This is a genomic window from Gemmatimonadota bacterium, assembly GCA_021295815.1.
In the GTDB taxonomy this organism is placed as follows: domain Bacteria; phylum Gemmatimonadota; class Gemmatimonadetes; order Longimicrobiales; family Gaopeijiaceae; genus JAGWBQ01.
Genome location: JAGWBQ010000018.1, coordinates 1 through 56,238 on the forward strand (window position 1 = coordinate 1; position 56,238 = coordinate 56,238).

Genomic DNA, 56,238 nt, shown 5'->3' on the forward strand with positions numbered 1-56,238 from the left:
TGCCGGTGGAGAGAGCCCATTTGCGCAGGAGCAGGTGCCCGAAGTTGAAGACGACGAGGAAAATCGCCAGGGTAGCCGCCGAAGCCGTGCCCGCGAACCAGAGGAAGAGGGCCAGCACCGACGAAAGAGGCAGGAGCGCACCCCAGATCAAGGCGTCGCCGAGCCCTCCGAGAGCCGACCCACCTGCTTGCTTGAGTCTCTCGATCTCATCAGGGTCGGTTCCCTCGCACTCAAGTCGGGCGGTCGCGCCGAGCAGGAGCGGGGAGAAATACGGGTGGGTGTTGAAATAGCCGGAGGAGCGCAAGGTCGCACGTTCTAGGGCGTTGCGATCTCCTGCGTGAAGCTTCTTCAGGACGGGTAGAAGCGCGAACGCGAAGCCGGTGCCCAGGAGGGTGCGGAAATTCCAGGAACCCTGCACAAGGAAGGATCGCATGAGGACGGAGAACCTCGTCCGGCGATCAAGCCCGAGAGGGCGGAGATCGGGACCCAGGTGGCGGTCGCTCACAGGACCGTCGTCCCCAGGGCGGCCGCGACAACTCCCGCCACCACCAGGAGCATTGCGCGCCGACCCTCGAAGAAATCTGCGGCGAGAATGCCGAGCGAGACCGCTCCCGCAGCGACGATCAGCGTGATCGTGAGCCGATCGGCCAGCGGCCACGCCGCTTCGATTCGTCTCACCGTCGCCGTCCCCAGGATTGCTCCGGTGGCGGTCACCACGGCGCCGCGCGCGAAATCGAGAGTGATGGAAAAGAGATGGATGCGGGCGAGCCGGCCGGGGCTGACCCGCCCGCGCGTCCGCGTCCTCAGCTCGGGGACCAGCCTCGAGTTGACGGAGCGAAGCCATTGCACGGATTCCTCGCCCAGCCGTCCCCAGCCCAGCCCGAACGCTATGGCGAAGGGGAAGGAGCCGACCTCGTTCCCGGCTGCAGCACAGGCCACGGCTACCAGCGTGCCTGCGGTGGTGTCGGGGAGTTGCGTCACGCCGCTGGGAAGCGTGGCGAGCGCGAAGAGCTCCAAGGTCGCGCCCACGGCCACGCCGATCATCGGGACCCCGAGAGCCCAACCGGCCACGGCTCCGGACACGAGGGGGCGCGAGATCATGAACTGGCCCACCGAGGTAGAGTCGATGGCCAGCAGGCCCCCGAGCAGGGGCAGGATCGGCGACACCGTCAGGGCTGCCGGCAGCCCGCGGCGCAGCTCGCACGAGCGCCGAGAGGGGCGAAGCGCCGCGCCGGCAAGGCGCGATGAGGGGCGAATAGCACCGCTCTTCGCCCGAAGAGCAACACGGAGAGCAGCGTCCGGCGCGGATGCGGCGCAGCTCGAACGCCGTGGGAGGCTTTGTTCACGGGCTGCCTAAGACAGTAGGGCCGCGAGGCCGACCGGTGCGCTCTCCGGAAGATCTCTGGCCTCAACGCGGACGGACGAATTCTCGAGTTCGAGCAGACAGGCCGCCTCGCTCTTGGAGAGGTGTACGTAGCTCAGCCGCCGGTTCCTCCCCGGGCGGTGGTAGAGTCCGCCAAGGTTGACCTCGCATCCGCTCAGCACGCCGTCTCGAGCGACTTCGCGCATGGAGGCGACGTCCCGGGTGAGCAGCGCCGTACGGGTCCGGTCTTCGCGCCAGCCTTCGAGCTGCTCGCGCGTTCGCGACACGGTCGAGAACACGACCTCGACCCCGCCCGCGCCGAGGCGGTAGATGTCCTGCTCCCAGTCCGAGACCGCCAGTTCGTCGTCCGCGACGACGTAGCGGTCGATCCTGAGCCTGGTGCCCCAACCGAGCACTACCTGTCCGTGGATCAGACGCTCGTCGACGCGTATGAGGACGATCAAGTCAGTCCCCCGCTCCGAAGGAGATCGCGTCCCGTCCGCATTCCACCATCTTCCGCGCTATCTCCCCGGGGCGGTCGCGTTCGGCGTAGACGAAGGTCAGGAGCATGGGAAGGTTGACTCCTCCCACCGCCACCCGCGCTCTGTTGTCGCGGCAGCAGGCGTGCGCGGCGAAGCCGCAGCTTCCCGTTCCCAGGTCGGAGAAGACAAGCGTGGGATGACCGGCCGCCATCTCCTCGATCCGATCGCAGAGCTCCTCAGGTGAGAGTCCCTCGTTCGACAAGGGTCGGAGAATCTCGGCGCCGCCGCCGGCGATGCGTTTGACCGCAGACACCAGTCCATGCGCCAGCCTCCCGTGCGCGACCACTATCCCTATGACCCGACGGTCTTCCGAAGCGACTTCGACCTGCGCCGGGCCGGCCGTGCGCGTTTCGAGCGCTTGGGTGTCGGGTTCTCTCCGAGAGAGGTCGCCCTCTCCACAGACGTCCGTCACCCTATCCGGCGTCCGGAAGTGCGCTCGGCTTCTGGGCCTGATGGTCGCGGTCACGGTCGCGAAGTCTGCGCAACTTTCTCGAGAGGTGGCCGACCACTTGATCCAGGGCCGTGCGGAAGTCGTGAGCCTCTCCTCTCGCCACGACGCTCGGGCCTCCCTCGATCCGCATCACCACCTCCACCTCGCGAGTGCGTTTCTCCTCCGAGAAGATCACATCGGCCGATCTGGCCCGCACATGGAATTTCGAGAGTCTGCCGACCTGACGTTCCGCCATGCGCTGGACATATTGCGCGACGCGGCAGTTACGGGCGCTGATGCTGACTTTCACTCCTCACCTCCATTGGTTCGGGATGTTCCTGAGTCGATGCCAAGGTTACGCCATTACCCACTTCGGCGGTAGATGCCGTCAAGGACGCCGTTGACGAATCCTGGGGAATCGCCGCCGCCGTAGCTGTCCGCGATTCTCACCGCCTCCTGGATCGCGACCTTCGCATGCACGTCGTCGACGTAGAGTATCTCGACGCTGGCGATCCGGATGATCGCCCGATCGATGCGAGAGATTCGGGAGAGCTTCCAGTTTTCCAGATTGCCCGAGATTCGGGCGTCGATCTCTTCGAGCCTGAGGTGCAGAAGTTCAAGCAGTTCAACGACATAGCTCAATCTGGCTGGAGAGATGTGCCGTGTGGCCGCGACCTCGGCAAGCGCATCGAGGACGGTTCCCCGTGGAAGTGCGGTTTCCCAGTGGTAGTGGACCTGCACGGCCCACGCTCGGGCCCGCGTCCGGTCGAGGAAGGGGCGCGCGGCACGCTTCACACCGTCCGCCTGCCAGCCCACGGACGATCTTGCGCGAGCGCCGAGAGCGGGTAGCGTCGCGCCGGCAAGGCGCGATGAAGGGTGAACCACGCCGCTGTTCGCCCGAAGACCGAAACGGAGCGCAGCGGTCCGGCGCGGACGCCGCGATCTTCGAATGCCGTGAGATATATGTCCACGGGCCGCTAACCGCCGATCCGCCCGAAAACGGCGATCATCTCGGCGGCGGCGGCGGCGGCTTCGCGGCCCTTGTTTTTCCCGTCGTCTCCGGAACGGGCCAGAGCCTGCTCCATCGTGTCTGCGGTAAGCACGCCGAAGGTGACCGGAATCGGGGCAGCGTCGGCCAGGGCTCCCAACCCGAGCGCGGCGCGGCCGCACACGTAGTCGAAGTGCTGAGTTTCGCCCCTGACCACGCAGCCGAGCGCGATGACGGCGTCCGCCTCGGCCGCCGACACCACCCGAGCGCAGGCCTGCGGCAGCTCCCAAGCGCCCGGAACGCGATGGACGCGGACGGAATCCGGAGCTGCTCCGAGCTCGTTCAGGCAGCGGAGAGCGCCCGAAAGCAGACCGTCGGTCACCTCCGAATTGAAGCGAGCACAGACGATGGTGAAACGGCGCCCTGAGAGGTCCGCGTCCCCGAAGGCCGCAGGCTTCGGCCGTGCATCGCTCACAGGACGTGCCCAAGCTTGAGCCGCTTGGTTTCGAGATAACGTCGGTTGTGTTCGCCGGGCTCGATCTTGAGAGGCACGCGGTCGGTGATCTCGAGGTTGTAACCGTCCAGCCCGACGATCTTGCGCGGATTGTTGGTGAGCAGCCGCAGGCGGCGGATTCCCAGATCGAGGAGGATCTGCGCGCCGATTCCGTAATCGCGCAGGTCGGCCTTGAAACCCAGGTGTCGGTTCGCCTCGACGGTATCGAGTCCGCCGTCCTGGAGGTGGTACGCCTTGACCTTGGCGCTGAGCCCGATGCCCCTTCCCTCCTGGCGCAGATAGACGACCGCGCCGCACCCCGAATCGGCCACCATCGAGAGCGCGGTGCGCAACTGTTCTCCGCAGTCGCAACGAACGGAGCCGAAGACGTCGCCGGTGAGGCATTCGGAGTGCATGCGGACAAGCGGTATGCCGTCTTCTCCGGAGAGGTCGCCCTTGATGAGCGCGATGTGCTCGCGTCCGTCCAGAACGCTGGCGAAGGCCGCTACCCGGAACTCGGCCAGCTTCGTCGGCAGCCTGGCGTCCGCCACCCTCTCCACGATCCGGGTTCTTCGGAGACGGTAGGCGACGAGTTGAGCGGTCGTTATGAAACGGAGCCCGTGGTCGCTCGCGAACTCGAGGAGGTCGGAGCGCCGGGCCATGGTGCCATCCTCGTTGAGTATCTCGCAGATGACTCCCAAGGGCGAGAGTCCGGCCGCTTCCGCAAGATCGACCGACGCTTCGGTCTGGCCCACCCTTCTCAGCACTCCTCCCGGCTTCGCGACGAGTGGAAAGATGTGCCCGGGGCGGCGCAGGTCTTCAGGACGCGTGGTCTCGTCGGCGAGAAGCTCAATCGTTCGCGCCCGATCCTGCGCGCTGATCCCGGTCGTTACTCCGAACTTCCGGTGCGCGTCGACCGAGACGGTGAACGCGGTGCGCTGGGGGTCGGTGTTGTTCCTGGCCATGGGCGGGAGGTCGAGCGCCCTCGCCCTCTCTTCCGTGAGTGCGGCGCAGATGAGGCCTCGGCCGTGGCGGGTCATGAAATTGACCGCCTCCGGTGTGACCTTCTCCGCCGCCATGACCAGGTCGCCTTCGTTTTCACGGTCTTCGTCGTCCGCGACGATCACCATGCGACCGGCGGCGATGTCGTCGATGGCGTCCCGCACCGAATCGAACTTCATCGGAGCGCGCCGGCGCGGGCCACGTACTTGGCCAGGATATCCCCTTCCACGTTGACGGGATCTCCCGCCCGCAGCTTCCCGAGATTGGTGTGTTTCAGCGTGTGCGAGATCAGGCCGACCGCCACCTGTCGCTCCGATCCTAGTCTGGCGACGGTCAGGCTGACTCCGTTGAGGGCGATCGAGCCTTGGGCCACGGAGAGCGCGTGCACCTTCTCGGGTACTTGGACCCGCAGCTCGGCTCCCTGCTCGCGCTCCTCGAGGGAGAGCGTGCGACCGACCCCGTCGACATGGCCTTGGACGAAATGGCCCTGGAATCTGCCGGAGGCGGGAAGCGCGAGCTCGAGGTTGACCGAGCGGCCCGGTCGATATTCGCTCGCAAGGGTCCGGGAGAGCGTCTCGGGTATGAGTTCGAACGAGAAGGTGCGCCGGTCCGATCCCGTGTTGGTGACGCAGGCGCCGTCGACCGCGACCGAGTCTCCGGCTCCGATCTGGGGGGCGATCTCCGGAGCCCGCACTCGACACCTGGTCATGCCGCCGCCGAGCGGTTCGAGCTGAACCACCTCTCCTACGGCTTCGACGATGCCTGTGAACACTCTAGATCCTCCCTGGTTGTCTCGAAGACCTGGAGCAGGTCCTCGCCAAGCCGGCGCGGCGCCGCGACCGGACGCCAGACGCTCGCGCCCGCCATGGGGAATGCCCGTTCTCCATCGGGAAACGCCGGCACACCCCGGCCGCCAAGTAATTTAGGGGCTGTGAAGAGGTAGACGTGGCTCGCGAGGCCGGTTTCGAGGAACCCGGACGCAAGCGCTCCGCCGCCTTCGCAGAGAAGCGAGCGCATTCCCAACCGCCAGGTCAGAACGAGCGCCGCTCGCAGATCGACCCGGCCTTCGTCACCGCCGGGAACGCGATGAACCCGCACACCGGCGGCTTCCAGTCTCGCCACCCGTTCGGGAGAGGCGCTTCTTGTCGTCAGGACGTGGACCGGCGCCTTGCCGTCGGTCGCCATCCTGGCGGTCGGAGGGAGCAGGGCTCGGGAGTCGACGACGACGCGGGCGGGCGGCCGGCCCTGCGCAGCCCTGCGCACGGTGAGGCTGGGGTCGTCGACCAGCGCGGTTCCGGATCCCACCACTATGGCGTCGAAGCCGCTGCGGAGCCTGTGCGTTTCCACCTGTGCGTCGTCGCCGGTGATGCGGGTCGTCTCGCCGGGCTTCGCCGCGATGCGCGCGTCCAGACTCATCGCTAGCTTGATCGCCAGATAGGGTGTCTTCGGGTTTCCGGTATCCGAGCCCGACCGGCCCCCCCGGCGGTGCGGCCCGTGTTCGTGAAAGAAGGCGGGATTGTGGGTCCGGGCCGAACGGGCGCTCCAGACCGGACCTGTGGTCGGAATTCCCCGGGACTCCAGCCACTGCGCACCTCCCGCCCCCGGACCGGGATCGGCTGCGCCGAAGACCACCCGCTCGATTCCGGCATTGTAGAGGGCCCGGGCGCAGGAGGGTGTCTTGCCCAGGTGGGCGCAGGGCTCCAGGGTGACGAAGGCGGCGGCGCCGAAGGAGCGGTCGCCCGCCTCAGCCAAAGCGACGATCTCGGCGTGGGACCTTCCGAATTCGGCGTGGAATCCCTCCCCGACGACCTCGTCGCCGCGTGCCAGGACGCAGCCGACCATCGGGTTGGGATGGACCCGGCCCCATCCCATGAGCGAGATCTCCCAGGCGCGGTCCATGTGCGAGCGTTCGGCGGGAGCGACCTCCGGGCCGCACTTCGGCGCTTCCTGATCGGCGGATCCGATCACTCAGATCGTAAGCCGTATGGCGAGACTGAGAAAGGTCGCCCGGCCTTCGGGAGCCCAGCTCTCCAGCGAGCCCGAGATTTCCTCCATCCCCTCGGCGAGTCCCGCTTCGGCCGAGAGCTGGATGAAGAGGAAGTTCCAGGAGAGTCCTCCAAAGTAGAGGCGACGATCTCCCGAAATCGAACCCTCCGTCCGGGCGTCGTCGACCCGCATTTCGAGGTCGGCGTCGTAGAGATCGAGTCCGACTCCGACCACGATCCCGAGAGCGACGAGGTCCTTCCCCATCGTGGCCCTGAGCGCGGTCACCCGCGGGAGACTCGAGATCTCGGCCGCGGAGTCGCCGTCGCCGAGACGCACGGTGCGGCTGTACTGCCGTCTGGCGGAGAGGGTGATTCCGGGAACCGTGAAGGACTCTCGCAGGACGCCGATGCGTGCGCCCAGGCCGAAGCCCGTCACCCAGCCTTCGTAGCCTTTTCCGGTAGGGAAGCGCGTCACCCCCCCCTCCGCGATCAGGTCGATCGAGAAGAGTCCCCAAAGGGTGGGAGCGATGCGCAAACCGTCCCACACGCCGCTTGCGATCCCCAAACGAGCGGCGGGGACGATGAACGAGGAGGCCCGGGTCCCGCCGTCCCGCGCAAGCACGGTTGGAAGGGAGGCCGACGCGGCGCCGGTCCTCAGCCATGCCGCCACCCGGGAAGAGCGGCCGAAGCGCATTCCCAGAGTTGACGCCGATCCCGGTATCTCGGTGCCGAATCCGCTGAGAAACGTCACCTGGTCGACCGATTCCAGCGCCGCCACCGCAGCTTGGCCGCATCGTCCCGCAGGGTTGGCGAGCTGAGCGACGCAGCTCTCCACAAGAGGCCTCACACTCTGCGCCGACAGCCTTGCCTGCGATGACGAGGCGCCGAAGAGAGTCGCGAGCAGCGCGAGGAAGCACGGGCCTTTCGTTATGCATGCACGGCCCGAGACCGCATCGCTCGAGCCGGATCCGCTACAGATACTCAACCGAATCGCCCTCTACCACGTCGCCGATCTTGAACGCGGCGATCCCGGCCTCCGCCGAGGACGCCAGAACGGTCGATCGATCCTCCGGGGCCACGACCACGAGCATCCCGGCGCCCATGTTGAAGACCCTGGCCATCTCCTCCGGGGCCACGTCGCCGCCTCGGGCGAGCGCCCCGAAGACGCACGGCACCGGCCAGGATCCCCTGCGGATGCGCGCACCGAGACCGTCGGGCAGGACCCGAGGCAGATTTCCCTCTATCCCGCCGCCTGTGACGTGAGCGAGGGCGCGAGGTATCCCCCGCTCGACCAGAGGTAGAAGCGCCGGAGCGTAGGAACGATGCACCCGGAGGAATTCGTCGGCGACGCTGTGTCCGGTTCCGGGAAGGGTGTCGTCGGCCTTCAGCCCCATTTCGGCCACGATACGTCGGGCAAGCGAGTATCCGTTGGTGTGCAGACCGGATGACGCCAGCGCGACTATGGAGTCGCCCGAGCGGACTCTCGACCCGTCCACGAGCCGGTCCTCTTCGACGACACCCACGATGAAGCCAGCCAGATCGTACTCTCCGGGACGGTAGAATTCGGGCATCTCCGCGGTCTCGCCCCCGAGCAGGCTCGTGGAGTTCGCCCGACAAGCGCGGGCGACCCCGCCCACGACATCGGCCACGACCTCCTCGTCCAGCCTGCCCATCGCCAGATAGTCCATGAAGAAGAGGGGGCGCGCCCCTTGGACGAGGATGTCGTTGACGCAGTGATTCACCAGGCATTGGCCGACCGTGTCGTGTCTGCCGCTCTCGAAGGCGAGGCGGAGCTTGGTTCCAACGCCGTCGGCGCTCGACACCAGGAGAGGCCGGCGCATGCCGGAAGGGAGAGCGTGGACTCCGCCGAAGCCGCCCGCTCCAGATACGGTGAGCTTCCCGTAGGTGGATCCGACGATCTCGACCAGCCTGCTCTTGGCGCGCGCGGCGGCGTCGAGATCGACACCGGCATCCTTGTACGTCAGTCCCGCCCGGCTCCGCCTTGGAAGTTTCTTCTCGGATCCGTTCACGGCTACATCCTCTCCGGCGCCTGCACGCCCAGGATGCGGAGCCCGTTCCCGATGACCGTCTGAGACGCCCGAGCCAGCGCGAGACGAGCTGCCCGGAGACCCGGATCATCGACTAGCGCGGCCTTCTCGGGAGACCGCGCCGGATGGCCGGAATGATACCACGAGTTCACGGCTCCGGCTATCTCGCTCAGACTGGAACATATGAGGTGCGGCGCCCGCAGACGAGCGGCGCGCTCCAGAGCCACGGGAAAGTTCTCGAGGGCCAGGAGCAGAGTCCGCTCTTCGGGGAGCGCGAGGAGTCCCGCGTCGAAGCCCGTGCTGGGGACCGAGGATCGGTTGACGCCTCCCTTGACGAAGAGCGCGCATAGCCGAGCGTGCGCGTACTGGACCTTGTATACGGGGTTCTTGTCGGACCTGTCGAGAGCTCGATCGATGTCGAAGACCATCTGCGCCTCCGACCTGCTCATGAGGAAGAAGTAGCGGGCGACGTCCGCGCCCACCTCGTCGACGAGTTCGCGCATGGTGTAGCCGGTGCCGGAGCGCTTCGAGGCCTTGACCTCTTCACCGCCTCGCTCGACACGGACCATCGAGTGAAGAACGTACTCGGGATAGCCTTCCGGGATTCCGAGCGCCTGGAGGCCGGCACGCACCCGGGCAACGGTACCGTGGTGGTCGGCTCCCTGAACGTTCACAACCCGTTTGAAACCTCTATTCCACTTGTGACGGTGGTAGGCGACGTCGGCGGCGAAGTAGGTGGGCCGCCCGTCGCTCCGCACCATCACGCGGTCCTTGGTGTCGCCGAAATCCGTTGCCCGGAGCCAGACCGCGCCGTCGAGCCCGAAGGCGTGCCCCTCGGCGTCGATATCCGCGACGGCCCGGTCCACCATGCCTTCGTCGTAAAGGGAAGATTCCAGGTAGTACTCGTCGAAGCGTACTCCGAAGCGGGCGAGATCGCGGTCCTGCTCGGATCTGATGGCGGCCACGGCGAAGTTCCGGGCGCGGTCGAGGTTTTCCGGAACGGACTCGGCGAGCGCCCGGCCTTCCGACTCCACGAGAGCCGACGCGATCTCGGCGACGTAGGCGCCGTGGTAGCCTTCCTCAGGCACTTCCGCGTCGGGGCCGTCGACACCGAGCTTCTGGAGGTAGCGCGCGTGGACGCTCTTCGCGAGCCGCTCGATCTGGAGGCCGGCGTCGTTGTAGTAGTACTCGCGATGTACCTTCCAGCCTCGAAACTCGAGGATGGAGGCGGTGGCGTCACCGAGCGCCGCCTGGCGGGCGTGGCCGAGGTGGAGCGGGCCGGTCGGGTTGGCGGATACGAATTCGACCATGACGAGGCGGCCTCCGCCTTCGTCGGAAGAGCCGTAGTCGCGCCCTTCCGCGATGATCTCCGAGAGGAGAGCTCCCCTGGCCTCCGCCGAACGCCTAAAGTTGAGGAATCCGGGACCGGCCACCTCGACGGAGTCGAGCCCGGCCGCCCTCATGTCGAGACGGGCACGGATCTCCTCGGCTATCTCCCTCGGTGGTCGGCGCAGCCTGCGAGCGAGGGTCAGGGCGAGGTTGGAGGAGGCGTCCCCCAGCGAGAGATCGCGCGGGCGTTCGAGATGCACCTTTTCTATGTCCACGCCCAATTCGCCGAGCACCCTGCCGAGCTCGGCTGTGAGGGCCGGGTCAGCTATCACCGCTTCCCTTCCCGTCGCCTCCGGCGTCGCCGCTCGACGTCGCGATCTCGCTCTTCTCGGACTTGCCGGCTCTCTTGCCGTTCTTTTCCGAAGCCTTCGCGGCGCCGGATCCGCCGCCGACTTCGCCGCCGACTTCGCCGCTTTCGGACTTCGCCTTCCTGCGGTACTCCTCCGAACGGTAGTCGGTGATGTAGAAGCCGTCTCCCTTGAAGAGGAATCCGCTTCCGCCGGTTATTTTCCGGGACGCTTCACCGCCGCAACGCGGACATTCACCGGCCGGCGGGTCCGACATGCGCTGGAAGAGCTCGAACGCGTGACCGGCCTTGCAGAGGTATTCGTAGGTGGGCATGGGTTCCACATGGAGGCCTCGGACGCCGAGGAGGTCCCGGCCCGAATAGCCGCCACCTCGCACCGGGGCGGATTATAACGAGTTAGGGCATTTGGTCAAGGCCGGCTCTGGCCGACGGTCTACACCCGGTTCGCGGGCCGGTACCGTCCCCACACCCGCTGGAGCGCCCCGCTGATCTCACCGACGCTCGCGCCGGCCTTGACCGCGTCGATGATGCCCGGAACGAGGTTTTCGGTCCCGGAGGCCAGCTCCGTGAGCCGGGCGACGCATCCCGCGACCTGTTCTCGGTTTCGATCTTCCCTGAACGCCGACAACCTGTTCGCCTGGCGCCGCTCGAGGACCCCGAAGTCGGGCGATGGTGGTGAAGGAGGCTGCGAATCCTGGACGTGGAGGTTCACGCCGACGACTTTGCGGCGACCCGCTTCGACCTCGAGTTGATGGGCGTAGGAGGCGCGGTGAATCTCGTCCTGCATGTATCCGGTCGCCCGCGCCGCTCCCCCGAGTTCATGAATCCGCTCCAGGTGCAGGCGAGCCCGGCGCTCCACTTCGTCCGTAAGGGCTTCCACGAAATGCGAGCCTCCGAGCGGATCGACCGTGCCTGCGACACCGGTCTCGGACGCGATGACCTGCTGCGTCCTCAGCGCCAGACGCGCGGAATCCCGCGTGGGAAGCGCGAGGGCCTCGTCGAAGCTGTTGGTGTGGAGCGATTGCGTGCCGCCCAGCACGGCCGCGAGGGCCTGGACCGTGACCCGGACCACGTTGTTGAGGGGCTGCTGGGCCGTCAGGGTCGAACCGCCGGTCTGCGTGTGGAAACGGAGTCGGCAGGAACGGTCGGAGCCCCCGAAGCGTTCGCGCATGATGTGCGCCCACATCCTCCTGGCGGCGCGGAATTTCGCCACTTCCTCGAGGAGCTCGGTATGCGCGGCGAAAAAGAACGAGAGCCTTGGAGCGAAATCGTCCACCTCCATCCCGGTGGCGAGCGCCCTGTCCACGTACTCGATGCCGTTCGCCAGAGTGAAGGCGACCTCCTGCGGAGCGGTCGATCCGGCCTCGCGCATGTGGTATCCGGAGATCGAGATGGGATTCCAGCGCGGAAGCTCGCGGGAACAGAACTCGATGAGATCCGAGGTCAGACGGAGAGAGGGCTCGACCGGGTAGATGTAGGTGCCGCGGGCCACATACTCCTTGAGGATGTCGTTTTGAACGGTTCCCGCGAGCGAGCTCCGCGGGACGCCTCGTTCATCGGCGAGCGCGACATAGAGGGCCACGAGAATGGCGGCGGTGGCGTTGATGGTCATGGAGGCCGAGACCGAGTTCAGCTCGATGTCGTGGAAGAGCCTTCCCATGTCGTCGAGGGTGTCGATGGCCACCCCTACGCGACCGACCTCGCCGAGCGCCCGGTCGTCGTCGGAATCGAGTCCCATCTGGGTCGGCAGATCGAACGCCACCGAGAGGCCGGTCTGACCCTTGGCCAGCAGGTACCTGAAGCGTCGGTTGGTCTCCTCGGCGGTGCCGAAGCCGGCATACTGGCGCATCGTCCACAGCCGTCCCAGGTACATGTTCGCATGTACGCCGCGGGTGAAGGGATACTCGCCGGCCCGCTGTTCGCCGTAGATCTCGTCGATCGGAATCCCGGATACGGTGGACCGCCCACGTTCCGTCATCGGTCCGCCTCGAATTCGACGATGACCTCGCCTTTCGAGACCCGGTCGCCCCGACCGACCTTCACGCTCCGCACCGTACCGGCGAGGTGACTGACCAGCTCGTTCTCCATCTTCATGGCCTCGACGACGGCGACGCCTTGGCCTGCCTCGACGAGGTCGCCGGACGCTACCCGAACCGCGACCACCATGCCGGGCATGGGCGCTCGCACCGGCTCGGGACCGCGGCGGGCGACGTCTCCACCGACCCTCGCGCTCAGACGCTCCCTGACCGCCGACAGCGTCCTCACTCGGAAGCGAATACCGTCGATCTCGATTCCGTCGTTCTCGTGGGCGCGGACGACACGATGCGAACGACCGTCGGCGAGGAGCGAATCCACCCCGGAGTCGGCTACTTTCTCCAGGTGAGAAGCCACGCTTTCTCCGTTCACCGCCGCTCTCCCGCCGTCGATCTCGACTTCGTATCGATTTCCGTTCACAAGAGTGACTCGGCTTCTCATCCCCGCCCCCTCCAACCCGGCCTGACCGGCTCCCGGAGCGGTAGGCGCGGCGCTACTCCCGAAACGGCACCGCGTTCGGACAGGACGGCCGCCAGCGCAACCAGCGGTTCGAGGTCGGTTTCCTTGCCGGAAGCGAGCTCCGGGTACTCCTCCAAAAAGCGGATCGAGAGCTCGCCGGCTTGGAACGCCGGATGGGCGAGGAGCCTGCGGTGGAAAGGCGTGGTCGTCTCCACTCCCGCGACGACGAGTTCGTCGAGGGCGCGTTCCATGCGACATATGGCGCGGGCCCGGTCGGGGGCGTGGACGATCACTTTGCCGAGCAGGGAATCGTAATGGAGGGTGACCTCCTGGCCGGCCACGATCCCTCCGTCCCAGCGCGTTCCCGGACCGCTGGGAACCCAGAGCTCGCGGACCCGGCCTGTCGCCGGCAGAAAGGACGCGTCCTCGGCCGCAATCCGGCATTCGATGGCGTGTCCGGCAAACGCGACGTCTTCCTGCGAGAATTCGAGCTCCCTGCCCATGGCCACCTCGAGCTGAGCCGTGACGATGTCGATGCCGGAAACCAGCTCGGTGACCGGGTGCTCGACCTGGATGCGGGTGTTCATCTCGAGGAAGTGGAACTCGTCTCGCTCGAAGAGAAACTCCACCGTGCCCGCACTCCGATACTCGACCGCTCGAGCCGCCTTCAACGCTGCGGCGTGGACGAATCCGCGTTCATCGTCGGTGAGAGAGGGAGCGGGGGCCTCTTCCATCAGCTTCTGGTGCCGGCGCTGGATGGAGCACTCGCGTTCGCCCAGATGAACGATGTTGCCGTGCGCGTCGCCGAGCACCTGAACCTCGATGTGTCGAGGCCGCTCCAAGTAGCGTTCCAGAAAGAGGGAACCGTCGCCGAAGGCACCCTCCGCCTCGCGTCTCGCCATCTCGAAGGCGATCGCGATCTCCTCCTCGTCGCGGACCACCCGCATGCCTTTCCCGCCTCCACCGGCCGCCGCCTTGAGGAGAAGAGGGTATCCCAGGCCTTCGGCCACGCTCCTTGCGTCGTCGGGGTCGGCCACCGGCCCGGGAGAGCCTGGAACCACTGGAACACCGGCCGCCGCCATGGTGGCTCTGGCCCGGGTCTTGTCTCCCATGGCCGAGATCGTGGCGGAAGAGGGCCCTACGAAGACGAGGCCGGCATCTTCGACCGCCCGCGCGAATCCCGCTCGTTCGGATAGAAACCCGTAGCCGGGGTGGATGGCTTCCGCTTCCACGTCGCGCGCGATCTCCAAGAGCCTGTCGGCGGCCAGGTAGGATTCGGCGGCGGGCGAGGCTCCGAGGCGGTAGGCTTCATCGGCGGCGAACACGTGGGCCGAACGTCGGTCGGCGTCGGAATATACCGCTATCGACCTCAGACCCAGCTCGCGGGCGGCCCGGATGATGCGGACGGCTATCTCGCCCCGGTTCGCGACCAGGATCGAAGCGAAAGGCGCGGCGGCGGGCGGGTTCGGGAGCAAGGAGCTGGGTTTCACGTTCGCCCGTCGCGGAGCTGAAGGAAGCGGTCGGAACGGGGACAGGGGTGGCGGTGAGGGCCGAGTACCCTGCCCCTGCAGGGTCGTTCAGCCGCAGGGTCGTTCAGCCGCGAGGTCGTTCAGCCACAGAGCCCGGCAGCGGTGGGGCCCCGTGTCCAGATCGCCGGCTCCGTCCAGATCGCGGCCCCCGGGTCGTCCTCAGCCGTCTCCGATTCTCCCGATCACCTCGATTTCCCTTCCCTCGCGCATGATGGTCATGCGGACCTCCTCGTCATCGCCGTATGAGCGCAGTATGCGCCTGACCCGCGATGAACTCGTGGCTTCGCGGTCTCCGATGCGAAGGATGACGTCGCCGTCGCGGAGTCCCAGCTCCTCGTTATCCGCTTCGAGAACGAGCATGCCCTCGTCGGTGCCGAAATAGCTCGCGAGTCCGTCGTGCATCTCGGTGAGTTCGATACCGAAGTCCGACCCGCCCATGTATCTAAACGATAACCCATCTGCGAGTTGTGTCAACTCGCGCATGGGGGTTGACGAGGCATCTCGAACGCGATCACTCAATGGGTCCATCTCGGAGCTGGGCAACATTAAGGATCTAAGGGCCAGCTCCCTTCCGGAACGGGCCAGCGCTCTTTCGAGGCGCTCCTTCTGCTCCTCCGTTGCCACAGCTTCGGGTTCGGCGGTAACCCTCCTCTCCTCGCCGTCCCGCAGATAGGTGACGACGACGGGTTCGCCCGCCTCCCAGTCCCGAGCAAGTGCGACCAGGCGTTCCACGGGGTTGAGGTTGAAGGGATCTTCGAGAAATAGAGGTTTCTCATCCAGGGCCGAAAGCAGGGAGCGACCGTCGATGGCCGTGATGATGTCTCCCTCCTCGAGGCCGGCGCGTGCCGCCGGAGAATCTTCGGTCACCCCCGTGACCATGGCTCCCGCCGGGTCGTCCGCGAGAGTGACGCCCAGACGCGGACGGTCGACTTCCGCAAGGATAAGGTCCCAGGATCGGATGGGAACTGCCGGAGTTGGCTGGCATAAGCAGTTCAGGACCTCTTTGCCGGTGGGATCGACACAGCGGCAGTCCGACGACTGGGCGACAGCCGGTTCCGGTGCGGTGAGGGCGGGCACGGTGAGAGGAGCCAGCAGGAACGGGGCGAGAAGCAGGTGGCGATGCATCGGGTTACCTCCCAAGGGGCGAGGATTGGTGAAACGAGCCTTCCACCCGATTTGACGCCACAGGGGCGGAATCGGTTGCCGCTCGCACCAGGGGGAACCCTACCCGGGGAAGGTCCTCAGAGCGGGATGTTGCCGTGCTTCCGTTTAGGAGTCGACACATCCTTGGTTCTGAGCGCGTCAAGCCCGGATAGCAGGCGGGGCCTGGTTTCCCGCGGGTCGATCACGTCGTCGAGGTAGCCTCGGGCCGCCGCGAGATACGGGTGGGCGAAACGGCGGCGATACTCGGCGGCGAAGCGCACCTTGAGCTCCGAGGGATCTTCGGCCTCCGCCAGCTCGCTCCGATGGAGGATCTCGACCGCGCCTTCGGGACCCATCACCGCGACCTCCGCCTGCGGCCAGGCCAGATTGAGATCGCCGCCGATGTGCTTCGAGTTCATGACGTCGTAAGCGCCGCCGTACGCCTTGCGCGTGATGACGGTCATGCGGGGGACGGTGGCTTCGGCGAAGGCGTAGAGGAGCTTGGCGCCGTGCCGTATGACTCCTCCGTGCTCCTGCGCGACTCCGGGAAGGAAGCCGGGAACGTCCTCGAACACGACGAGCGGTATGTTGAAGGCGTCGCAGAAACGGACGAAGCGGGCGCCCTTGTCCGACGCGTCGATGTCGAGCACGCCCGCAAGCGTCGCGGGCTGGTTGGCCACGACGCCCACCGAGTGTCCGTCCAGACGAGCGAAGCCGACCACGATGTTCCGCGCGAAGGCTTCGTGCACCTCGAAGAAGGAGGTCACGTCGACCACGCGGGCGATGACCTCGCGCATGTCGTACGAACGGTTGGGGTTCTCCGGCACCACCTCCAGTATCGAATCGTCGCCGGACTTCAGGGGTTCGAGAGCTTCCTCTCCAGCCCCGAAGTCGTCGGAGACAGGAGGCAGCTCACGATTGTTCTGCGGCAGGTAGGTGAGTTGACGACGGATCGCCTCCAGACAGTCGAGCTCCGAAGCGTGGACGAAGTGCGCGACGCCGGAGACGCTCGCGTGGAGGTCCGCGCCGCCGAGTCCCTCCATGTCGATCTCCTCGTGGGTCACCGTCCGTACCACGTCGGGACCGGTGACGAACATATGGCTGGTGCCGCGGACCATATGGATGAAGTCGGTGATCGCGGGCGAATAGACGGCCCCTCCCGCGCACGGACCCATGATCGCGCTGAGCTGCGGGACGACCCCGGAGGCCAGAGTGTTGCGGTAGAAGATGTCGGCGTACCCGGCCAGGGCCACCACGCCCTCCTGAATGCGGGCGCCGCCGGAGTCGTTGATCCCCACGAGCGGGACGCCCGCCTGCATGGCCAGCTCCTGGATCTTGACGATCTTCGCCGCGTGCGCCTCGGCGACCGAACCGCCGAAGACGGTGAAGTCCTGGCTGAAGACATAGGTAAGGCGGCCGTTGATCCGGCAATGCCCCGTAACGACCCCATCGCCGAACGCCACATCGGCGTCGGAATCCGCGTTCTCTCCTGCGGTCCCCACCCCCCTCGGCGTCGCGAAACGGTCGATTTCGACGAAGGAGCTCTCGTCGGCCAGGAGCTCCAGCCGCTCTCGCGCCGTAAGTTTGCCCTTTTCCCTCTGCCGGGCCAGACGCTCCTCCCCACCCCCGCGCCCGGCCTGCTCGCCGAGGGCTCGGAGACGTTCCAGCGATCTCGTCGTCATCGGAGATGCGGACGTGGCGCCGCCGGTGGGTTACCTCTCATCGTATCGACGACCGGAGCTAGGAGCGTGTCCGGATCCAAAACCATCGAGCCGGGCTCGATCAGAGCTCCTTCCCGGATCTCGACGATGCGGGTTCGCCGGAGAACGCGACCTTCCTCGAAGGTGAAGAGGCCGGTGGCTCCCGGGATCTCGACGGAACTCCGGCCCGACGATTCGATCGCGCCCAGCAGCACCAGAACCGCGTCGAAGCCCAGAGCCGGTACGGAGCTGAGCAGCGTGCGCTCGAAGTGGGATTCGTAAAGGCGTCTGAACGCTTCCTCGTTCGCCCCATCCTCCAGGGACCCGGTCGGGGCGAAAACCCCGGTGGTGTGTCGATCGTCGACGAGCGAGAGCGTCGCTGGATGAGTCCACGCCGCGTTGCCCAGAATGTCGATGCCGAGGGTGTCGAGACCGAAGTGGGTGAACTGGGGCGCCAGCAGCTCGAGGGTTTCGGCGGGGACCGTGATGTATGCCGCGACCGGATCGAGAAGGCTCACGTCGAGCGTGTCGTCCTCCTCGAGCCCGAGCGCCATGATCTCCTCCGATCTCAGTGCGGTGACCAGGGTCGAAAGCTGGTCGGCGAAGTGAGGCGCCCCCGATTCCTGGCTGACCACGGTCATGACCGGCAATCCGATGCGATCAGCCTCGTCGACGAAGGCTCGAGCCTCGGCGTAGGACGCGGGCGCCCCTTCATGGAGCACCGCGACGCGGTCGTAGCCTTCCTCGCGGGCGAAACGAGCCATTTTCCGCGCCGAGATCGGGTCCGGTCCCTCGAGCGAGTAGGCCCACCTGCCGGCGGCGTCGGCGTTGCGGGCTGTGGGAGACACCAGCGGAACGCGAACTCCGTATCCTGCGGCCGCCCTGAGCGCGGCTTCTTCCAGATAGCCGACCATTCCGTCCGCTCCCTGCAATTCAAGCTCGCGCGTGTGGATCGAAGCGGTCAGCGGTTCGGCCCTGTAATCCCGGATGAGGAGTTCGATGTCGGCCCCGCGGTCGTTTCGTACCGCGACCGCCAGTTCGACACCCTGCCTGATCAGGTCGGCGAAGGAGGAGAGCGCGGGCGGGCCGCTGAGGGGCAGGACCGCTCCGATCAAGAGGTCTTCGGCGTGTGGAGCCCGGTCCGAGGTCGAGGTCCGTGCATGGTGTTCCGGCTCCGTCAACTGCCCTCCCGAGAGCGACGAGACGTGGAGCGTGCACGCGAGTAAGACCGGCAGCCCGCAAATGAACCTGGGACCCAGACCCGTCCGTCGGCATCCTGCGTTCCCGGAACCCTTTGGGCGCGATTCCGGAGAGAGCGCCTTCCGACTCAAACGAGTCTCATCGACCATCGAGACCTCCCAGGGGCTGTCCGGGTCTCAGTCCTCGACGTCCTCGTTCTGGCCGTCCTCGCCATCCTCGACGTCCTCGTTCTCGACGTCCTCGCCATCTTCGACGTCCTCGCCATCCTCGACGTCCTCGCCATCCTCGACATCCTCGTTCTGGCCGTCCTCGCCATCTTCGACGTTCTGGCCGTCTTCGACGTCTTCGACGTCTTCGACGTCCTCGCCATCCTCGACATGTCCTCGCCATCTTCCACGTCTTCGACGTCATCGACGTCCTCGCCATCTTCGACGTCTTCGACGTCTTCGACGTCCTCGCCATCTTCGACGTCTTCGCCATCTTCGATGTCCTCGCCACCTTCGACGTCCTCGCCACCTTCGACGTCCTCGCCACCTTCGACGTTCTCGCCACCTTCGACGTTCTCGCCGTCTTCGCCGTTTTCGCCGTCCTGGCTGTCCTGGCCGTCCTCGTCGTTCCCGCCGTTTTCGCCGTCCTCGATGTCTTCTTCCGGCATGCCTTCCGGCCCTTCATCGGCCGACCTGCGTTCCGGGCTCTCCACGGCGGAGAGGGTCACCCGTCGATTCCTGATGTCGAACTCGGACACCCTCAGCGTCACGACGTCGCCCTTGCGATAGTAGGGCGCGAGCTCCTCGCCCTCGTCGATGCCCGAGAGCGAGATGGGTACGAAGCCGTCGAGTTCGTTCTCGATCTCAACGACGAGCCCCTTCTTCTCGACCGAAGCGACCGTGCCCTCGGTTTCGGTGCCGGGCGTGAAGCGTGCGGCGAGCTCCGGCCACGGATCGTCCTGGAGCTGTCGCATGCCCAGCGAAACACGCTTCTGGTTCGTATCGACCTCGAGCACCAGGACCTCGACCTGTTGGCCCTTGTGCACCACCTTCGAAGGGCTGTCCACGCGCTTGGTCCAGCTCATGTCGGAGATGTGCACGAGTCCGTCTATGCCCGGCGCGACCTCCACGAAGGCCCCGAATGCGGTGAGGTTGCGAACGGTTCCGGTCAGCCTGGTGCCGGGTCGGTGCGTCTCATGCAGCGTCAGCCAGGGATCGACCGCGATCTGCTTGATGCCGAGCGAGATCTTCTCCTCCTTGGGATTGACCTTAAGGATGACGGCGTCGAGCTCCTGACCGATCTCCACGACCTTGGAGGGATGGCGCACGTTGCGCGTCCACGACATCTCCGAGATGTGCACCAGTCCTTCCACGCCCTTCTCGAGTTCCACGAAGGCGCCGTAGTTGGTGATCGACACGACGCGGCCGCGAACGCGGGCGCCGATCGGGTACCTCCGGTCGATCTCGCGCCACGGATATGGTAGAAGCTGCTTCAGGCCGAGAGAGATGCGCTCGCGATTCCAGTCCACGTCGAGAACCTTGATGTCGAGAGTCATCCCCACCTGCACCACTTCGGAGGGATGGCTGACCCTTCCCCATGACATGTCCGTGATGTGGAGGAGGCCGTCGAGTCCGCCCAGATCGATGAAGGCGCCGAAGTCCGTGATGTTCTTGACTTGGCCCTCGCGCACCTGCCCTACGAGGAGCTCCTTGAGAAGTGTTCCCCGCTCCTTCGCGCGGGCCGCCTCCAGCAGGATGCGCCGCGAGACGACGATGTTGCGCCGCTTGCGGTTGAGCTTGATGATCTTGAGATCGAAGTCCTGGCCCACCAGGTCGTCGATGTTCTGCACCCTGCGCAGGGCGATCTGCGATCCGGGGAGGAACGCCTCCACCCCCAGAATGTCGACCGAGGCGCCGCCCTTGATCTTGCGGGTGATGGTGCCGTGGATGGGACGCTCGGCCTCGAAGGCTTCGCGGATCTGCTCCCAGACCCGGAAGAAGTCCGCCTTGCGCTTGGAGAGGACCACGACTCCGTCCTCGTCCTCGAGGCTCTCGATGAGGACCTCGACCACATCCCCTTCGACGGGATGGGGACTGAACTCGTCCAGGGCCACCGAGCCTTCGCTCTTGAACCCGAACTCGAGGATGACTCCGCCGTCGTCGACACGGAGAACGGTGGCCTCGACCAACTGGTCGCGCTTGAATTTCGGGAAATCCGCGCCGTGCTCATCGAGGAGGGACTCGAATTCCTCCGTAGAGGTCTCGAGGATGTCCTCGCCGAACGGATCGTAAAGCAGCTCCGGTGAGATGGCGGGAGAAGATTGATCGTCGGTCATGGTTACGCTCGGGTCGGCTCCGCAGCGTTCGCGGAGCGCCCATGTCCGGCCGGGTCGGGCGCCGGAGTTGAGGGAGAAACGACGGGACCGCATGGGGGAACCCGTTCCGATGTCTCGTACACCGGTGTTGCAGAAATGATAAGCCGTACATCTTAGCGAGACGGATGTCGGAAGTCAAGAGACGAGCGCCGGGGGTCCACCTACCTCCGCCGGAACCCCGCCTCCACGGCGAGCTCGGCCACGATCTCGGTCTGCTCTTCCAGGGTGAGCAGTGTGGTGTCGATGACTCGGGCCTCGTCAGCCTCGGCCAGCGGCGCGTGTTTCCGAGTGGCGTCGCGTTCGTCTCGGATCCTGAGATCGGCGACCATCGTGGCGGGCATGGGACCGCCGTCCGTCCTGGCCAGGTAGCGCCTGCGCGCCCGTTCTTCGACCTCGGCCACGAGAAATACCTTGAGGGCGGCATCGGGGAAGACCACCGTGCCCATGTCCCGGCCATCGCAGACTATCGCCCCTAGGTCAATCGCCTTTCGTTGAAGTCCGAGCAGTTCATCGCGAACGCCCCGAAATACCGCGATCTTCGAAGCGAAACTCGTGACTTCGGGCGCGCGCAACTCGCTCCCGAGCGCTTCGCCGGCCGCCAGCACGCGAAAGCACGGTTCGTCGCCGAGGGGTTCGATAGCTACCTGCCTCGCGGCGGCTTCGGCGGCCAGCGCCAGATCCGTGCGCGCCGGATCCGCAGCGCCGTTCCTGAGAACCTGGAACGCGACAGCCCGGTAGAGGGCGCCGGAATCGAGATGGCGGCAGTCGATGATCTCGGCCACGGCGTGGGCCGTCGTCGACTTGCCCGCCCCGCCGGGGCCGTCGATGGCGATCACCGGGTCGGCTCGGTCGCCCCTCAAGCGCATGTTTCCGCAAGCATCCGCCAGAATCCCGGATAGCTGACCGCGGCGACCTCCGGTGTATCGATTTGAATCTCGTTCCCGGGGATCCTCCCGAGAACGGCGAAGGCCATCGCAATGCGGTGGTCGGCGAAGGCCCGCACCCGGCCCTGCAGCGGACTGCGCGACCCGAACACCGTCAGGCCATCCGGCCTCTCTTCCACTTGCGCACCCACCGCTCTCAGGTTGGTGACGAGAGCGCTGATCCGGTCCGATTCCTTGGCGCGAAGCTCCCCGGCTCCGGAGATGACGGTCTCTCCTTCCGCGACCGCCCCGAGCACGGCCAACAGGGGCAACTCGTCTATCATCCCCGGCACCTCCTGAGGGAGGATTTCCAGACCGCGAAGGTTGGAAGGGCCGGCGCGTACCTCGCCCACGGGCTCGAAGTCCGCCGAAGGGTTCCCGGCGTGCCGTCGGTGATCGACCTTCACATCGGCGCCCATGCGCCGGAGTACCTTGAAGAAGGCTATGCGGTGCGGGTTGAGCCCGACTCCCGGAAGCTCGAGCTCTCCGTCGGTCGCACCGACCACCGCCGCCGCTGCGGCGAAAGCCGCCGACGACGGATCGCGGGGTACGGCGTAGTCGAGCGGAGCCAGGCGGGAGGGCGGCATCGGCATGTCGACGCGCCAGCCCGACGCTTCGGGACTCTCGCCTGCGAGCACGGTCGCACCCATGGCGCGCAACATCCGCTCGCTGTGGTCGCGGGATCGGTGCGGCTCGCTCACGCTCACCGCCGCTCCCCCCACCACGCCCCCGAGCAGGATGGCGCTCTTCACCTGTGCGCTCGCGACCGGGCTCGACCACGCCAGCGTCCGCGCTCGGCCCGCACCGCGCACCCGGAGCGGAAGGCGGCCGTCTCGTTCGAGGGCTTCGAAAGAGGCGCCGAGCTCGGTGAGCGGATCGACGATGCGCCGCATCGGTCTGGAACGGAGCGAGGCGTCGCCGGTGACTACGGCTTCGAGCCCTGATCCGGCGAGGACTCCCAGCAACAGACGGGCGCCCGTGCCGCTGTTGCCGAGGTCGAGCCTCCGCTCCGGCGGTACGAGCCCTCCGAGGCCCACTCCCCGCACGGCGATCTCGGAACCGTCTTCCGGGAGTTCCGGGATGCCGGCACCCAAGGCACGGAGCGCCGCGGCGGTCGAACGGGCGTCTTCCCCGGCGAGCACGCCGCGCAGGCGGCTGACTCCGTCGGCCAAGGCACCGAAGATGAGAGCTCGCTGGCTGATCGATTTGTCGCCCGGCACCAGCACGCGGGTCATCGCCCGCCCTCCTCCACCCAACCTCTGGTGGATTCCATCAGCCGCGCCAGCTCGGCTCCGTTGCGCTCCCTCGCGAGTTCGGCCACGCTTCCGAGACGACGGGAGAGCAAATCGAGCCCCTCCGCGAGCTGTTCCGGAGCCTCGTCGAATATGTCGCGCCACATTCCGGGGGCGCTCGCCGCCAGACGCACCATCCCCTTCCCTCCCGGACCCAGGTCCCGCGGCGCGACGTCCATCAGCCGAAGCGTGGCCGCCAGGGCGTTCGAAGCGAGCTGAGGAAGGTGGCTTGCGACGGCCATGAGCTCGTCGTGCGCGGTGGCGTCCGTGCGCACCGGAACACCGCCTGCGGCGCGCCAGAGCGCCTCGACCTGCTCGATTCTTTCCGTCGACGGTTCCGAATTCCCCTTGTCGGCGATCCAGACCCGCGCCCCGCAGTAGAGCTCCGCCGAGGAAGCGTCGAAACCGGATTTCTCGCTTCCCGCCATGGGGTGAGCCCCGACCCAGCGCTCGTAAACTCCCACACGCTTGGCCTCGTTCCGAACCGGCACCTTGAGGCTGGCGACATCGGTCACGGTGGCTTCCGGCGGAGCGGTCCGCGCGATTTCCGCCATAAGCTCGCACACCGTCCGGAGCGGCGTCGCCAGCACGACGATGTCGGCCGCCTCCACGGCATCCCGCCGCTCGGAGGAGGCGCTGCGGAGCAGGCCCGCTTCAAGGGTCTTTCGGCGCTCGTCCGCTACCGGCGACCAGCCCGCGAGCTCATAGGCCGGGTTACCTGCCAGAGCACGGACGAGCGAGCCGCCCATCACCCCCAGTCCGAGAACGGCGACTCGCACGGGCTCGACCGTCGTGTCCGGATCCGACCTGATCGGCCCCGACCTGATCGGCCTGGGCTGCGCCGATTCGGTCGTCACGGCGCGCCGTTTTCGTCGTCGGGGAGAGCCACCTCGATACTCATGCCGTCCCGAGCCACCACGGTTTCCGGGAAAATCGCGCGCGCTTCGTCACGAAGCGGCTTGGGATCGTCCGAATAACGAGCCGACACGTGGGTGAGGATCAGCCTGCGCACCCCCGACTGCATGGCGACCCGTGCGGCCTCCGAGGCGGTCGAGTGAAAGGTCTCGCGTGCCCGTGCGGACTCGTCGCCAGTGAAGGTGGCCTCGTGGACGAGCAGGTCGGCCGCGCGGGCGTGATCGATAGTGGTGACCGCAGGGCGAGTGTCGCCCGTGTAGACCACCTTGCGCCCCCTGCGCGCACGGCCCACGAAATCGCGGCCCCGGAGGAATTTCCCGTCGACCTCCACATCCTCACCGCGATGGAGCCGGCCGCGAACGGGTCCGTCGGGAACGCCCAGCCGGTCGGCGAGCTCGGCGTCGAAGCGTCCCCGGCGTTCGTCCTCCACCAAGGCCCATCCCACCGCGCTGCGCCCGTGCGAGACCGGGAAGGCCTCGAGGCGAAAGCCGTTGCCGCGAAAGACCGGGCCGGGCGCCGCCTCCTCGACCGTCACCGGGAGCCGAGCGCTCCCCTGCCCGACCTCGACGATCTCCCGCAGTTCGCGAAACGAACCCGGCGGCCCCAGTACCCGAATCGGATCGGTCCGGCCTTCCAGGGCCATAGTTCTGAGAAGCCCGGGAATGCCAAGGATGTGGTCGGCGTGGGTGTGGGTGACGAAGACGTGGTTCACACCGAATCCGGTGCGGTAGCGCATCATCTGGCGCTGCGTCCCCTCCCCGCAATCGAAGAGGAAGCGTTCACCGCCGCGCTGGACCGCGAGCGCGCTGACGTTTCGTCCCGATGTCGGGCGCGCCGCCGAGGTCCCGAGGAAGGTGACCCTGAGAATTCCCGTTCCTCCCGCCCCGGCCTCGCTTCCGGACCCGTCTACCAAAGCTTGAGATGCAACTCCAGCGTGCGACCCGGTTGCGGCAGCCCACACTGGTCGAAGGCGGTGGCGTCGGTGAGATTGCGCAGCGAGAGAACCGCCTCCATGCGCCCGAGAGAGCTTTCCCCGACAGTGAATCCACGCCTGACCGAGAAGTCGCTGACGGCGCTCGCGGCAACGGGCTGGAGTCCGTCAATCTCAGGATTCTCGCAGCTCTGCGACCCGACCCATCGCGTGCTCGCCGTGGCGTCGACGCCTCCCGGGACAGGGAGGCTGGCGCCCATGCGGCCGAGGACGGAAGGTTCGTACTCGAGCTCGATGGCCTCGTCGTCCTCCTTGCCCCGCACACGCTGGAGAGTCAGGTCGCCGGTCAGGGAGAGACTGCCGACCTGGCCCGAGACGAGGAACTCCGCTCCCGTGCTCACGATTTCGTCGCGATTGACACGTTGGAAGAGTCGGAGATCGCCCACCTGAACGGAGGTGCGCCCGATACCGTCGGCGAGCCGCTGATGGAAGGCCACCGTCTGGAGTTCGAATTTTCCCGTATGGAGAGTGAAGCCGCCCTCGGCGCCCCAGAGTCTCTCGGAAGAGAGGTCCGGGTTGGGAAGGAAGCGACCCAGCGCCCCCGAATACAGCTCGCGCAGCGATGGAAAACGTGCACGACTGCTGGCCGCCGCGTGGGCGAGCACGCCATCTCCCACGAGCGAGCTCAAGCCGATGCGAACGCCGTAGGCGGAGAGCGATCCGATAGAGGGCATGTCGTCTCCGCTGAGGGGCGTATCGGCGCCGTCAAGGGCCGCGCCCAGCGAAATCCGGGTGTAGCCGTGTCGCCGGAGTTGCCACTCGGTCTCGGCGGCCAAGCTCCACAGCCGCTGCCGGTACGATTGCGCGGGGCCTGGTCCCAGGACCTCTTCGTGGTTCACGTCGGCGTAGGTGAAGGCCGTGCGCAGGTCGCCTCTCCCCGCAAGCGAGTGGTCGGCTTCGATGCGCGCCGTGAAGGTGAAATCCTCCATCGTTTCGGTATCCTCCACGGTCTCGAAACGCTCGGAGGCGAAGGATTCGATGAGGGCGCTTCCGATGTCCGCTCCTACGCTCACCTCGAGGTCGCCGGTGCCCCACGGGGTCCTCACGGTCCCGGTCCCAACGGAAAAAGCGTTGATCAGCCGTCGTTTGTCGGGGTATCTCCAGAGCCTGGGATTGTCCTGATGGGACTCGGGCGCCACACCCTGAGCGACATCGTAGGCGGAGGAGAAGAGCGAAACCCAAAAGCCGGTCTCATTCCGGAAGCGAGCGGCGAGGTACGCGTCGGCTCTGCGCGAATCGCTGTTGAGACGCAGCCCTTCGGCGTTGCTCAGGTATCGATCCCGCAGCTCGACCGACAGGTCGCCTGGCAGGGAGGCTCCGGGCGAATCCCTGAATCCGGCGCCGGCTCTGAGGACGACTCCGGTGCTCCGGTCCTCTCCGAAGATTCGCCCGACACCGAGGGACGCGCTCGCGCCGCCGAGGTGGTCCCGACCCAGGCTCAGCTCGACCGGGTTTACCGAGGGCCGTCTGGAAGAGCGCGCGACGTCTATCTCAAGCGCGCCGCCGATGACGTTGGGGCCGTAGAGAACCGAAGACATGCCGCGCACCACGCGCACCCCTTGGGCGGCGGTCATAGGCACGACCGAGAGGTCGGAGCGGTGATCCCAACCGAGGGTGATCGGGATCCCGTCCACGAGGATTCCGATCTGGCGCTCTTCGGATCCGCGCAGAGACGGCTGCGCCTCGCCGCGGGAGTTTCGGCGCACCACCAGGAGCGGCATGCCACGCAGCACCTCTTCCAGGGTCGGGGCCGGTGGCGTGGGAAGGGAGTCCAGGAAAGCCTCGACGGCGCTCGATCCGCCCGTGGTGATGGCCGGTCTGGCCACCGATACCGTTATCCCGCTGAGTTCGTAAATGCGAGCGGCGTAGGTGGAATCGACCCTGACCGTATCGCGCACCTGGGCGGAGATCGACGTGTCGGACAGGAGGAGCAGGGCTCCCGCCGCCAGGAGTACGCCGGTCGACTTGACCCGCATCGGCCGCCGGCGCGGTGATAGGTTCGGGCGAGAAGTGAACATTCGTATGAAACCTGTTTGCTTTGCTTTGGGGCGAACCCGTCATATCTTCCGAGTAGCGTACACCCGGACCGACCAACGGTCCCGTCCCTATCCCGGACCGACCGTCGAGGTCCGACCCGCAGCCCCGCTCACCTTTCTCCGGAGTCAGCCGTGTACAGTCGACGCAGCTTCATCAACACTCTCACGCTCCCGGCGGCCGCAGCGGCCACCGGCATCGCGCCCGCCCTCTTCAACTCCAGGGCGGCGGCCGTCTCCCGGGAACTGGCTCTCCACCCGGGTTCTCCGGGCCGGATCGCGGCCGACGAGGATTTCTGGTTCGAGGTCGCCCAGGCGTTCACGGTGGACCGTACCCTCGTCAACCTGAACAACGGTGGAGTGAGCCCTTCGCCGGCGTGGGTTCAGGATGCGATGGAGCGTCACCTCCGCTACTCGAACCTCGCTCCCACCTACACGATGTGGCAGGTGCTGGAGCCTCAGCGGGAAGGGGTGAGAAAGCGCATGGCCCGCGAGTGGGGCGTGGACGCAGAGGAGATCGCCTTCACCAGGAACGCTTCCGAGAGTCTTCAGACGATGCAGCTGGGGCTCGATCTCGAGGCCGGCGACGAGGTGCTGACCACGACCCAGGACTACGGGCGCATGATCACCACCTTCAAGCAGCGGGAGCGCCGGGAGGGCATCGTGCTCCGTCAGATCAGGATCCCGGTTCCGGCGGAGCGCCCCGCGGAAGTGGTCCGTCTTTTCGAAGATGCGATCACGCCGCGCACGCGCATGATTCTCGCCTGCCACATGATCAATCTCACCGGTCAGATACTTCCGGTGACCGAGCTGAACGCCATGGCGAGGCGCCACGGGATACCGCTCGTGATCGACGGCGCCCACGCGCTCGCCCACTTCCACTTCACCCTGGGCGAGATCGACGTCGACAATTACTCGACGAGCCTGCACAAGTGGCTCTTCGCACCCCACGGCACCGGACTGCTCTACGTGCGTCGCGAGAAGATCCCCGAGGTGTGGCCGCTGATGGCCGCCCCGGAGCCCATGACCGACAACATCCGCAAGTTCGAGGAGATCGGCACCCATCCTGCGGCGAACTACCTCGCGATCGGCGAGGCGCTCTCGTTCCACCAGGGAGTCGGCTCGGAGCGCAAGGAGGCCCGTCTCGTCCACCTGCGCGACTATTGGGCCGACGCCCTGCTCCTGAACGACAACGTCAGGCTGCACACGAGCCGGAAGCCGGGTTTCGCCGCCGGCATCGCGAACGTCGAGGTCGTGGGAGTGGAACCGAACGCTCTTCGCGACCACCTTTGGCAGGAGCACCGCATCATCACCGTGGCGATCAACCACCCCGAGTTCCGCGGCCTGCGCGTCAGCCCGAGCGTCTACACGACCAAGCAGGAGCTCGACCGCTTCATAGACGTCGTGGATCACGTCGCCAAGCGGGGGCTCGCCTGAGCTGCGGACGACCCCTACCGGCCGCAGCGTCCGTACCGAACCGCATCACTCCAACGGAGCTCCCTCCAGGAAAACGTCATGACCCTTACAGCCGATGGACGAAGCCTCCCGCGGCGGCGCGAGCTGCCAGGCGCATCGTCCGCTCCCTTTCGAACGGTCCTTTCCGCGGTCCTCCTCATGTCGGCGGCTCTCGCATGCTCCGCCCCCACCGAAAATTCGGAGACTCCCGCGGACGCTGCTCAACCGACGGCGGCCGAGCTCACCGCCGTTCCCGACGTCCTCACGCAAGAGGAGGAGGCCGTCCTCGAGACCGTGCTCGATCTCTTCAGGGCCATGCGCACCAGCGACGGCGAGCTGGCGGCGGCGGTCTTCCATCCCGAGGCCCGCATGGGCAGGCGCACCGAGGAGGGCGGCATCGCATTCGGGACGGCGGACGGATTCATCGAGGCTATCGGACGCCCGAAGGAACAGGTCTGGGACGAACCGATCTGGGACGTGGTCGTCAACGTGGACGGGCAGCTCGCCCAGGCGTGGACGCCGTACGCCTTTTACCTTGATGGCGAGTACTCCCATTGCGGCGTCGACGCCTTCCAGCTCTATCTCACCGACGGGCGGTGGCAGATAACACAGTTGGTCGACACGAGAAGAGAGGAGTGCGAGATGCCGGCGGAGGATCGTCTGTTAAGGTGACGCGCCCTCGGTCGGACCGGCCGGCCCCAGGTCACCTCCCGATAGCCAGCGGGTCAAGTCCCGCTTCGGCCAGAGCCCGGTCGAGAGCGGTCCCTTCCTCCGCCACGATCCGCTCCCACTCGGCCAGCGCGGCCTCCAGCCGCGCGGCGTAGATGTTCCCGACCTCCAGAGCTTGATCGGTGGGCGGGTCGTCGGTGCCTGAGCTGTAGCCCGCGAGACTGGCGATCTTGGCGTAGAGCTGTCTGGGATAGCGGATGGCGTCCTGACCGGCCAGACCTCCCGTGAGCCTGAGGTCGAAGAGCCCCATCTCCAGATCGACCAGCGACTCCGAGAGCGCATCCGCCGCGCTTCGCACTTCCGCCGTTCCCGCCCCGTCGATGCCGTCCGCAAGATCGAGAAGGCCCTTTCGCCCGAGTTCGATCCGGTCGATCAGCGCCGCCACCGAATCGATCATCTCGCGCAGCTCGAGCTGAAACGCAAGCTGCGCGGCCATGTCTTCCGCTGCGGCGTACGAGGCGGGGTCCTGACGGAGCTCGAGCCGCCGTTCGTCGAAGCTGCCGTCGCCAAGGGTGACCCTCACGTCGTAGACCCCGGGAACCGCGAGCGGCCTTACTCTTCCGCCCTCCGGAACCGGTCGGGTTCCGTCGGCGCCCAGCGCCGCATGAGAGTGTTCGACCGGGGGCGTCCGCAGCGTCGGACGCCGGGAGGCGTCGTGGCGCAGATCCCAGTGCCAGCGGTTGACCCCGGTCAGGACCCTGTCCACGTTCGCCGTTCGCACCAGGTTCCCCGCCCCGTCCCGGATCTCGATCGTCGCGCCGTCTCCACCGGAAGCGGCGTGAAAGTCGAGAACGGCGCCGTACTCCGGGTTCTCGCCTGCGGCCGGATCTCCCGGCTGGCTGTTGGGACGCGCCCGAGGCAGAAAGCGCCAGGCGGGTCTCGGGCCGAAGAGATGCACAGGTTTTTCCAGGTGGCGATCCGAGCCCTGTTGGAGCGCCCCGATGTCGTCGGCGATCCAGAAGCCTCTGCCGTAGGTCCCGACAACCAGGTCTCTGAAGTGCGGCTGGACGGTGAGCCAGTGCACCGGCGCGCGAGGAAGATCGCCCTGGATCGAGCTCCAGCTCCCGCCGTCGTCCCATGAGGCGTAGATTCCGTTCTCTGTGCCGAGATAGAGCAGGCCGGGCCGTACCGGATCCTCGCGGATCACGTGCGCGTAGCTGAAGACGCTCCTGGGAATCTCCGAGATCGCGATCCAGCTCTCGCCGCCGTCGTCGCTCCGGTACGCGTAGGGCTCGGTATCACCGAGCTGGTGCCTGTCGACGGTGAGATAGACCTTGTCCGGATCGTGACGGGACGGCTCGAGGTTCGAGACCGTTCCGAGGGGAGGGAGGTCGGGAAGGCGGGCGGTGACGTCCGTCCAGCTCTCGCCGCCGTCGCGGGTCACCTGAACCAGGCCGTCGTTCGAGCCGACCCAGATCAAGCCGGGAACCAGGGGGGATTCGGCAATGGCGAAAAGGACCGAAAAGTAAGTCGGACTCACGTCCTCGAAGGTCAGGCCGCCGCTCTTGAGCTGGCGGGTCTCGTCGTCGAGCGTGAGATCGGGGCTGATCTCCTGCCAGCTCTGACCTCCGTCGCGGGTGCGGTGGAGATGCTGGCTTCCCACGTAGACGGTTTCGGGGTCGTGCGGCGAGATGTGGATCGGGAAGGTCCAGTTGAAGCGGTAGCGCAGATCCTTGGCCGCCCAGCCCTCCGGATTGTCGGGCCAGACGCTGACCGTGCGGCTGAGGCCGGTATCGAGATCGTGGCGGGCGAGGATGCCCTCGTAGCAGCCCGACCACACCACCGAATTGGATACGGTGTCGGGAATGGCGAACCCGGTTTCGCACCCGCCCACGGAGCGCCACGCGCCTATCGGGATGGCGCCGCCCGCGAGGGTGTTCGACGGCCCTCCGGTCGACGGACCGTCCTGCCGGTTTCCGTAAAGGTTGTAGGGGACGGCGTTGTCGGTGAAGACGTGGTACATCTGCGCGATGGGGAGCAGCGGCGAGTACCAGCTTCTTCCGCGCGTCGTCGAGATCCTGACTCCCTGGTCGTTCCCCACGATCATGCGCGACGGGTCGACGGGATCGATCCACATGTCGTGATTGTCTCCTCCCCCCAGCGGCGTGACCGTCGCTCCGCCGTCGAGCGAACGGGTGTGAAGGGTGGACATGAAGTGCACCTCGTCGGCGTTGTCGGGAGCCACCGCCAGCCGCGAGTAGTAGAGCGGACGTTGGGCGAGCGCGTGGTCGCCGTTGATGTGGCGCCAGCTTTCGCCACCGTCGTCGGAGCGCCAGAGCGTGCCGGCGTGGTCCTCGATCGGCTCGTGGTCGCGATTGGAGTTCGTTTCGATGAGGGCGTAGATCCGAAGCGGATCGGCCGGCGAGACTCCGATCCCGATCCGGCCAAGCGTGCCCCCCGGAAGTCCCCTGCCTTCCAGGCGAGCCCAGGTGTCGCCGCCGTCCTCGCTCGTCCAGAGAGCGCTTCCCGGCCCTCCGCTCTCTCGCCCCCACGGCCAGATGCGCATTTCCCAGGTCGCCGCGAAGAGCTTGTCGGGGTCGTCCGGAGCGAGCACGACGTCGATCGCCCCCGCCTCCGGTCCGGGATCGAGCACGAGCTCCCAGCTCTCTCCCCCGTCGCGCGTCCGGTAGAGCCCGCGGTCCTCGTCCTGAGGCCCGTACATGTGGCCGGCGGCGGCGACCCAGGCCACGTCGGGATCGTCCGGGTGGACGGCGATGCGTCCGATGCGGCCGCTGGTTTCCAGGCCGAGCGGCTCCCAGCTCCGGCCGCCGTCGGTGGAGCGGTAGACGCCGTTGCCGATGGATACGTTCGATCTGATGGAGGATTCGCCGCTTCCCACCCAGACCACGTCCGGGTCCGAGGGTGCGACCGTGATCGCTCCGATCGACTGCGCGGGTTGGTCGTCGAAGATCGGGGTCCAGGAGTGGCCGCCGTCTTCGCTCTTGAAGACGCCGCCCGAAGCCGCGCCCACGTAGAAGACGTTGGGGTCGCCCGCCTCGCCCGCGACCGCGGAGACCCGGTTTCCCACCGGGCCGACATGGCGGTAGTCGAGGTCGAGAAGGGACGCGGGATCGGTGAGCGGAGGCGGACCGACGGGCCGTGCCCCGGAGATGCGGTCGATCTGGGCGCTTGCCGGTACGGCGGTCGCCCCTATCGACGCCGCGAGAACGATGGGGCGGGCCAGACGGCGAGGCCGGGGACGACGCGGCGGTCTCTTCGACCGGATGGGTTCTGTGGTCATTGCGGGATGTCAGGTCTGGGCTTCGGGGTCGTACATGTCGCTTCGGAACCGTGCTCGTCGAGCGCGGGTAGCGCACCTACCATACTTCCTGCCGAGGCAAAATGATAATCAAGACGAGCGCCACCTCCGATGTTCCTTCGTCCGAGATAACCCCGGAGCGCGTATATCGGAACAGGCGAGCCTTCATCCGCGAAGCGGCCCTGGGAGCCGCCGCGGTGGGGCTCGCGCCCGGACTCGCCGCAGGTACGCGGAGCGGGACCGTTACCGGAAACGCCGATGCCCGGGAGCAGGAGATTCCGGCCCGCTTCGCCGACATGCGCTCGGAGCTGGACGAGGAACTCAACCCCTGGGAAGACGTCACCGAGTACAACAACTTCTACGAATTCGGCACCTCCAAGGAAGATCCGGCGAGGAACTCGGGCTCGTTTCGCCCCAAGCCGTGGACGGTGCGGGTCGGTGGTCTCTGCAACAATCCCGGCGAGTTTCAGCTCGAAGATTTCCTCGCGCCCCACACGATCGAGGATCGGGTCTACCGGATGCGCTGCGTCGAGGCGTGGTCGATAGTCGTGCCCTGGCGAGGCTTCCCGATGAGGGATCTCGTGCGCGCGGCCGACCCCATGGGCTCCGCGGCCTATGTGGAGATGCGCACCGTCGTCCGACCCTCCGAGATGCCCGGCCAGCGCACCCGCGTGCTGGACTGGCCCTATGTCGAAGGGCTCCGGCTCGACGAGGCCATGAATCCGCTGACGCTCCTGACGACCGGCGTCTACGGCCTCGACCTCCCGAACCAGAACGGCGCGCCCTTGCGGCTGATAGCGCCGTGGAAGTACGGCTTCAAGGGGGTCAAGTCCATAGTCTCCATCGATTTCGTGGAGGAGATGCCGCGCAACACCTGGCAGGTTCAGAACTCGCGCGAATACGGTTTCTTCGCCAACGTCAACCCGAACGTCGATCACCCTCGCTGGAGCCAGAAGCGAGAGCGTCGACTCGGAGAGTTCCGTCGTCGCCCGACCCTCATGTTCAACGGCTACGAGGAACAGGTGGCGTCGATGTACGCGGGGATGGATCTGACGCGCTGGATTTAGCGGCCCCGGACCGGGCGTCCAGCAGCCGCCTCTCCCGCAAGTGTCTCCCAAGCTCGTCGTCCGGCTTCTCAAGGTCGCGATCTGGCTGGGCGCCCTCGCGCCCGCCGCCTGGCTCGTCCTCGGGTACCCCTTCGACTGGCTGGGTCCGAATCCGATCGAGAAGATCACCCACGTCACGGGGAAGACGGCGCTCTCGCTGTTGCTGATCACTCTCCTGATCACGCCGCTGCGCAAGATCACCGGCTGGAATCGCATAGTGCTCGTCAGGCGTCCGCTCGGACTCTTCGCCTTCTTCTACGTCTGCCTCCATTTCTCCACCTGGGCGGGTCTCGACATGACTCTCATGCTGGAGTGGATGATCGAGGATATCGCGGACCGACCGTACATCACCGTGGGATTTGCGGCCTTCCTCGTCCTGATCCCGCTGGCGGTCACGTCGACGCGGGGCTGGATACGAAGGCTGGGAAAGCGGTGGAACCTGCTCCACAAGGGCGTCTATCTCGCGGCGATTCTCGGGATCGTCCACTTCTGGTGGCTCGTCAAGGCCGACCTGCGCGAACCCGTTCTCTTCGGGCTCGGGCTGACCGCTCTGCTCGGCTACCGGGTCGTGGTCGCGCTGCGCAAGCGGGGAGCCCGAGCGGGGCGTTGAGCGGCCGTCGGGCGTCAGGCGGCGACCTGCGGTTCGCGAAGACGGCGCCGTTCGGAAGCCGCAGAGCTTCGTCCGCAGGCGACTAGAGCAGCTTCTCCCTGAATCGTCTGAGCAGGCTGGCGGCTCCGCGCACGTCCGGCAGGCTGTCCCTGAACTCCTCGATGGTGGCCGTCCTGGTCAGCGGCAGGTAGGTCTCCGCGTACTGAGAGATGCGCTTGACGATCCCCGCTCGGTCGAGTTCCGGATGGAACTGCGTCGCGTAAATGGGTCGGCCCGGGAAACGGAAGGCCTGATTCACCACGGTGGCCGTGGAGCCCAGAAGGACGGCGCCCGGCGGCAGGGATTCGACGATGTCCTCGTGGCCGATGAGCACGGGAAAGCTATCCCCGATCGCGCCGAAGAGCGGATCGCGGCGACCGGCTTCGGTCAGGGTCAGTTCGACGGCCCCGATCTCGGCCCGCGAATGATCGGTGACCACATCGCCGCCGAGCGCCTTGGCCAGGGCTTGGAACCCCCAGCAGGAAGCGAAGGTCGGCACCGAACGATCGTGAAGGCCGCGCATGGTGTCGAGCGCGGGTTCGAGCCACGTCCCTCCGCGCACCACCGAGAAGTCGCCGCTTCCGCCGATCAGCACCGCATCCGCTCGGGCGAGTTCGCCGGCGGGCGGCGGGCCGGCGATCAGGTCCCAGCACGTGAGACCGGTCTCGTGGATGCCGAGCGCGTTGACGAAGCACTCGACCTCGTGGTCGAGCATCCGGTCGTCCGGTTTGCGCACCTGGAGGAGAAGGAAGCGCGGTTCCGAGCGAATCGCCGTCGGAATGCCGGGGGCGGGACTCGAACCCGCATGCCTTGCGGCGGAGGATTTTAAGTCCTCTGTGTCTACCGATTCCACCACCCCGGCGGTCGCGAGGTCGTCAGCTCTCATTCTGGGGTGCGTCAACCCCGCCTTCGAACCCGGGCGACACACTCTATTTCGACGTCGCAGAACTTCGGAAGCGCCGCCGCCTGGACGGCTGCCCGCGCCGGACGGTGGTCGCCGAAGTGGCGCGCATAGACGTCGTTCATCTCGGCGAAGGTGTTCATGTCCGAGAGAAAGACCGTGGTCTTGACCACTCCCTGGAGGGACGAACCGGCCGCTCGCAGGACTTCCGCGAGGTTGCGGAGCGCCCGGTCGGTCTGTTCGGCCACCGAGCCTTTCCCCAGCTCTCCGGTAGCCGGGTCGATCGGGATCTGGCCGGAGCAGAAGACCCAGCCGTCCGCGACGATGGCCTGCGAGTAGGGTCCGATGGCCCCCGGGGCCTTCTCGGTGCTGACCGGAACCAGGCCGTCGGGATGGTCAGGCATCGCCCAAGGCCTCCTCTATCGCGTCGATGAATCCGTCGGTCGTCTCGTCCACCGGTCCGTAACGGAGCCAGCGAAGCACGCCCTCGCGATCTATCAGGAACGTTGCCGGCAGACCGGGTGCGTGGTAGATGCGGTCGCCGCGGAGCTGGGTGTCGTGGAGGATCGTGTAGGTCACCCCGTACTCATCGGTGAACTGAGCGATCTGATCGGCGGCGTCGCTCGTCTCCTGGGAGACGCCGACCACGCGAAAACCTCTTTCCCGATAGCGCTCGTAGATGCTCTGCAGGAAAGGCGTCTCGTGACGACAGGGAGCGCACCAGGTCGCCCACAGGTTCAGGAGAACCACCTCGCCTTCGAGGTCGGAGAGAGCCAGGGTGTCGCCGGCGAGGTTCGCGGCGGCGTAATCCGGCGCCGGCCGGTCGATCGCGAAGGTCCGGTCCTCGGGTACGCACCCGCCTGCGAGCGCGAGCGCTCCGACCGCGACGGTCGTAAGACACGCTCGTGACCTGTTTCTGTTCATGTATCTCCAAGTTTGTCGCCGGTTTCCCGTATCGTCCGGACCGGAATCCTCAGCGGAGTGATTTTGCCTCTACCCTGGCGATGCGCACCGAGTTCGACGGCTCCGTCTCCGTCCAGGCGACGAGCACGCGCCCGGGCGCTTCGAGAGCCGCGCGCGGGAATCCGGCGGCCCTGCCTGCGGCTGTCTTGCCGACGGTGGCGGAGGAGCCGGCGCGGCCGTCCCCGTCAATCGGAAGGGCGACGAGGTCCGCGCCGCCGCCGTCCGTTCGTTCCAACCAGAACGCCAGGAACGAACCGTCGCCCATGCCCACCAGCTCGACCCGACCGATCGGGTCTCCGCGGTCGAGGGCGAGCGGCGCACTGAAACTAGCGCCGGAATCGGTCGAGACGGCCGCCTTGACCTGCGGCCTGCCGTCCGCACCGGTGAACCAGAGCACCGCCAGCCGCTCTCCGCTGACCGCGAGTGCGGGGCCGTTGACCGGACAGCCCTCGAAATGCCAGCCGTCCCGGTGCACCGGCATCGGCTCGCTCCAGCGATCGTCAACCCTCCTTACTATGCGTATGTCTCGGATCTCGTCCGGGCTGCGGTCGCGGTAGACCACCGCCGGACCGTCGGACGTGGCGGCCATGTCGGTCTGACAGCACTCGCAGGTCCTCCCGTCGAGAAGGACTTCCGGTCCCGCCGAGAGCTGTCCGTCGAGGAAAGCGACCTCCCGGTAGCGGATGGTCATCTCGCGTTCCGACTCGGCATCGGCGTCCGGAGCCATTTTGCGACCGTCGAGCCATACGAAGGCGGCTCCGGACCCGGCGTCGCTCGACGCACCGTCTCCTATCCCGATGGAGCTCACGAACCCGTGCTCCACGGGCGAGCCGTCGTCATGGAGGGAGATCGGCTGGGACCAAGTCGCCCCACCGTCCTCCGAGCTCACCAGGCGGACACCGTAGTCGTATCCGCCGGCCGCGCCTCTCTCCAACCAGTGCGTCCAAAGCCTGCCGCGCGCATCCTCCACGACCACCGGGAAGTCGGCCCAGTTGACGAAGTAGTTGTCGGAGCGACCCGCTTCGCGTACCGGACTCCAGGTGCCGTCGGCCGTCGCTCCATCGGCCGGGGCACCCTCGGGGATCCGCTGCGCGAGCAGGAGGCGGTGGTCGTTTCCGTCGGCTTCGAGCCAGCTCATCCAGACCCCGTCCCGACCCGGCGACAGGAAAGGAGCCACGCTTCCGGCTCCCGCCGGCGACGCCAGAACCGTAACCCGTAGCTCTACGGGCCAGCCGGATTCGCAGGCCGGTGTCGCCAGAACGAGGCAGCCGGCGAGAACGGCCCTTCCCCGCCGCTTGCGTGAATGGGGCTTCCTCTCCGGCTCTTTCATCTGAAGCGACCTTGGCGGTAAGGGAATGCGCTCTCGCGGCGTACCGACAGAAAGCTAATCCAGGATCCGTTCCATTGGAACCATGCGCCCCGCTCAGGTTTCCAATGCTGTGACGGCGCTCGCACAGGGCCCCGGGCGGCACCGTTCCGTCACGGTCCCGAAGGTCAGTCGTGCAAGCTGCGACGCTAGCTTCGTCTCACGGGTGCGGGAGTGCACACGAACCGGAGAACACACATGCTGGTATCTCGCAGGAACCGCGGAGTCGGACGCGGAGCGGCTGTCGCCCTCGGATTTCTCACCCTGGCGGCGTTCGCACCGAGCGCAGCGGCGCAGGAGTACTTCGGCCGGAACAAGGTCCAGTTCGACAATTTCGAATTCGAGATCCTGCCGACCGACCACTTCGACGTCTACTTCTACGGCGAGGAGCGGGAGGCGGTTCGGGACGCGTCGCGCATGGCCGAGCGCTGGTACGAGAGGTTCGCCCGGGCCTTCCAGCACGAGTTCGAGGCGAAGAAGCCCCTCATCTTCTATGCCGACCATCCGGATTTCCAGCAGACCAACACGCTGAGCGGATTCATCGGCGAGGGCACGGGCGGCGTGACCGAGTCGCTGAAGAATCGGGTCATCATGCCGCTCGCCGGATCCTACTGGGACACCGATCACGTGCTCGGCCACGAGATCGTGCACGCCTTCCAGTACAACATCGCCCAGTCTCGACGCGGGACCACGGGCATGCGCGGTCTCTCGGCCCTCCCGCTGTGGCTGGTCGAAGGCATGGCCGAGTACCTGTCGGTCGGCAGGGACGACCCGCTCACCGCCATGTGGATCCGGGACGCCATCCGTCGAGACGACCTCCCCACCATCGAGCAGATGACCAAGGAATCGCGCTTCTTCCCCTACCGATTCGGACAAGGGCTCTGGGCCTATATCGGCGGAACGTACGGGGACGACGCGGTGATCCAGGTTTTCAGACGCGCCCTCTCGATAGGTTTCCACAACGCCCTTCCCCAGGTCCTGGGTATCGATGCCGAAGATCTCTCCGAGCAGTGGAAGCAGCGGGTGGCTCTCGAATACATGCCGCTCATGGCCGGCAGGGAAGCGCCGGGAGACCACGGACGCGTCCTTCTGGCTCCCAGCACCGGATCGGGAACCACCAACATCTCCCCCTCCATCTCTCCCGACGGCCGCTACGTCGCTTTCCTTTCCGAGAAGGACCTCTTTTCGGTGGACCTCTACCTCGCCGACGTCGAGACCGGCAGGATCATGCACAAGCTGTCGAGCGCGGCATCGAATCCGCACGTTGACGCGCTTCGCTACATCGACTCGTCCGGGAGCTGGTCGCCCGACTCCAGGCTCTTCGCCTTCGTGGTCACCGCCGCCGGAAGGAACGAACTTTCGATCGTGCGCGCCTCGGACGGTCGCCCTGAAGGGAACTACGCCTTCGACGACCTGGGAGCCATCGCCAACCCCGCGTGGTCGCCGGACGGTTCGCGCATCGCCTTCACGGGAACGAAGGGCGGCATCACCGACCTCTACGTCTACCATCTCGAAGAAGACCGTCTGGTACAACTGACCGACGACAAGTTCGCGGACCTCCAGCCCGCGTGGTCGCCGGACGGTTCGCGCATCGCCTTCGCCAGCGACCGCGGTTCGGAGACCAATTTCGACCGGCTCACCTTCAGTTCGTTCCAATTGAACGAGATCGACGTGAGCACGGGGCGGGTCTCGCATCTTCCCATATTCGGCAACGTAAAGCACATCAACCCGGTGTACGCGGCCGACGGCGCCAGCCTCTTCTTCATATCCGACCAGGACGGTTTCAGCGACATCTACCGCATTCACCTGAGCTCGGGAGAGCTCCAGCGGGTCACCAACACCATGACGGGCGTGAGCGGTCACACCTATCTGGCCCCGGCGATGAGCGTGTCGGCCACCGACCAGATCGCCTACACACTCTTCAACGAGCTCGAATTCCACGTCTACACCGCCCCTGTCACGGGACAGGAGCCGGTCGTGACCGTCGTGGAGCGTCCGCAGGATCAGTTGGGCCGGCGGCTGGTGCCGAGCGAGCCCGACCGCTTCAGCCGGGTCGCCACCTACCTCACCGACGCCGAGACCGGCCTGATTCCCGCCGCGACCTTCGAGGCCGAACCGGAGGCCTACCACTCCGGTCTCTCTCTCGACTACGTGGGCCAGCCGACCTTGGGAGTCGGTACCGACAACTTCGGCAACTACGTCGGCGGCGGCGCGTCGGCGTACTTCAGCGACATGCTCGGCAATCGCGTGCTGGGTGTGGCGGCTCAGGCCCAGGGAAGCTTCAAGGACATCGGCGGACAGGTCTTCTATTCCGACCTCTCCCGACGATGGAACTGGGCGGCCCTGGTCGGCCACCAGCCCATCCTCTATCCCTTCTGGTCTTACGGACAGGAGCAGAACGGCGAGTACTACACCGCCCTCCAGAAATACCGCATCTACGTCTCTCAGGCAGTGGGCCAGATGTCCTACCCCTTCTCGTCTTCGCAGCGGCTGGAGTTTTCGGCCGGACCGGTGCGCTACGACTACAACATCGAAGTCGACAAGTACTACCAGAACGCCTTCGGGCAGGTATACGACTTCAGGCGGATCGAGCTCGACGCTCCCGATCCTCTCACCATGATCAGAGCCTCGGGGGCGTTCGTGGGAGACGACGCCTTCTTCGGCTTCGTCTCACCCATTCGGGGCGGTCGCTACCGGCTTCAGTACGAACAGACGACGGGACAGGTCAACTTCTCGACGGTCATCGGCGACTGGAGACGCTACTTCGCGCCTGACCGCAACCTCACGGTGGGCGTCCGGCTGCTTCACTACGGTCGCTACGGCCTCACTGCGGACGAACAGGCCGAGGACCAGTTCGGTCTGCTCAGACCTCTCTTCCTCGGCTACGAGACCTTCACCAGAGGCTACTCCTACGGGAGCTTCTCCGGCAGCGAATGCTTCGCCGACCAGCCGGGGGTCGGAGATACGGGTGCGTGTCCCGTGTTCGACCGGCTTTGGGGTCAGCAGATCGCGGTGGGCAGCCTCGAGCTGCGTGTGCCGCTCGTCGGAGTGGAGCAGTACGGCATCATCAACTTCCCGTTCGTTCCCACTGAGCTCGTGCTCTTCGCCGACGCGGGAGCCGCGTGGAACCAGGGCTCGACCTGCACCGTCGACGACTGCGACGACCTGGTGCTCGCCTGGGACAGAACGGGGAACCGGCGCGTGCCGGTGCTCTCGACCGGCGTCTCGGCGCGCATGAACGTCCTCGGCTTCATGATCCTGGAGACCTACTTCGCGTATCCGTGGCAGCGGCCCGAGAAGGGCTGGCACTGGGGATTCCAGATGGCCCCGGGTTGGTAGGGGGGTATCTCTCCCTGAGCCGGAGCGACCGGCGCGCAAGTCGTCGCATCCGGGGCGGTTCCCTCCCGGGATCGACAGTCGTTCTCCTTTACTCGGCATTGGCGGTTTCGTCGTTTGGCCCGCCCCAGGTGGCGGCCCAGGCGGTGCCCGAGCCTATCGCCGTGGCGCCATGCGAGGAGGCTTGCGGGATCACCCTGGATCTGGAGATGGAGTACGGCGACGATTCCGGACCGGGAATCCTCGACCTGGTCGGTTGGGTCAAGGGGTATCGAGATGTCTCGGGGCGGACATACATCGTCGGCGAGCCGATCGACAACGTGCTGGTGTTCGATCCGGACGGACAATTCCTTCGGCGAATCGGTAGCAGGGGCTCCGGCCCCGGTGAACTCAAGGGCGGTTCGTCGCTCGTGGTCACGGGCGACGGCGAGTTCTCGGTCCTCGACCGCGGACGCGGAGCGATCCTGAACTTTGACCACACCGGACGCCTTCGCAGCGAGGTCAGGACGGTGGGATGGGTTCCAGAGGGAACGCGTACCTTTGCATGGGATGGACCCCGAGCGATACATGTGGCCGATCTGGGCACAACGCACGGGATCGGATTCCCCCTGCATCTTTTCAACGTCGAGACCGGCGAGCTCGAGCGCTCGTTCGGCTCGATGACGGGCGAACGCGAGTTGGGCGGCAGCCCCGGCCTTCATCCCATAGCCGTCCGCCCAGACCGCCGGATCTGGATGGTCGTGGGGTTCGAGAGGTATGAGATCGCCCTCTGGGACATGAATCGACCGCATCGGTTGCTTCGGCGCGAGGCGAGTTGGTTTCCCGAGCTGACTCGGGACGACCGGACGCACGGTGGAAAGCCACATCCCTTCATCTACGCCCTCGATCTGAACGAATCCGATTCGCTTCTTTGGGTTGCGGCAAGCGTCGCCGACGAGGAGTGGAGGGAGGCCGGCCTGTACGGCAGCGACTCCGACGGCTACTACGACGACATAGTCGAAGTCATCGACCTGCGCACGCCCAGAGTCATCGCTAGCCAGCGCTTCGACCATAGCTACCACCTCGTCGAGGGGGGCCTTCTAGGCAGACTCGCGGTCACCGCGAACGGCTCGGTTCGATACCAGATTTTCAGGGCGCGCCTCGAGGCGGCCGACTCGGAGCGGTGAAAACCTTTTCGCGGAGCCGCTCGATCTTGTTAAACGCCTGGTCCAGGAACACGGAAGGGTTGGACGGAATTGCGAGCGGTCTTCGGGTACATGATCGGTCTTCTGGTGGCATGCCTGGAGAGATTTCCTGCTCCGACGCCGCACCTGGTAGGGAGACGAGGGTCAGAAAGGAAGCTGCGGTAAAAACCGATCTTGAGCCATCTTTCCTCTCCTCAGGAACAACGTGGCTATCCCGTGCGCCGTCTCCGCGACCGTTCAGGTGTTTCCCACCATGTCCAGCCGCGGCTGATATGTCCGAAGTCGAAGCGGTCCGGGTGCAGGAATTCGGCCAGGATCTCGGCTGACTCCACCAGCCGCGGGCCGGGCCGGTTGAAGTACTGGTTTCCGTCGGTGAGGACCACGCGCCCCTCACGCACGGCGGAGAGCCGTCGCCATTCCGGCTGCGCGACGAGGGGCGCCATCTCCCGCGAGGAGCGCTCGATGTCGAAACCGCACGGCATGACCGCGATGACATCGGGATCGGTCTTGACAAGCCGCTCGATGTCGACGTAGCCGGAGTGCTTCCCGGCTTCACCGAGCGGGTCCGTGCCGCCGGCAATTTCCACCAGTTCGGGCACCCAGTTCCCTGCCATCATCAACGGGTCCGTCCACTCGATGCAGGCGACGGTGGGGCGGGATCGGATGGCTCGCGTCCGGGTGTGAAGGTCGTCCAGCCGGCCCCGGAGCCGAGCCGCCAGGGCCTCACCGCGGGCCGGGACCCCGAGCGCGGAGGCGACGGAGCGGATATCCTTCCAGACATCACCGAGAGCCATCGGCTCCAGCGAGACGAGGACCGGGTTCGAGGTGACGAGTTCGCACACGGCGCGTTCGACGTCCTGCAGGCTGGCGGCGCATACCTCGCACTGTGTCTGGGTGACGATGACGGTCGGTGCGAGACGGTTGAGCAGGTCGGGATCGACGCGGTACACCGAGAGTCCATCGCCGACGAGCGACCGGACCTGGTCGTCGATCTCCCGGCTGCTTGCCTGCACCTGCACCTTGGACGAGCAGCAGGAGGGGAGGCGCTCGACGCCGGGCGGGTAGTCGCATTCGTGGGACCGGCCCACGAGTTCGTCCTCGAAGCCGAGAGCGCACACGATCTCGGTTGCGCTGGCGATGAGCGAGACGACGCGGTGCGTCATCGCAATGCTTCCTTTACGTGTGGCTGGCGGCGAAGCCGTACTGCGGGGCGGACGTCGGCCTTGTGAGCGTGACTCGACTGAACAGGACCGGCAGGAAGACCGCCATGCTGACCAGCGTGTTCCGCAGATACGGAATCGCCATCACGTAGCACTCGACCAGGCCGGCGAAGTTGAGCGGATATATCGCGCCGCCGCCGAACGCCCACACGCCGAAGTTGCTGAGCACGAAGAACCCGAGCGACGCCCCGAGTCCTGCGCCGGCGACGCGTTTCCACGACCGCTCGCGCCGGAGGGCGAAGCCGATGAACGCCACGAGGGCGAACGAAAGATAGATCACCGGCTGGTGCGCGTAGAACGCCCAGTCGGAGCGTCCGGTGAGCGCCCAGATACCCAGGTCGCCCAGCAGCCAGGCCGCGAACGGGACCAGGTACGCCATCCGGGCTCGCGCGAAAATGGCGCCGCCGAACAGGCAGATCGGCAGGAACGGCGATAAGTTCCAGGGATAGGTCGTGCTGCCGGGTTCGAGCGCCATTCCGAACTGCGCCAGCACATAAGGAATCAGCCGTGCCGCGACGCTCACGGCGAGCAGTGCGAGGATGACGAAGAGCCGAGGTTTCACGTCGCAACCTTCCGTGTTCATGGTTTGGCGGAAATCGGGCTGCGAGATTTGAACCCGCGCCCAGCCGGAGGAAGTCGATTCAGTCCGAAGCCTCGCAATCGGCCGGACCACCCTCTCTGATAAAGATAAAGAACCGCAGCCCCATGAGGACATCGACTTCCCGATCACGTCGTCCGGGGGATCAGAAGATCGAGACGTCGATGTACTTCTTCGGATTCTCCCTGAAGTCCGCCAGCAGCTCGGTGACGGATACCAGGGTTGCGTTGGCGTTGTCGTAGAGCTCGGGGTCGTTTACCAGCATCCCTAGGGTCCCCTCCCCCGAGTCGATCTTTTCGAGGATCGAGCGGAGCACCGACAACGTACCGTCGATGGAAGCGACGGCCTCGTCGAGAGTGGCGATGGCCGTGTCCGCCTGGGCCAGGACGCTCTCGATCCCCGGCGTTACCGCGCTGCCGATGGCGGCGGCCGAATCGGCGGCGGCCTGAACCGAGGCCGCCATCGCGGCAATCACGGAGCTCGTGGTCTCGAAAGACTCGCCGGTCGCGGTCAGGAAGGTCTCGAATTCGCGAACGCCCGACTGGACCGAGGCCACCGTCCCGGTGTCGAGCATGGCGTTCATGCGATCCAAGAAATCGGTCGCGTTGTCGGCCATGTCCTCGACCGAACCCAGGATGCCTCCGTCGCCCCCTTCCACTACGGGCAGCAGGTCTCCATCCTCATGGGTTCCCGGACCGGGGCCGGGCAGTACGAGGATGGTGCGGCCACCGAAGAGTTCGGGGCTCCCGAGCTCGACCTGTGACCCCACCGGAATCGGCCAGCGACGCTCGACCTCCAGGTTGACGTGCACCAGTCCGTCCTCGCGGAGGTTGAACGAATGCACTCTCCCGACATTCACTCCCCGCATCAGCACCGGATCCCCGCGCCTGACGCCCCCGGCGTCTTCGATCAGGGTGTAGAGGGTGTGGCGCCCGCGGAAGGTGGCGGGTTCGGTCATGGTGAACAGGACCGTCAGAGTGGCGACGGTTCCGAGGATGACGAAGATGCCCACGACGGCCAGGCTGGCCTTTCTGGGAGGTGGAAGATGATCGCTTACCTGCGGGTCGTGATCGGTTCTTCGTCCTGTGGCGTTCGTATTGGTCATGTGACTTCCATGTCGGCGGCCGCTCCGGCGGCAGCCCGGTCGAGGAATGCCCTGATCACCGGATCTTCGGATGACCAGAAGCCGGCGGGCTCGCCGATGTAGCGAGTCACCCCGTCATAAAGGATTGCCACCCGGTCGCAGATTTCGAGGCCGCCGAAAATGTCGTGGGTGACGACCACCGACGTGACCTCGATCCGGTTGGAGAGGTCTGTTATGAGCCTCTCCACGGCGGCGGTGTTGATAGGATCGAGACCGGTGGTCGGTTCGTCCCAGAGCAGGACTCGAGGAGTGCCTATGATGGCTCTGGCGATCCCCACCCTCTTCTTCATCCCGCCGGAGAGCTCCGCAGGCGTGGCCGAGAGCACCTCGCGGGGATCGAGGTTGACCAGGTCGAGGGCTCGCCACACCCTGCGGCCCTGCTCGATCCGGGAGAGGCCGCCGAGCTCGTTCTCGGGAATGCCCATGCACACGTTGTCGAATACGTTCATGGAGTCGAAGAGGGCGGCGTGCTGGAAGACGTATCCCACTTCCTTGCGTACCGCCGCCATGGCGCGGGCGCCGCTGCGGTAGATCGGTTCTCCCTCGAAGAAGACCTCGCCGCGGTCCGGCCTCACCAGTCCGATCGTCGTCTTGAGCAGCACGCTCTTGCCGACGCCCGAGGGTCCGAAGATGGCGAACATCTCGCCCGGTCGCACCTCGAGATCGACCCCGGTGAGCACGGGCTTATCGAAGGCCTTATGGATTTGGCGATACTCGATCAGGTTCAAACGCAATCGCTAGTCGAGGAGTAGCGGAGCGGCCAAGGCGTCGAGCACAAGCACCGTCACCGTCATGAACATGACCGCCTGCGTGGTGGTCCGGCCCACACCCTCGGCTCCGCCTGACGTGCGGAAGCCCATGTGCACCGCGATGAGAGGAATGAACAGTCCGAACGACACCGACTTGATAAGGGAAAAGGCGATATCCCAGGAGTTCCAGAAGACGCGGGCCCCGTATAGGAAGCGATCGAGGCCGAGACCGGAATCGAGATTGGCGCCCAGGTAGCCGGTGGCGCACCCCGAAACCGTCGCGATCCCGACGAGCAGCGGCATGACCAGAATGCCGGCAAGCACGCGCGGGGTGCCGAGGATGGCGAGCGGGTCGCGGCCCATCGCCTCGAAGGCGTCGATCTGCTCGGAGACGACCATGGTGCCGATCTCGGCGGTTATCCGGGCGCCGATGCGTCCCACCAGGACCAGCCCGGTCAGCACGGGCCCCATCTCGAGAACCATGGTCTCGACCACCAGGCTCCCGAGCACATAGTCGGGAACCACCGACGTCATCTGGTAACCGCCCTGCTGGCTGGTGACCACGCCCGCGAGCGCACCGGTGATGAGGACGATACTCACGCTCTGGAATCCCATCACGTGCATCTGCCGGACCACTGCGCTCAGGGCGAACCTTCCCCGTACCACCGCCCGCACGATGTGCCACGTCAGCTCGCCCAGCCCTCCCGCATGCTCGGCCGCGACGACGAACTTGCGCGCGGTCGAGCGTGTCATGCGGCGCGGAAGAGACCTACTTGGGCGAGTGCGGGTTGGCGTTGGCATCAAGGGGGTCGGGTCCGGCGCTCCGGGGTTCGGTCTTCACGGGATTGACGACGCCGAAAGAGCGGAGCGCCTGTCACCCGAGCGAGTCTCGGGGGTATTGTCGAGGTGGATGTCATACACCCTTTCGGTCGGGATTATCCAATGAAGATTCGGCTACCTCGCACAGGTTACCTCGGCGTCCTCGCGGTCGTTTGCGGTGCCTCCCCTCCCCTCCCGGCACCCGTGCTCTCGGCCCAGGAGCCGGAGGTCGATGTTGCGAACCTGGCGGCTCTGCCCGGGGTGGAGCGCGCTCTCATGCTCGTGGACGAACGCGATGTCCGCACCATGAGCGACCTGCTCGAGATCACCGAGATACCCGCTCCGCCCTTCGGCGAGGAATCGAGAGGCCGGCGCTTCGCCGAGATGCTTGCTGACTATGGCGCCGACTCCGTGTGGACCGACGAGGAAGGCAACGTGATCGGCCTGAGGCGGGGTCTCGGCTCCGATGCCGGAGTCCTGGCCGTCACCGGTCACCTCGACACCGTGTTCCCCGAGGGCACCGACGTCACCGTACGCCAGCGCGGCGACACCCTCTTCGCACCGGGCATCGGCGACGACTCCCGGGGGCTGGCCGCTCTCCTCGCCGTTCTGCGCACGCTCGAGGAGGCCGGGGTCGAGACTCGCGACGATCTGCTCTTCGTCGGAACGGTCGGAGAGGAAGGGATCGGAGATCTGCGAGGGGTCAAGCATCTCTTTCGCGAGGGCGGGCCGCGCATCGACGCCTTCATCTCGGTGGACGGAACCGGGCATGCCACCATCACCCATCAGGGGCTGGGTTCCTACCGGTACCGGGTGACCGTGAGAGGACCGGGAGGCCACTCCTGGAGCGCGTTCGGGTTGGCGAACGCCGCCCACGCCCTGGGCAGGATCATCTCGGCCTTCGACCTCGCCTCCGACGCCATCACCCGGAACGGACCGCGCACCAGCTACAACGTGGGAAGAATAGGCGGCGGCACCTCCGTGAACTCGATTCCCTTCGAGGCCTGGATGGAGATCGACATGCGCTCCATCTCTCCCGAACACCTGACCAGGATCGACGACGCCTTCCGCCACACGGTCGAGCGGACCCTCCTGGAGGTGAACGCGGCTCGTCGCGAAGGCCCGGAGCTGAGCGCCGAGATAGAGATGATCGGGAACCGCCCCTCCGGCGAGATTCCGGCCGACCATCCCCTGGTCAGGACGGCCGTCGACGTCTCGGAATACCTGGGCATTGATCCCGTCCTCGGTCGCGGCTCCACCGATTCCAACATCCCTATCTCTCTGGGAATACCCGCCATCACCATCGGCGGCGGCGGCGTGGGCTTCGGGGCTCACTCCCCCGGAGAGTGGTTCATTAACCGGGAAGGGACGCTCGGGATTAAGCGCGCCCTGCTCATCGCTCTGGCGCGGGCGGGGGTGGCCGAGAGCTGACGCGCGGCGACCGACCGGCGTTCGGGGGACCGCCTGCGACGGTCCGGATCGCGGTCGCTCTTGACCCCGACGGGCTCTTGCAGGAAGATTGACGGGTCCGGCCCCGCTTCGTCAGCAGGGCTTCCTCTCGCCCACGCTCCAGCATGAAATCCAAGTTCGCCCGTATCCAGCTCGTTCTCTGGCCCGCCCTTCTCCTCTCCACCGCCCTGCTGCTCGTCGGTCAGGAGCGCGGAGTCACAACGCCCAAAGAGGAGTTCGGCCACGAGATCGGAGCCGACTACACGCTCATCAACTACGAGCAGCTTCACTCGTACTGGGCCAAGCTCGCGAGCGAGTCCGACCGGGTCGTTCTCGACACCATCGGCCTCACCGCGGAGGGACGACCTCACATCCAGGCCGTCATCACATCGCCCGCGAACCACGGCGATATCGACCGTTACAGGGAGATCGCGGCCCGCATGGCCAAGGCCGAGGGAGTCGACGAGGAGGAGGCCTTTGAGCTCGCCGCCGCCGGAAAGGCGATAGTCTGGATCGACGGCGGACTTCACGCCTCCGAGGTGCTCGGAGCCCAGCAGCTCACCGAAATGGTCTACCGGCTCGCCGCCTACGACGATCCCGAGACCCTCCGCATCCTGGACAACGTCATCGTTCTGGCCACCCACGCCAACCCCGACGGTCACGCGCTCTACGCCACCTGGTACATGCGACACGACGATCCTATGGAGCGCACGACCGGCGGCGTCCCGGTTCTCTACCAGAAGTACGCCGGCCACGACAACAACCGCGACTTCTACATGGCGGCGCTCGCGGAAACGCAGAACATGAACCGCTCGATGTACCGCGAGTGGTTCCCGCAGATCGTCTACAACCACCACCAGACCGGACCGTCGGGCACGGTCATGTTCGCCCCGCCCTTCCGGGATCCGCCGAACCACTACCTCGATCCTCTCATCATCACCAGTCTGGATCAGGTGGGCTCGGCCATGCACCATCGTTTCGTGCGCGAAGGCAAGGGCGGCACGACGATGCGTTCCGGCGCCTCGTACTCGACCTGGTGGAACGGCGGATTGCGGACGACTCCGTATTTCAAGAACATGATCGGGCTGCTTACCGAGACCATCGGCCACCCGACCCCGATCGAGATCCCGTTCATCGCTCGCCGACAGATGCCGCACGGAGACTTGCCCCTACCGGTCGAACCCGGACCCTGGCGCTTCCGGCAGTCCGTCGAATACTCGCAGACGGCGAACTGGGCGGTGCTGGACTACGCGGCCCGGAACTCCGACCACCTGCTCTTCAACGGTTGGCGGATGGGGATGAACTCCATCGAGCGCGGCAATCGCGACTCATGGACCACGCTTCCCTTCGAGCTGGCTCCGCCCGACGGCTCCGCCCCGCCCCGGGGGGATCGAACCGCCTGGGAGGAGACCCTCCGCGATCCGGCGGACCGGGACCCGAGAGGCTTCATCATCCCGTCGGATCAGACGGATTTTCCGACGGCCACCAAGTTCGTCAACGCGCTCCTCTACGGCGGCGTGGACGTTCACAGGGCGACCTCCGACTTTACTGCGGAAGGCAAGGTCTATCCCGAGGGCTCTTACGTGGTGATGGGTGCGCAGGCCTTCCGTCCTCACGTGCTCGACATGTTCGAGCCGCAGCAGCATCCCAACGACTTCGCCTATCCCGGGGCGCCGCCCACCGCACCCTACGACAACACCGGTTGGACTCTGGCCTGGCAGATGGGTGTCGAGTTCGACCGTCTGGTCGAGGGGTTCGACGGTCCTTTCGAGCTCATAGAGGACGTCATCGAGTCCCCGCCGGCCGGAACGGTCGCTGGTGCGGAGGACGCCGCCGGTTACTTGACCGCCCATGTCAACGACGGCTTCGCCGCGGTCAATCGGGTGCTCGCCTCCGGCGGTTCCGCGTCCTGGATCACCGAACCGTTGAGCGCAGGCGGTGCGCAGTTCGACGCCGGAGCCTTCTACCTGGAGGCCGACAGAGCCTCGATAGAGGCGCTCGCGGCGGAAAAGGGTCTGGATTTCGTCGGGGTCGCGGCCGCTCCCCCGGCCGAGTCCATGGAGCTGAAGCCTATCAGGGTGGGGCTCTGGGACCGGTACGGAGGCTCGATGCCGTCCGGGTGGACGCGGATGATCATGGAGGATTTCGAGTTCGACTTCAACGTGGTCTTTCCGCCCGAGCTCGATGAAGGCGATCTCTCCGCATACGACGCGCTCGTCTTCGAGGACGGAGCCATGCCGCCGGTGGACGGGGGCATGGGCGGAGCCTTCCGAGGACGGGCCTTGCCCGAAGATATTCCGGAGGAGTATCGAGATCGGTTCGGGCAGGTGACCGCCCGGACCACGATCCCGCGTCTGCTCGATTACGTGCGGGGAGGTGGAACCGTGGTGGCCATCGGCTCGTCGGCATCTTTCGCGATGCACGCCGGACTCCCGGTCTCGAACCACCTTGTGGACGACGACGGTCGGCCGCTGGGGCGGGAGGAGTACTTCACGCCCGGCTCGGTGCTCGACATGAAGATCGAGCACGGATCGCCGCTCACCCACGGTTTCGGTGAGCGGGCCGACGTCCTCTTCAGCCACTCTCCGACCTTTTCGATGAACCCGGGTGCGGAGGCGGCCGGAGTGCGGGCGGTCGGACGGTTCGATTCGGACGCGCCGCTCAAGAGCGGATGGTCATGGGGAGGGCACCACCTCGAAGGCGGAGTCGGTGTGCTCGAGGCGGATTACGGCGAAGGCAAGATATTCATCTTCGGCCCGAAGATCACCTTCCGCAGCCAGTCGCACGGCACCTTCAAGTTCCTCTTTAACGCCTTGCACTACGGAGCTGCGGGAGGATAGGTGGAAGACCGGATCGCCGGCGTGGGCGCGGTAAGAACCTACCTGCCGTACCTGCGCAGTATCTCTCGGAGACGGTCGTGCGGCAGGGCGTGAACCGTCACGTCGTTCGCGCCGGTCATGGTCTCGGCGGCCACGAGCGCGTTTATCACGGCCTCCTCGGTGGCCTCCACCGTCGCACGGAAGATGCCGTCGAGCCGGTTGTTGGGCAGCGCGGTCAGAGTGGCGGTCTCGCCGGCGCGGGCCGCCTCCCGGTTCGCGGTCGTGAAGGCGACGAAGATGTCGCCGGAGCCGCCGGTCGAGACGCTCCCGTTCCGGGCCAGACCGAGAGAGACCCGCCGCGCGACTCGTTTGAGCTGATGGGGCAGCAAGGGGGCGTCGGTGGCGACGACCACGATGATCGAGCCCTCGCGCTCCTCGTCGGCGAGCTCGGGCGCCGGTTCCGGTGAGCCTTCCGGCCTCGGCCGTTCCGGCATGAGGTCGGCGATCTCCCGCCCGACCGGAACTCCCGCCACCCGAAGCAGGTCTCGAGCGCCGTAGTTGCACTGCACCAGCGCGCCGACCGTGAACTCCTCGCCATCGACCGTCACCAGACGGGACGAGGTGCCGATGCCGCCCTTGAAGCGGTGGCAGATCATTCCCGTGCCTCCGCCGACGTTTCCCTCGGAGACCGGGCCTCCCCGCGCGGACTCGAGGGCGGCGATGGCGTCCTCTTCGGTCACGTGCTGGCCGCGGATGTCGTTCAGCGTGCCGTCCCAGGTTTCCGCGACCACGGGAAGAGCGTTGAGCCAGTGTCCGATTCCCGTCTCCCGGGAACGGGCCATGCCGTAGCGGATTACGGCATGGTGGACCGCGCCCACGCTCAGCGTGTTGGTGATAGCGATGGGAGGATCCAGCATGCCTCGGTCCTCCATCCAGGTGGTGCCGGTCATTTCGCCGTCGCCGTTGAGCGAGAACCACGCGGCGAAGACCGGATCAGGGCTGGCGTCGCCACGCGGCCAGATGGCGGTCACCCCCGTGCGCACCGGGCCCTCGCCGATCACGAGCTCCCCTTCCCCGCGGACGATGGTGACGTGGCCCACCGTCACCCCGGCGACGTCGGTGATGGCGTTGTGGGCGCCTGGGCTGCCGTCGAAGGGCACGCCGAGGTCGCGAGCCCTGGGTTTCTCGGCGCTCTGCCGCTGTGAAGGGCTCGTTCGCGACGCCGCACCCAGGCTGTCTGCGGAAGCTCCGGCAAGGAGGCACGCGCTCGCGAACAGGAGGATGGTCGAAGAGACTGACACTATGGAGCTTGCTGGTGGTGGAACGGCCGGGTGGTCTTCCAACATCCGAGGCCGCAGGAACCGGCGGTAACTCAGTAGTCCACCGGACGGAGGAAGGATTCGCCGATGGCGGTGGAAGAGACCACCGCGACGGCGGGAAGCGCCCGCTTCCAATGGGTAGTCCGCAGCCGGCGGGCGGCGATAGCCACTGCCGACGCCGGGAATCCGGCCGCCTCCAGCTCGTGCTCGCGATAGCCGGTCAGGAGGCCGTGAAGAATGGGATCGGCGTCGTGATACGGTACGCCCAGTTCGTCTTCGTCGTCCACGCCGACAACAAGGTCCGCGCTCGCAGGCTTGCTCACCACTGGCTCGGGAATGCGGAGATGACGCGCCAGCTTCCAGACCTGGGTCTTGTAGAGATCGCCCAGCGGGTTGAGCGGCGGCGAGTCGTCGGCGTGCCAGGTGAAGTAACCGAGCAGCCGTTCGCTCTTGTTGCCGGTGCCCAGCGGCAGGGCCTCCAGCTTCGCGGACTGATCGAAGATCGCCACCGCCCTGAACCGAGCCATGACGTTGCCCCGGCGGAGGGGCGAGAGTTCGGGCTCGTGCTCCCGCACGTAGGCGTCGACCGAGCCGGTGATGTCGATGGTCCGCTCCGCGACCCCCAGACTGCTGGTGACGAGACGGGCATGAGAGAGGCTCTCGGGATTCGAGGTCCGGTACGGAAGGCGCAGCGCGTGGACGTTCTCCGGTCCGAGGGCCCGGCAGGCCAGGGCCAGCGTGACCGCCGAATCGACCCCGCCGCTTACCCCAACCACCGCCCGTTCGAAACCACGCCGGCGGAGCAGCTCGTCCCGCAGGAACTCGACCAGGGTTCTCTCCACCAGCGCCAGGTCGAGCTCGAGCTCGCGCTTGAGATTCTCGCGGGTCGGGAAGGCCCGAACGGGTCGCTCACAGCTATCGGCGACCGCCGCCGGGATCTCGGGATCCTCGGTCTCCTCCACGATGGCTCCTCGTCTCTTCCGGCTTCCGCCAGGCGTATCGGCGCGCGCGGCGCTGATAAGAGAACGGCCCAGGTAAGGCAGGGCCCGCACGAAATCGCCCAAGAGCGGCGAATCGGCCCGAGCCCGGTCCAGAGTTTTCCAGTCGAGAGCGACCGGCGTGACGCCGTCCTCCCAGAGCGGCCCGCGCGCCGTTATCGCTCCGTCAGGTCCGCAGACCACCGAACCGCCTGCGAAGAGCTTTCCGCCTTCCGAACCCGTCAACTGGCCTACCGCCACGTAAACGCCATGTTCACGGGCCGCAGCGATAGCGAGCTCGTCCCAGAACCTGAGATTGGCGGGTCTTCCGGCGGATTCGGCCCCGAGTCCGCGTACCGGTGACGCGCTCGGCACCAAGATCGCGCGTGCTCCGCCCACGGCTAGAATTCCGGCGGAGAGCGAGTGCCACATGTCTTCGCAGATCAGGATGCCCATCCGTCCGAAGCGGGTGTCGAAGGCCTCGATCGCGCGCCCGGCCTCGACGAAGCGGGCCTCGTCGAACAGGCCGTAGGTGGGCAGGAAGACCTTGCGGTGGATGTGGATCACCCGCCAACGATCCCCGGCCGCTTCCAGATAGGCCGCCGAGTTGTGAACGCGGTGTCGCCAGAGCTCGAAGAAGCCGACGACGAGATCGGGGGCCTCTGCCGACGGGACGCCCAGCCCGTCCACGAGCTCGGCGGCGGTGAGCGCGGCGTCCTCGACTCCGCCCTCCAGGAAGTATCCGCTTAGCACCGCCTCCGGGAAGAGCGCGATGTCGGTCGTGCCGGCCAGCTCCTCCGCGATCTCCCTCACGGCAGCCAGGTTGGCGCCCACTCGGGCCTTTTCGGGTCTGTACTGGACCATGGCCAGCCGGACGCTCGCCGAGACGGCCGCCAAGGCCTGAACGGGGTCTTCGCGCACCGTGGCCGCAATGCCCGTCGAGGTCGGCCTCACAACGCTTCCCTCCGCCTGGAGCCCGTGCTCGCGACGGCCCGCTCGTCGTCGGCCTCCAGCCCCCACGCCCGCCAGCCGTCCACGCGCCCCCGCGCAAACAGTTCAATTTTCCGAAGCGCCGGAAACATCCTGTCGATGCGGTCTCGGACCTCGTCCGGCTTGCGCGAGTGTTCCCGCCTGGGACTCCGGACCATCTGGCGAACGTTTCGCGCACCGCGCGGCAGGGGAATTCTGCCGCGCTTGAAGACGAGACAGAGCTCGCACTGGCTCATGGTGTAGAAACCGGGGTTGACCCGGCCCTTGTCCCATACGAAACCGACGGTCGCCCACCGGAACCCCCACGCTTTCCCGAGGTCGATTCCCTGGTCGAGATGGGGGTTGGTCACCCACATGAACAAGAGGCTGTCCGGGGCCGCGATCCGGTGAACGGAAAGGCCCTTGAGATCGTCGAGGGTCACCGTGGGATAGTGGCGGATCGCTCCACCGCTGTCACCGTTCCCGCCCCCGGCGTGTTGGAGCTGGCCCTTATAGTCCCATGGTGGATCGGCGTAGAGGATGTCGAACCGGCTCGTCGGCAGCGGCGGGAAGCCGATCATGCCACCCTGTCGTCCCGAGGAGCCTCGGTTGGATCCCGCTAGTCGTTTCCCTCGGGCGGGGCGGCCTGCAAGGTGATCCGTCCTGTGCGCACGTCCCAGACGAACTCGGTGTCTTCCTGGTAGATGAAGCTGTCCGAGACGCGCGTCGGCGGCGAGTTCTGGCCTCGGGCCGGGTCCATGCGGTCGGAGGAGGAGCTGTAGACGACGAAGGTCCACCTCCCGATCATCCCGGTTCGCCGGAAGCACTCGGTCACCCTGCGGCCGATGCCGACCTCGCCGATGCGGAGCCTCTGCCTACTTTCGTGTCGGATCCACACGTTGCCGATGGGTCCGCCGCCGTCCTCGTTGTTGACGGTGAAGCAGGCGCGGGGAGCATTGGGGTCCTCGGGGGCGGACGCGCACGCCGTCAGGACCGCGAGAGCGGCGAGGGGAGCCAGGAGACGGGAGGGTGTGATCTGAACGTTCATGTCTGTACCGCAGCCTTTAAGGGCGGGAGGCCAATGGCGGGAGGCCGATCTACGGGTGGTTGACATTCCCTTACCCTGCGCATCGGTCTCGGTTCACGGGTTTGGATATAGCGGCGTTCCGTCGCTTCAATGAGGCCGAGGCGGACCCGCCCCGGTAGGGTTCCTGGCCAAATTCGGTCCTGCGCTGGCCACCGTCGGCTTCAAAGAGGCCGGGGCGGACCCGCCCCGGTAGGGGGAGCGACACGTCGGTAAATACGGACCTTCGCTCCAGGTGCTTCAAAGAGGCGGGGGCGGACCCGCCCCGGTAGGACGCGGCCGGCGCAGGCGAGAGGATCGGCATTAACCTGCTTCAAAGAGGCGGGGGCGGACCCGCCCCGGTAGGACCCGAGGGAGAGGCGACCGAATCCGAGGAAGACGAGGCTTCAAAGAGGCGGGGGCGGACCCGCCCCGGTAGGCTCCTACCGATTGGGACGGGGTAAAGGCCGACATTTGCCGCGCTTCAAAGAGGCCGGGGCGGACCCGCCCCGGTAGGCTAAACGCCGGAAGGCCGAGCCGGCCGAGTCCGTCCCGCTTCAAAGAGGCCGGGGCGGACCCGCCCCGGTAGGAGTACCGGGCTGGGTCGGGACGCCCCCGCTGCAAAAAGCTTCAAAGAGGCCGGGGCGGACCCGCCCCGGTAGGCCCCAAGCAGCTTTAGATCGGCGTGCCAGTCGATGCCGCTTCAAAGAGGCCGGGGCGGACCCGCCCCGGTAGGCTGCCTGCGGGACGTGTCGCGTTGCTGTCTGGACCTGGCTTCAAAGAGGCCGGGGCGGACCCGCCCCGGTAGGTGTACGCCTGATGCCCCCGGTTATGGAGATTTTCCGGCTTCAAAGAGGCCGGGGCGGACCCGCCCCGGTAGGTCGAACCAGCCGTACGACCGCTGATCGACCCATTCGCGCTTCAAAGAGGCCGGGGCGGACCCGCCCCGGTAGGCCGTTCGCTCACATGTGGGGCATCCTGTGCGGCGAAGCTTCAAAGAGGCCGGGGCGGACCCGCCCCGGTAGGGAGGCTACAC

48 protein-coding genes, 1 tRNA gene and 1 CRISPR repeat array are annotated in these 56,238 nt (G+C 66.5%); of the genes, 8 read left to right on the forward strand and 41 right to left on the reverse strand.

Annotated features, from left to right (window positions below; genetic code table 11):
* The 26 genes from J4G12_08240 to J4G12_08365 form a co-directional block, all read right to left on the reverse strand.
* A partial coding sequence (locus J4G12_08240; GenBank protein ID MCE2455784.1) for a PTS system mannose/fructose/sorbose family transporter subunit IID occupies positions 1 to 433 on the reverse strand: 433 nt, incomplete at its 3' end.
* A gap of 68 nt (positions 434 to 501) precedes the next feature.
* Positions 502 to 1,167: a PTS sugar transporter subunit IIC gene (locus J4G12_08245; protein ID MCE2455785.1), complete on the reverse strand. Its 666-nt coding sequence runs from the start codon at positions 1,165 to 1,167 to the stop codon at positions 502 to 504.
* 186 nt (positions 1,168 to 1,353) lie between these two features.
* Positions 1,354 to 1,827: a PTS sugar transporter subunit IIB gene (locus tag J4G12_08250; GenBank protein MCE2455786.1), complete on the reverse strand. Its 474-nt coding sequence runs from the start codon at positions 1,825 to 1,827 to the stop codon at positions 1,354 to 1,356.
* A gap of 1 nt (position 1,828) precedes the next feature.
* Positions 1,829 to 2,317: a hypothetical protein gene (locus tag J4G12_08255; GenBank protein ID MCE2455787.1), complete on the reverse strand. Its 489-nt coding sequence runs from the start codon at positions 2,315 to 2,317 to the stop codon at positions 1,829 to 1,831.
* A gap of 1 nt (position 2,318) precedes the next feature.
* Complete coding sequence (gene raiA, locus J4G12_08260) at positions 2,319 to 2,645, reverse strand: ribosome-associated translation inhibitor RaiA (GenBank protein MCE2455788.1); 327 nt, start codon at positions 2,643 to 2,645, stop codon at positions 2,319 to 2,321.
* Between the two features lie 53 nt (positions 2,646 to 2,698).
* Complete coding sequence (gene nusB, locus J4G12_08265; GenBank protein ID MCE2455789.1) at positions 2,699 to 3,130, reverse strand: transcription antitermination factor NusB; 432 nt, start codon at positions 3,128 to 3,130, stop codon at positions 2,699 to 2,701.
* Positions 3,131 to 3,312: 182 nt separating this feature from the next.
* Entirely contained in the window at positions 3,313 to 3,798 is a 486-nt protein-coding gene (locus J4G12_08270) for a 6,7-dimethyl-8-ribityllumazine synthase (protein ID MCE2455790.1), read from the reverse strand.
* Positions 3,795 to 4,997 carry a bifunctional 3,4-dihydroxy-2-butanone-4-phosphate synthase/GTP cyclohydrolase II gene (locus tag J4G12_08275; GenBank protein MCE2455791.1) on the reverse strand — a complete coding sequence of 401 codons (1,203 nt, stop codon included), beginning with the start codon at positions 4,995 to 4,997 and terminating at the stop codon, positions 3,795 to 3,797. Before J4G12_08275 ends, J4G12_08270 begins: the two co-directional genes overlap by 4 nt.
* Entirely contained in the window at positions 4,994 to 5,590 is a 597-nt protein-coding gene (locus J4G12_08280) for a riboflavin synthase (GenBank protein ID MCE2455792.1), read from the reverse strand. Before J4G12_08280 ends, J4G12_08275 begins: the two co-directional genes overlap by 4 nt.
* A complete protein-coding gene (gene ribD / locus J4G12_08285) occupies positions 5,563 to 6,786 on the reverse strand; it encodes a bifunctional diaminohydroxyphosphoribosylaminopyrimidine deaminase/5-amino-6-(5-phosphoribosylamino)uracil reductase RibD (protein MCE2455793.1) in 1,224 nt (407 codons plus the stop codon). Before ribD ends, J4G12_08280 begins: the two co-directional genes overlap by 28 nt.
* The gene (locus J4G12_08290) at positions 6,787 to 7,650 is read right to left on the reverse strand and encodes a hypothetical protein (GenBank protein MCE2455794.1); all 864 of its coding nucleotides are present in this window, start codon (positions 7,648 to 7,650) and stop codon (positions 6,787 to 6,789) included.
* A 124-nt stretch (positions 7,651 to 7,774) separates the two neighbouring features.
* The gene (locus tag J4G12_08295) at positions 7,775 to 8,833 is read right to left on the reverse strand and encodes a phosphoribosylformylglycinamidine cyclo-ligase (GenBank protein MCE2455795.1); all 1,059 of its coding nucleotides are present in this window, start codon (positions 8,831 to 8,833) and stop codon (positions 7,775 to 7,777) included.
* Between the two features lie 2 nt (positions 8,834 to 8,835).
* Positions 8,836 to 10,512, reverse strand: coding sequence for an arginine--tRNA ligase (locus tag J4G12_08300; protein MCE2455796.1), 1,677 nt, complete (start codon positions 10,510 to 10,512; stop codon positions 8,836 to 8,838).
* Positions 10,502 to 10,861 (reverse strand): zinc ribbon domain-containing protein, encoded by a 360-nt coding sequence (locus J4G12_08305; protein MCE2455797.1) that lies wholly within the window; start codon positions 10,859 to 10,861, stop codon positions 10,502 to 10,504. The genes J4G12_08300 and J4G12_08305 overlap by 11 nt, the downstream gene beginning before the upstream one ends.
* 119 nt (positions 10,862 to 10,980) lie before the next feature.
* Positions 10,981 to 12,525 (reverse strand): methylmalonyl-CoA mutase, encoded by a 1,545-nt coding sequence (locus J4G12_08310; GenBank protein ID MCE2455798.1) that lies wholly within the window; start codon positions 12,523 to 12,525, stop codon positions 10,981 to 10,983.
* Complete coding sequence (locus J4G12_08315) at positions 12,522 to 13,022, reverse strand: hypothetical protein (GenBank protein MCE2455799.1); 501 nt, start codon at positions 13,020 to 13,022, stop codon at positions 12,522 to 12,524. Before J4G12_08315 ends, J4G12_08310 begins: the two co-directional genes overlap by 4 nt.
* Positions 13,019 to 14,515 (reverse strand): acetyl-CoA carboxylase biotin carboxylase subunit, encoded by a 1,497-nt coding sequence (locus J4G12_08320; protein ID MCE2455800.1) that lies wholly within the window; start codon positions 14,513 to 14,515, stop codon positions 13,019 to 13,021. The genes J4G12_08315 and J4G12_08320 overlap by 4 nt, the downstream gene beginning before the upstream one ends.
* A 213-nt stretch (positions 14,516 to 14,728) precedes the next feature.
* Positions 14,729 to 15,694, reverse strand: a complete 966-nt coding sequence (locus J4G12_08325) for a PDZ domain-containing protein (protein MCE2455801.1) — start codon at positions 15,692 to 15,694, stop codon at positions 14,729 to 14,731.
* A gap of 116 nt (positions 15,695 to 15,810) precedes the next feature.
* The gene (locus J4G12_08330) at positions 15,811 to 17,394 is read right to left on the reverse strand and encodes an acyl-CoA carboxylase subunit beta (protein ID MCE2455802.1); all 1,584 of its coding nucleotides are present in this window, start codon (positions 17,392 to 17,394) and stop codon (positions 15,811 to 15,813) included.
* Positions 17,391 to 18,527 carry an ABC transporter substrate-binding protein gene (locus J4G12_08335; GenBank protein MCE2455803.1) on the reverse strand — a complete coding sequence of 379 codons (1,137 nt, stop codon included), beginning with the start codon at positions 18,525 to 18,527 and terminating at the stop codon, positions 17,391 to 17,393. Before J4G12_08335 ends, J4G12_08330 begins: the two co-directional genes overlap by 4 nt.
* Positions 18,528 to 18,739: 212 nt before the next feature.
* Entirely contained in the window at positions 18,740 to 20,935 is a 2,196-nt protein-coding gene (locus tag J4G12_08340; protein ID MCE2455804.1) for a S1 RNA-binding domain-containing protein, read from the reverse strand.
* A 200-nt stretch (positions 20,936 to 21,135) separates the two neighbouring features.
* The gene (gene cmk, locus J4G12_08345) at positions 21,136 to 21,834 is read right to left on the reverse strand and encodes a (d)CMP kinase (protein MCE2455805.1); all 699 of its coding nucleotides are present in this window, start codon (positions 21,832 to 21,834) and stop codon (positions 21,136 to 21,138) included.
* Positions 21,831 to 23,132, reverse strand: coding sequence for a 3-phosphoshikimate 1-carboxyvinyltransferase (aroA, locus tag J4G12_08350; GenBank protein ID MCE2455806.1), 1,302 nt, complete (start codon positions 23,130 to 23,132; stop codon positions 21,831 to 21,833). The genes cmk and aroA overlap by 4 nt, the downstream gene beginning before the upstream one ends.
* Complete coding sequence (locus tag J4G12_08355) at positions 23,129 to 24,046, reverse strand: prephenate dehydrogenase (protein ID MCE2455807.1); 918 nt, start codon at positions 24,044 to 24,046, stop codon at positions 23,129 to 23,131. Before J4G12_08355 ends, aroA begins: the two co-directional genes overlap by 4 nt.
* A complete protein-coding gene (rnz, locus tag J4G12_08360; protein MCE2455808.1) occupies positions 24,043 to 24,972 on the reverse strand; it encodes a ribonuclease Z in 930 nt (309 codons plus the stop codon). The genes J4G12_08355 and rnz overlap by 4 nt, the downstream gene beginning before the upstream one ends.
* Positions 24,973 to 25,010: 38 nt before the next feature.
* Entirely contained in the window at positions 25,011 to 27,071 is a 2,061-nt protein-coding gene (locus tag J4G12_08365) for a TonB-dependent receptor (protein ID MCE2455809.1), read from the reverse strand.
* 213 nt (positions 27,072 to 27,284) lie between these two features.
* Here J4G12_08365 and J4G12_08370 point away from each other — a divergent pair, with 213 nt between their 5' ends.
* Both J4G12_08370 and J4G12_08375 read left to right on the forward strand, forming a co-directional pair.
* Positions 27,285 to 28,565, forward strand: a complete 1,281-nt coding sequence (locus J4G12_08370) for an aminotransferase class V-fold PLP-dependent enzyme (protein ID MCE2455810.1) — start codon at positions 27,285 to 27,287, stop codon at positions 28,563 to 28,565.
* 78 nt (positions 28,566 to 28,643) lie between these two features.
* On the forward strand, positions 28,644 to 29,255 hold the full coding sequence (locus J4G12_08375; GenBank protein ID MCE2455811.1) for a nuclear transport factor 2 family protein: 612 nt from the start codon (positions 28,644 to 28,646) through the stop codon (positions 29,253 to 29,255).
* A 31-nt stretch (positions 29,256 to 29,286) separates the two neighbouring features.
* On the opposite strand, the gene J4G12_08380 is transcribed toward J4G12_08375, so the two are convergent.
* Entirely contained in the window at positions 29,287 to 32,553 is a 3,267-nt protein-coding gene (locus J4G12_08380) for a hypothetical protein (protein MCE2455812.1), read from the reverse strand.
* A 101-nt stretch (positions 32,554 to 32,654) separates the two neighbouring features.
* Here J4G12_08380 and msrP point away from each other — a divergent pair, with 101 nt between their 5' ends.
* Positions 32,655 to 33,638 carry a protein-methionine-sulfoxide reductase catalytic subunit MsrP gene (gene msrP / locus J4G12_08385; GenBank protein MCE2455813.1) on the forward strand — a complete coding sequence of 328 codons (984 nt, stop codon included), beginning with the start codon at positions 32,655 to 32,657 and terminating at the stop codon, positions 33,636 to 33,638.
* 40 nt (positions 33,639 to 33,678) lie between these two features.
* Positions 33,679 to 34,287: a sulfoxide reductase heme-binding subunit YedZ gene (locus J4G12_08390; protein ID MCE2455814.1), complete on the forward strand. Its 609-nt coding sequence runs from the start codon at positions 33,679 to 33,681 to the stop codon at positions 34,285 to 34,287.
* 82 nt (positions 34,288 to 34,369) lie between these two features.
* On the opposite strand, the gene J4G12_08395 is transcribed toward J4G12_08390, so the two are convergent.
* The 5 genes from J4G12_08395 to J4G12_08415 all read right to left on the reverse strand — a co-directional run bounded on the left by J4G12_08395 (position 34,370) and on the right by J4G12_08415 (position 37,520).
* Complete coding sequence (locus tag J4G12_08395) at positions 34,370 to 35,041, reverse strand: type 1 glutamine amidotransferase (GenBank protein ID MCE2455815.1); 672 nt, start codon at positions 35,039 to 35,041, stop codon at positions 34,370 to 34,372.
* A gap of 65 nt (positions 35,042 to 35,106) precedes the next feature.
* Positions 35,107 to 35,188: transfer RNA gene (locus J4G12_08400), tRNA-Leu, on the reverse strand.
* A gap of 35 nt (positions 35,189 to 35,223) precedes the next feature.
* A complete protein-coding gene (locus tag J4G12_08405) occupies positions 35,224 to 35,631 on the reverse strand; it encodes a RidA family protein (protein ID MCE2455816.1) in 408 nt (135 codons plus the stop codon).
* Complete coding sequence (locus J4G12_08410; GenBank protein MCE2455817.1) at positions 35,624 to 36,151, reverse strand: TlpA family protein disulfide reductase; 528 nt, start codon at positions 36,149 to 36,151, stop codon at positions 35,624 to 35,626. The genes J4G12_08405 and J4G12_08410 overlap by 8 nt, the downstream gene beginning before the upstream one ends.
* A 49-nt stretch (positions 36,152 to 36,200) precedes the next feature.
* Positions 36,201 to 37,520 carry an exo-alpha-sialidase gene (locus J4G12_08415; protein MCE2455818.1) on the reverse strand — a complete coding sequence of 440 codons (1,320 nt, stop codon included), beginning with the start codon at positions 37,518 to 37,520 and terminating at the stop codon, positions 36,201 to 36,203.
* A gap of 234 nt (positions 37,521 to 37,754) precedes the next feature.
* Here J4G12_08415 and J4G12_08420 point away from each other — a divergent pair, with 234 nt between their 5' ends.
* A complete protein-coding gene (locus tag J4G12_08420; GenBank protein MCE2455819.1) occupies positions 37,755 to 40,895 on the forward strand; it encodes a PD40 domain-containing protein in 3,141 nt (1,046 codons plus the stop codon).
* A 161-nt stretch (positions 40,896 to 41,056) separates the two neighbouring features.
* On the forward strand, positions 41,057 to 42,058 hold the full coding sequence (locus tag J4G12_08425; protein ID MCE2455820.1) for a 6-bladed beta-propeller: 1,002 nt from the start codon (positions 41,057 to 41,059) through the stop codon (positions 42,056 to 42,058).
* A gap of 227 nt (positions 42,059 to 42,285) precedes the next feature.
* On the opposite strand, the gene J4G12_08430 is transcribed toward J4G12_08425, so the two are convergent.
* The 5 genes from J4G12_08430 to J4G12_08450 all read right to left on the reverse strand — a co-directional run bounded on the left by J4G12_08430 (position 42,286) and on the right by J4G12_08450 (position 46,540).
* A complete protein-coding gene (locus J4G12_08430; GenBank protein ID MCE2455821.1) occupies positions 42,286 to 43,239 on the reverse strand; it encodes a cobalamin-binding protein in 954 nt (317 codons plus the stop codon).
* A gap of 13 nt (positions 43,240 to 43,252) precedes the next feature.
* A complete protein-coding gene (locus tag J4G12_08435) occupies positions 43,253 to 43,858 on the reverse strand; it encodes a hypothetical protein (protein MCE2455822.1) in 606 nt (201 codons plus the stop codon).
* Between the two features lie 181 nt (positions 43,859 to 44,039).
* Positions 44,040 to 44,999 carry an MCE family protein gene (locus J4G12_08440; GenBank protein MCE2455823.1) on the reverse strand — a complete coding sequence of 320 codons (960 nt, stop codon included), beginning with the start codon at positions 44,997 to 44,999 and terminating at the stop codon, positions 44,040 to 44,042.
* Positions 44,996 to 45,718, reverse strand: a complete 723-nt coding sequence (locus J4G12_08445; GenBank protein ID MCE2455824.1) for an ATP-binding cassette domain-containing protein — start codon at positions 45,716 to 45,718, stop codon at positions 44,996 to 44,998. The genes J4G12_08440 and J4G12_08445 overlap by 4 nt, the downstream gene beginning before the upstream one ends.
* Before the next feature lie 57 nt (positions 45,719 to 45,775).
* Positions 45,776 to 46,540 (reverse strand): ABC transporter permease, encoded by a 765-nt coding sequence (locus J4G12_08450; protein ID MCE2455825.1) that lies wholly within the window; start codon positions 46,538 to 46,540, stop codon positions 45,776 to 45,778.
* A gap of 189 nt (positions 46,541 to 46,729) precedes the next feature.
* Here J4G12_08450 and J4G12_08455 point away from each other — a divergent pair, with 189 nt between their 5' ends.
* Both J4G12_08455 and J4G12_08460 read left to right on the forward strand, forming a co-directional pair.
* A complete protein-coding gene (locus J4G12_08455) occupies positions 46,730 to 48,037 on the forward strand; it encodes a M20/M25/M40 family metallo-hydrolase (GenBank protein MCE2455826.1) in 1,308 nt (435 codons plus the stop codon).
* A gap of 143 nt (positions 48,038 to 48,180) precedes the next feature.
* Positions 48,181 to 50,895, forward strand: a complete 2,715-nt coding sequence (locus tag J4G12_08460) for a peptidase (GenBank protein MCE2455827.1) — start codon at positions 48,181 to 48,183, stop codon at positions 50,893 to 50,895.
* Between the two features lie 38 nt (positions 50,896 to 50,933).
* On the opposite strand, the gene J4G12_08465 is transcribed toward J4G12_08460, so the two are convergent.
* From J4G12_08465 to J4G12_08480, 4 genes are all read right to left on the reverse strand, one after another.
* Entirely contained in the window at positions 50,934 to 52,220 is a 1,287-nt protein-coding gene (locus tag J4G12_08465) for a P1 family peptidase (protein MCE2455828.1), read from the reverse strand.
* Between the two features lie 26 nt (positions 52,221 to 52,246).
* Entirely contained in the window at positions 52,247 to 54,034 is a 1,788-nt protein-coding gene (nadE, locus tag J4G12_08470; GenBank protein MCE2455829.1) for an NAD(+) synthase, read from the reverse strand.
* A gap of 86 nt (positions 54,035 to 54,120) precedes the next feature.
* A complete protein-coding gene (locus J4G12_08475) occupies positions 54,121 to 54,720 on the reverse strand; it encodes a transcriptional regulator (GenBank protein ID MCE2455830.1) in 600 nt (199 codons plus the stop codon).
* Between the two features lie 38 nt (positions 54,721 to 54,758).
* Positions 54,759 to 55,187: a hypothetical protein gene (locus J4G12_08480; protein ID MCE2455831.1), complete on the reverse strand. Its 429-nt coding sequence runs from the start codon at positions 55,185 to 55,187 to the stop codon at positions 54,759 to 54,761.
* A 123-nt stretch (positions 55,188 to 55,310) separates the two neighbouring features.
* Positions 55,311 to 56,228: direct repeats of the CRISPR family, unit length 36 nt; unit sequence GCTTCAAAGAGGCCGGGGCGGACCCGCCCCGGTAGG.
* Positions 56,229 to 56,238: the final 10 nt, after the last annotated feature.

What these genes read in the sequence shown, in the direction of transcription:
- J4G12_08455 (MCE2455826.1), top strand. Translation starts at nt 46,730, where the DNA reads ATGAAGATTCGGCTACCTCGCACAGGTTACCTCGGCGTCCTCGCGGTC.
- msrP (MCE2455813.1), top strand. Translation starts at nt 32,655, where the DNA reads ATGATAATCAAGACGAGCGCCACCTCCGATGTTCCTTCGTCCGAGATA.
- J4G12_08465 (MCE2455828.1), bottom strand. Translation starts at nt 52,220, where the DNA reads ATGTTGGAAGACCACCCGGCCGTTCCACCACCAGCAAGCTCCATAGTG.
- aroA (MCE2455806.1), bottom strand. Translation starts at nt 23,132, where the DNA reads ATGACCCGCGTGCTGGTGCCGGGCGACAAATCGATCAGCCAGCGAGCT.
- J4G12_08480 (MCE2455831.1), bottom strand. Translation starts at nt 55,187, where the DNA reads ATGAACGTTCAGATCACACCCTCCCGTCTCCTGGCTCCCCTCGCCGCT.
- J4G12_08305 (MCE2455797.1), bottom strand. Translation starts at nt 10,861, where the DNA reads ATGCCCACCTACGAATACCTCTGCAAGGCCGGTCACGCGTTCGAGCTC.
- J4G12_08330 (MCE2455802.1), bottom strand. Translation starts at nt 17,394, where the DNA reads ATGACGACGAGATCGCTGGAACGTCTCCGAGCCCTCGGCGAGCAGGCC.
- J4G12_08375 (MCE2455811.1), top strand. Translation starts at nt 28,644, where the DNA reads ATGACCCTTACAGCCGATGGACGAAGCCTCCCGCGGCGGCGCGAGCTG.
- J4G12_08405 (MCE2455816.1), bottom strand. Translation starts at nt 35,631, where the DNA reads ATGCCTGACCATCCCGACGGCCTGGTTCCGGTCAGCACCGAGAAGGCC.
- J4G12_08420 (MCE2455819.1), top strand. Translation starts at nt 37,755, where the DNA reads ATGCTGGTATCTCGCAGGAACCGCGGAGTCGGACGCGGAGCGGCTGTC.
- J4G12_08430 (MCE2455821.1), bottom strand. Translation starts at nt 43,239, where the DNA reads ATGACGCACCGCGTCGTCTCGCTCATCGCCAGCGCAACCGAGATCGTG.
- J4G12_08275 (MCE2455791.1), bottom strand. Translation starts at nt 4,997, where the DNA reads ATGAAGTTCGATTCGGTGCGGGACGCCATCGACGACATCGCCGCCGGT.
- J4G12_08380 (MCE2455812.1), bottom strand. Translation starts at nt 32,553, where the DNA reads ATGACCACAGAACCCATCCGGTCGAAGAGACCGCCGCGTCGTCCCCGG.
- J4G12_08415 (MCE2455818.1), bottom strand. Translation starts at nt 37,520, where the DNA reads ATGAAAGAGCCGGAGAGGAAGCCCCATTCACGCAAGCGGCGGGGAAGG.
- J4G12_08315 (MCE2455799.1), bottom strand. Translation starts at nt 13,022, where the DNA reads ATGAGAAGCCGAGTCACTCTTGTGAACGGAAATCGATACGAAGTCGAG.
- J4G12_08460 (MCE2455827.1), top strand. Translation starts at nt 48,181, where the DNA reads ATGAAATCCAAGTTCGCCCGTATCCAGCTCGTTCTCTGGCCCGCCCTT.
- J4G12_08325 (MCE2455801.1), bottom strand. Translation starts at nt 15,694, where the DNA reads ATGCATCGCCACCTGCTTCTCGCCCCGTTCCTGCTGGCTCCTCTCACC.
- J4G12_08450 (MCE2455825.1), bottom strand. Translation starts at nt 46,540, where the DNA reads ATGACACGCTCGACCGCGCGCAAGTTCGTCGTCGCGGCCGAGCATGCG.
- J4G12_08310 (MCE2455798.1), bottom strand. Translation starts at nt 12,525, where the DNA reads ATGACGGAACGTGGGCGGTCCACCGTATCCGGGATTCCGATCGACGAG.
- nadE (MCE2455829.1), bottom strand. Translation starts at nt 54,034, where the DNA reads ATGGTCCAGTACAGACCCGAAAAGGCCCGAGTGGGCGCCAACCTGGCT.
- J4G12_08365 (MCE2455809.1), bottom strand. Translation starts at nt 27,071, where the DNA reads ATGCGGGTCAAGTCGACCGGCGTACTCCTGGCGGCGGGAGCCCTGCTC.
- J4G12_08410 (MCE2455817.1), bottom strand. Translation starts at nt 36,151, where the DNA reads ATGAACAGAAACAGGTCACGAGCGTGTCTTACGACCGTCGCGGTCGGA.
- J4G12_08475 (MCE2455830.1), bottom strand. Translation starts at nt 54,720, where the DNA reads ATGATCGGCTTCCCGCCGCTGCCGACGAGCCGGTTCGACATCCTCTAC.
- J4G12_08340 (MCE2455804.1), bottom strand. Translation starts at nt 20,935, where the DNA reads ATGACCGACGATCAATCTTCTCCCGCCATCTCACCGGAGCTGCTTTAC.
- J4G12_08395 (MCE2455815.1), bottom strand. Translation starts at nt 35,041, where the DNA reads ATGCTCGACCACGAGGTCGAGTGCTTCGTCAACGCGCTCGGCATCCAC.
- J4G12_08440 (MCE2455823.1), bottom strand. Translation starts at nt 44,999, where the DNA reads ATGACCAATACGAACGCCACAGGACGAAGAACCGATCACGACCCGCAG.